This is a genomic window from Aquimarina sp. TRL1 (assembly GCF_013365535.1).
GTDB classification, from domain to species: Bacteria; Bacteroidota; Bacteroidia; order Flavobacteriales; family Flavobacteriaceae; genus Aquimarina; species Aquimarina hainanensis.
The window spans coordinates 5228542-5286212 of record NZ_CP053590.1 but is presented as its reverse complement, the minus strand read 5'-3'; the positions used below and the strand labels follow the sequence as shown (position 1 = coordinate 5286212).

General features: G+C 35.0%; 49 protein-coding genes (2 of these 49 only partly in view). 30 read left to right on the top strand and 19 right to left on the bottom strand.

Going from position 1 to position 57671, the window contains the following annotated elements; genetic code table 11:
* Positions 1-2217 carry the 5' portion of an ATP-dependent chaperone ClpB gene (gene clpB / locus HN014_RS21750; protein WP_176030933.1) on the bottom strand. It extends 384 nt beyond the left edge of the window, so only the first 2217 of its 2601 coding nucleotides appear in the window; its start codon is at positions 2215-2217; its stop codon lies beyond the left edge, outside the window.
* A 211-nt stretch (positions 2218-2428) separates the two neighbouring features.
* On the opposite strand from clpB, the gene ytxJ reads away from it, so the two are divergent.
* On the top strand, positions 2429-2821 hold the full coding sequence (ytxJ, locus tag HN014_RS21745; RefSeq protein WP_176030932.1) for a bacillithiol system redox-active protein YtxJ: 393 nt from the start codon (positions 2429-2431) through the stop codon (positions 2819-2821).
* Here the strand turns inward: ytxJ and HN014_RS21740 are convergent.
* From HN014_RS21740 to fahA, 5 genes are all read right to left on the bottom strand, one after another.
* Positions 2814-3203, bottom strand: coding sequence for a group III truncated hemoglobin (locus HN014_RS21740; protein WP_176030931.1), 390 nt, complete (start codon positions 3201-3203; stop codon positions 2814-2816). The genes ytxJ and HN014_RS21740 overlap by 8 nt on opposite strands.
* A 6-nt stretch (positions 3204-3209) precedes the next feature.
* Positions 3210-3488, bottom strand: coding sequence for a hypothetical protein (locus tag HN014_RS21735; RefSeq protein WP_176030930.1), 279 nt, complete (start codon positions 3486-3488; stop codon positions 3210-3212).
* Between the two features lie 83 nt (positions 3489-3571).
* The gene (locus HN014_RS21730) at positions 3572-4171 is read right to left on the bottom strand and encodes a Crp/Fnr family transcriptional regulator (RefSeq protein WP_176030929.1); all 600 of its coding nucleotides are present in this window, start codon (positions 4169-4171) and stop codon (positions 3572-3574) included.
* A gap of 6 nt (positions 4172-4177) precedes the next feature.
* Entirely contained in the window at positions 4178-5365 is a 1188-nt protein-coding gene (locus HN014_RS21725; protein ID WP_176030928.1) for a hypothetical protein, read from the bottom strand.
* Positions 5366-5471: 106 nt separating this feature from the next.
* The gene (fahA, locus tag HN014_RS21720) at positions 5472-6755 is read right to left on the bottom strand and encodes a fumarylacetoacetase (protein WP_176030927.1); all 1284 of its coding nucleotides are present in this window, start codon (positions 6753-6755) and stop codon (positions 5472-5474) included.
* A 104-nt stretch (positions 6756-6859) separates the two neighbouring features.
* Between fahA and glyA the strand changes: the two genes are divergently transcribed.
* Positions 6860-8149, top strand: a complete 1290-nt coding sequence (glyA, locus tag HN014_RS21715) for a serine hydroxymethyltransferase (protein WP_176030926.1) — start codon at positions 6860-6862, stop codon at positions 8147-8149.
* A 92-nt stretch (positions 8150-8241) separates the two neighbouring features.
* Here the strand turns inward: glyA and HN014_RS21710 are convergent, their stop codons facing one another.
* The gene (locus HN014_RS21710) at positions 8242-8847 is read right to left on the bottom strand and encodes a carboxymuconolactone decarboxylase family protein (protein WP_176030925.1); all 606 of its coding nucleotides are present in this window, start codon (positions 8845-8847) and stop codon (positions 8242-8244) included.
* 205 nt (positions 8848-9052) lie between these two features.
* Here HN014_RS21710 and HN014_RS21705 point away from each other — a divergent pair, with 205 nt between their 5' ends.
* Both HN014_RS21705 and HN014_RS21700 read left to right on the top strand, forming a co-directional pair.
* Positions 9053-10906 carry a tetratricopeptide repeat protein gene (locus HN014_RS21705; protein WP_176030924.1) on the top strand — a complete coding sequence of 618 codons (1854 nt, stop codon included), beginning with the start codon at positions 9053-9055 and terminating at the stop codon, positions 10904-10906.
* 13 nt (positions 10907-10919) lie between these two features.
* Positions 10920-11672, top strand: a complete 753-nt coding sequence (locus HN014_RS21700) for a LytTR family DNA-binding domain-containing protein (RefSeq protein WP_176030923.1) — start codon at positions 10920-10922, stop codon at positions 11670-11672.
* On the opposite strand, the gene HN014_RS21695 is transcribed toward HN014_RS21700, so the two are convergent.
* From HN014_RS21695 to HN014_RS21685, 3 genes are all read right to left on the bottom strand, one after another.
* Positions 11669-12208 (bottom strand): GNAT family N-acetyltransferase, encoded by a 540-nt coding sequence (locus HN014_RS21695; RefSeq protein ID WP_176030922.1) that lies wholly within the window; start codon positions 12206-12208, stop codon positions 11669-11671. The genes HN014_RS21700 and HN014_RS21695 overlap by 4 nt on opposite strands.
* 27 nt (positions 12209-12235) lie before the next feature.
* Positions 12236-12778: a hypothetical protein gene (locus HN014_RS21690; RefSeq protein ID WP_176030921.1), complete on the bottom strand. Its 543-nt coding sequence runs from the start codon at positions 12776-12778 to the stop codon at positions 12236-12238.
* Between the two features lie 119 nt (positions 12779-12897).
* The gene (locus HN014_RS21685) at positions 12898-14451 is read right to left on the bottom strand and encodes a right-handed parallel beta-helix repeat-containing protein (protein WP_176030920.1); all 1554 of its coding nucleotides are present in this window, start codon (positions 14449-14451) and stop codon (positions 12898-12900) included.
* A gap of 216 nt (positions 14452-14667) precedes the next feature.
* Here HN014_RS21685 and lpdA point away from each other — a divergent pair, with 216 nt between their 5' ends.
* Positions 14668-16074 carry a dihydrolipoyl dehydrogenase gene (gene lpdA / locus HN014_RS21680; RefSeq protein WP_176030919.1) on the top strand — a complete coding sequence of 469 codons (1407 nt, stop codon included), beginning with the start codon at positions 14668-14670 and terminating at the stop codon, positions 16072-16074.
* A gap of 69 nt (positions 16075-16143) precedes the next feature.
* Here lpdA and HN014_RS21675 read toward each other — a convergent pair whose 3' ends face one another.
* Together HN014_RS21675 and HN014_RS21670 are read right to left on the bottom strand one after the other, a co-directional pair.
* Positions 16144-16854 carry a LytTR family DNA-binding domain-containing protein gene (locus HN014_RS21675; RefSeq protein ID WP_176030918.1) on the bottom strand — a complete coding sequence of 237 codons (711 nt, stop codon included), beginning with the start codon at positions 16852-16854 and terminating at the stop codon, positions 16144-16146.
* A gap of 92 nt (positions 16855-16946) precedes the next feature.
* On the bottom strand, positions 16947-18005 hold the full coding sequence (locus HN014_RS21670; protein WP_254884059.1) for a sensor histidine kinase: 1059 nt from the start codon (positions 18003-18005) through the stop codon (positions 16947-16949).
* Positions 18006-18274: 269 nt separating this feature from the next.
* Between HN014_RS21670 and HN014_RS21665 the strand changes: the two genes are divergently transcribed.
* A complete protein-coding gene (locus HN014_RS21665) occupies positions 18275-18703 on the top strand; it encodes a MotA/TolQ/ExbB proton channel family protein (protein ID WP_176030917.1) in 429 nt (142 codons plus the stop codon).
* 134 nt (positions 18704-18837) lie between these two features.
* Here the strand turns inward: HN014_RS21665 and HN014_RS21660 are convergent, their stop codons facing one another.
* The 3 genes from HN014_RS21660 to HN014_RS21650 all read right to left on the bottom strand — a co-directional run bounded on the left by HN014_RS21660 (position 18838) and on the right by HN014_RS21650 (position 20457).
* Positions 18838-19326 carry an Lrp/AsnC family transcriptional regulator gene (locus HN014_RS21660; RefSeq protein ID WP_176030916.1) on the bottom strand — a complete coding sequence of 163 codons (489 nt, stop codon included), beginning with the start codon at positions 19324-19326 and terminating at the stop codon, positions 18838-18840.
* Positions 19327-19418: 92 nt separating this feature from the next.
* Entirely contained in the window at positions 19419-19925 is a 507-nt protein-coding gene (locus HN014_RS21655) for an SRPBCC family protein (protein ID WP_176030915.1), read from the bottom strand.
* 16 nt (positions 19926-19941) lie between these two features.
* A complete protein-coding gene (locus HN014_RS21650) occupies positions 19942-20457 on the bottom strand; it encodes a GNAT family N-acetyltransferase (RefSeq protein ID WP_176030914.1) in 516 nt (171 codons plus the stop codon).
* A gap of 564 nt (positions 20458-21021) precedes the next feature.
* Between HN014_RS21650 and HN014_RS21645 the strand changes: the two genes are divergently transcribed.
* The 14 genes from HN014_RS21645 (at position 21022) to HN014_RS21580 (ending at position 40645) form a co-directional block, all read left to right on the top strand.
* Positions 21022-23628 (top strand): M1 family aminopeptidase, encoded by a 2607-nt coding sequence (locus HN014_RS21645; RefSeq protein WP_254884058.1) that lies wholly within the window; start codon positions 21022-21024, stop codon positions 23626-23628.
* A 76-nt stretch (positions 23629-23704) separates the two neighbouring features.
* Positions 23705-24550, top strand: a complete 846-nt coding sequence (locus HN014_RS21640; RefSeq protein ID WP_176030913.1) for an esterase family protein — start codon at positions 23705-23707, stop codon at positions 24548-24550.
* Between the two features lie 32 nt (positions 24551-24582).
* Complete coding sequence (locus HN014_RS21635; protein ID WP_176030912.1) at positions 24583-24948, top strand: polymer-forming cytoskeletal protein; 366 nt, start codon at positions 24583-24585, stop codon at positions 24946-24948.
* A gap of 284 nt (positions 24949-25232) precedes the next feature.
* Positions 25233-25610: a hypothetical protein gene (locus tag HN014_RS21630; RefSeq protein WP_176030911.1), complete on the top strand. Its 378-nt coding sequence runs from the start codon at positions 25233-25235 to the stop codon at positions 25608-25610.
* Positions 25611-25637: 27 nt separating this feature from the next.
* Positions 25638-26423, top strand: a complete 786-nt coding sequence (locus HN014_RS21625) for a DUF3754 domain-containing protein (RefSeq protein WP_217704353.1) — start codon at positions 25638-25640, stop codon at positions 26421-26423.
* 362 nt (positions 26424-26785) lie between these two features.
* Entirely contained in the window at positions 26786-29857 is a 3072-nt protein-coding gene (locus HN014_RS21620; protein WP_303246386.1) for a SusC/RagA family TonB-linked outer membrane protein, read from the top strand.
* 2 nt (positions 29858-29859) lie between these two features.
* Entirely contained in the window at positions 29860-31233 is a 1374-nt protein-coding gene (locus HN014_RS21615; protein ID WP_176030908.1) for a RagB/SusD family nutrient uptake outer membrane protein, read from the top strand.
* A 15-nt stretch (positions 31234-31248) separates the two neighbouring features.
* Positions 31249-32508: a DUF4929 family protein gene (locus tag HN014_RS21610; protein ID WP_176030907.1), complete on the top strand. Its 1260-nt coding sequence runs from the start codon at positions 31249-31251 to the stop codon at positions 32506-32508.
* 261 nt (positions 32509-32769) lie between these two features.
* A complete protein-coding gene (locus HN014_RS21605) occupies positions 32770-35622 on the top strand; it encodes a pitrilysin family protein (protein ID WP_176030906.1) in 2853 nt (950 codons plus the stop codon).
* Positions 35623-35761: 139 nt separating this feature from the next.
* Positions 35762-36652 carry a helix-turn-helix transcriptional regulator gene (locus tag HN014_RS21600; protein ID WP_176030905.1) on the top strand — a complete coding sequence of 297 codons (891 nt, stop codon included), beginning with the start codon at positions 35762-35764 and terminating at the stop codon, positions 36650-36652.
* A 51-nt stretch (positions 36653-36703) separates the two neighbouring features.
* Positions 36704-37210: an SRPBCC domain-containing protein gene (locus tag HN014_RS21595; protein WP_176030904.1), complete on the top strand. Its 507-nt coding sequence runs from the start codon at positions 36704-36706 to the stop codon at positions 37208-37210.
* A 121-nt stretch (positions 37211-37331) separates the two neighbouring features.
* Positions 37332-37766, top strand: a complete 435-nt coding sequence (locus tag HN014_RS21590) for a DUF2147 domain-containing protein (RefSeq protein WP_176030903.1) — start codon at positions 37332-37334, stop codon at positions 37764-37766.
* A gap of 327 nt (positions 37767-38093) precedes the next feature.
* On the top strand, positions 38094-40025 hold the full coding sequence (locus HN014_RS21585; protein ID WP_176030902.1) for an alpha/beta hydrolase-fold protein: 1932 nt from the start codon (positions 38094-38096) through the stop codon (positions 40023-40025).
* Between the two features lie 113 nt (positions 40026-40138).
* Positions 40139-40645 carry a hypothetical protein gene (locus HN014_RS21580; RefSeq protein ID WP_176030901.1) on the top strand — a complete coding sequence of 169 codons (507 nt, stop codon included), beginning with the start codon at positions 40139-40141 and terminating at the stop codon, positions 40643-40645.
* Positions 40646-40813: 168 nt separating this feature from the next.
* Here HN014_RS21580 and HN014_RS21575 read toward each other — a convergent pair whose 3' ends face one another.
* Genes HN014_RS21575 through HN014_RS21565 form a run of 3 tightly spaced genes read right to left on the bottom strand, consistent with a single transcriptional unit; the run spans position 40814 to position 44515 of the window.
* On the bottom strand, positions 40814-42583 hold the full coding sequence (locus HN014_RS21575; protein WP_176030900.1) for an ABC transporter ATP-binding protein: 1770 nt from the start codon (positions 42581-42583) through the stop codon (positions 40814-40816).
* A 25-nt stretch (positions 42584-42608) separates the two neighbouring features.
* Positions 42609-43148 (bottom strand): metal-dependent hydrolase, encoded by a 540-nt coding sequence (locus HN014_RS21570; RefSeq protein ID WP_176030899.1) that lies wholly within the window; start codon positions 43146-43148, stop codon positions 42609-42611.
* 5 nt (positions 43149-43153) lie between these two features.
* Positions 43154-44515: a DEAD/DEAH box helicase gene (locus tag HN014_RS21565; RefSeq protein WP_176030898.1), complete on the bottom strand. Its 1362-nt coding sequence runs from the start codon at positions 44513-44515 to the stop codon at positions 43154-43156.
* 437 nt (positions 44516-44952) lie between these two features.
* Between HN014_RS21565 and HN014_RS21560 the strand changes: the two genes are divergently transcribed.
* The 6 genes from HN014_RS21560 (at position 44953) to HN014_RS21535 (ending at position 50812) form a co-directional block, all read left to right on the top strand.
* Complete coding sequence (locus HN014_RS21560; protein ID WP_176030897.1) at positions 44953-45390, top strand: hypothetical protein; 438 nt, start codon at positions 44953-44955, stop codon at positions 45388-45390.
* A gap of 157 nt (positions 45391-45547) precedes the next feature.
* Positions 45548-46948 (top strand): S41 family peptidase, encoded by a 1401-nt coding sequence (locus HN014_RS21555; protein ID WP_176030896.1) that lies wholly within the window; start codon positions 45548-45550, stop codon positions 46946-46948.
* A gap of 182 nt (positions 46949-47130) precedes the next feature.
* A complete protein-coding gene (locus HN014_RS21550) occupies positions 47131-47838 on the top strand; it encodes a DNA alkylation repair protein (protein WP_176030895.1) in 708 nt (235 codons plus the stop codon).
* Positions 47839-47965: 127 nt separating this feature from the next.
* The gene (locus HN014_RS21545) at positions 47966-48877 is read left to right on the top strand and encodes a GTP-binding protein (protein ID WP_176030894.1); all 912 of its coding nucleotides are present in this window, start codon (positions 47966-47968) and stop codon (positions 48875-48877) included.
* 81 nt (positions 48878-48958) lie between these two features.
* A complete protein-coding gene (locus tag HN014_RS21540; protein WP_176030893.1) occupies positions 48959-49498 on the top strand; it encodes an NADPH-dependent FMN reductase in 540 nt (179 codons plus the stop codon).
* Between the two features lie 3 nt (positions 49499-49501).
* The gene (locus tag HN014_RS21535; protein ID WP_176030892.1) at positions 49502-50812 is read left to right on the top strand and encodes an anthranilate synthase component I family protein; all 1311 of its coding nucleotides are present in this window, start codon (positions 49502-49504) and stop codon (positions 50810-50812) included.
* A gap of 4 nt (positions 50813-50816) precedes the next feature.
* Here the strand turns inward: HN014_RS21535 and HN014_RS21530 are convergent, their stop codons facing one another.
* The gene (locus tag HN014_RS21530; RefSeq protein ID WP_176030891.1) at positions 50817-51521 is read right to left on the bottom strand and encodes a hypothetical protein; all 705 of its coding nucleotides are present in this window, start codon (positions 51519-51521) and stop codon (positions 50817-50819) included.
* 157 nt (positions 51522-51678) lie between these two features.
* On the opposite strand from HN014_RS21530, the gene tilS reads away from it, so the two are divergent.
* The 4 genes from tilS to HN014_RS21510 form a co-directional block, all read left to right on the top strand.
* Complete coding sequence (tilS, locus tag HN014_RS21525) at positions 51679-53001, top strand: tRNA lysidine(34) synthetase TilS (protein ID WP_176030890.1); 1323 nt, start codon at positions 51679-51681, stop codon at positions 52999-53001.
* A complete protein-coding gene (locus HN014_RS21520) occupies positions 52998-55025 on the top strand; it encodes a protein-disulfide reductase DsbD (protein WP_176030889.1) in 2028 nt (675 codons plus the stop codon). The genes tilS and HN014_RS21520 overlap by 4 nt, the downstream gene beginning before the upstream one ends.
* 87 nt (positions 55026-55112) lie before the next feature.
* The gene (locus HN014_RS21515) at positions 55113-56963 is read left to right on the top strand and encodes a CocE/NonD family hydrolase (RefSeq protein ID WP_176030888.1); all 1851 of its coding nucleotides are present in this window, start codon (positions 55113-55115) and stop codon (positions 56961-56963) included.
* Positions 56964-56975: 12 nt separating this feature from the next.
* Positions 56976-57671 carry the start of a DUF885 family protein gene (locus HN014_RS21510; protein WP_176030887.1) on the top strand. It continues 1155 nt past the right edge of the window, so 696 of the gene's 1851 nt are visible here — the first part of the coding sequence; it begins with the start codon at positions 56976-56978; its stop codon lies off the right edge, out of view.

Here is a 57671-nt window from a genome sequence, read left to right as displayed (position 1 = left end):
CATATCCATAGCTGTTTCCAGGTCAGGGATATTTTCTAGTTTTTCCTGTATAATGTGACTCCCCATATTACTGGTCATAATAATAATGGTATTTCTGAAATCAGCAGTTCTTCCTTTATTATCTGTAAGCCTTCCTTCATCTAGTACCTGTAATAAGATATTAAAGGTATCGGGATGTGCTTTTTCTATTTCATCAAGTAGAATTACAGAATAGGGTTTACGTCTGACAGCTTCTGTGAGTTGCCCTCCTTCGTCATAACCTACATATCCTGGAGGGGCTCCTACTAATCTGCTGACGGCATGTCTCTCCTGATATTCACTCATATCTATTCTGGTCATGGCGCCTTCATCATCAAATAAATACTCTGCAAGAGCTTTTGCTAATTCTGTTTTTCCTACCCCTGTAGTTCCTAAGAAAAGAAAAGAACCGATAGGCTTTTTCTGATCTTGTAATCCAGCACGGCTTCTGCGGACAGCATCACTTACAGCTTGTATGGCTTCTGATTGTCCGACAACTCTTTTTTGTAACTCCTTTTCTAACTGAAGTAGCTTTTCCCGCTCACTTTGCAGCATTTTAGTTACCGGAATACCTGTCCATTTAGCAACCACTTCGGCAATGTCATCATTGGTTACTTCTTCTTTTATAAGTGATGATTTACTTTGCTGCTCTAACAGTTGTTTTTGTAAGGATTCCAGTTTTTCCTGCGCTTCTTTTATTTTTCCATAGCGCAATTCAGCAACACTGCCATAATCTCCATTTCGTTCAGCTCTTTCAGCTTCTAACTTATATTCCTCAATGTCTTTTTTAGTCATTTGGATGGCATCCACTACTTCTTTTTCACTTTGCCATTTAGAAAAAATATCATTTCGTTCTTCTTTTATATTGGCGAGATCAGCGTATAGGGATTTTAACTTCGTTTCGTCATTTTCTCTTTTGATCGCTTCAATTTCAATTTCTAATTGCATAATTTTTCTATCCAGAACATCCAATTCTTCTGGTTTAGAGTTGATTTCCATTCGAAGTTTTGAAGCGGCCTCATCAATCAGGTCAATTGCTTTATCAGGTAAAAAACGATTGGTGATATATCGCTGTGATAGCTCTACGGCTGCAATAATCGCTTCATCTTTGATGCGTACTTTGTGATGTGTTTCGTATTTTTCTTTGATTCCCCGAAGAATAGAAATGGCACTTTCGGTATCTGGTTCGTCTACAATAACTTTCTGAAAACGCCTTTCTAATGCTTTGTCTTTCTCAAAGTATTTTTGGTACTCATCCAGTGTGGTGGCTCCAATAGCTCTGAGTTCTCCTCTTGCCAAAGCAGGTTTTAGGATATTTGCAGCATCCATTGCGCCTTGTCCGCCACCTGCACCGACAAGTGTATGTATCTCATCAATGAATAAAACGATGTCTCCATTACTGGTTGTTACTTCTTTGACAACAGCTTTTAATCGTTCTTCAAATTCTCCTTTGAATTTGGCACCGGCGATCAATGCACCCATATCCAGAGAGAAAATTTGCTTGTTTTTTAAATTTTCGGGAATATCTCCGGCAATGATACGGTGAGCTAAGCCTTCTGCAATGGCTGTTTTTCCAACTCCGGGTTCCCCGATAAGAATTGGGTTGTTTTTGGTACGTCTTGACAAAATCTGAAGTACTCTTCTGATTTCTTCATCTCTTCCGATGACAGGATCCAGTTTTCCGCTTTCTGCTAATTGGTTTAGGTTTTTTGCGTATTTATTTAAAGACTGGTAGGTGTCTTCTGCATTTTGAGAAGTAACACGCTCTCCATTTCTGATTTCATTAATAGCAGCAGTAAGATCTTTTTCGGTGACTCCTTGATCTTTTAATATCTGTGCTACTTTGCTGGAAGATTTAAAAATTGCTAATAAGAGATGTTCTATAGAAACGTATTCATCATTCATTTTCTTAGCAACAATACTAGCTTCATTTAGTGATTTTCCTGCTTCTCTTGATAGTTGAAGCTCTCCTCCGGAAACTTTAGGGAAGCTTTGTAAGGTGCTATCTACTACTTGCTGTAGCAATGATAAATTGACATTTAATTTTTTTAATATAAAAGGAAGTACATTCTCATCGACGGTAGAAATCGCCTTGAAAATATGTTCGTTCTCTATTTGTTGATGACCATAGCCCTGCGCTAATTGCTGCGCCTGCTGAATGGCTTCCTGTGATTTTATGGTGAAATTATTAAAGTTCATATGTGCTTTTCTTTTTCTTTTGTTGAGAAGGAATCAAATTACATACCTCTGTAATAAAGAAGTCAAAATGTCTGTTTTTGTGGTTTTTTGAAAGACAAAATGACAGTTTGTAAAGAATTGTATGGTAGATCGACTAATTTGTCACAGAACTGTTTCATGAAGAAGCATTTCATTAGATTTGTAATAATAAAGAACGATACTTACATTATTTATGGGGATATTTGATAAAATCTTCGGGTCAGGAGAGAAGAAAGAAGAGACCAAAAAGGAATTACCATGGAAGCAATTAACTGCTATGGAGCAATTGGATGAGATAGAAAAAGCATCACATTCCAAATTACAGGCTATTTTTAAACACTCTACACGATGTGGAATTAGTGGAATGGTAATTCGCAGTTTTGAAAGAAGTTTTGATTTGACAGGAGAAGACGTGGATTTGTATTACTTGGATTTGCTAAATCACAGAGATATTTCGTCAGAAATAGCAGCTAAATTCCAGGTGTATCACGAATCCCCTCAGTTTATTGTTATCAGAAAAGGACAGACAGTCCATCATGCATCTCATAGTGCTATTACCCCGCAGGTGTTGCATCAGTTTATGTAGCGGGGCGTTTTTCATACATTTTTAAGAACAGACCGGTAGCCATTTTACGTGCTCGGTTTTTAGCCAGTTCTGCTTTTTCACCACTGAATAAGTTGTCCAGTGTTGTGATCCATAGCTGAAGCCAGATACCGAATTGCTCGTTGGTAATACTGTGATTGAATGTTTTATCTACTTTTTGATGAACAGCTACCGGATTTCCTTTGAATTTTGGGACAAATAATAAATTTGTTTCCCAAAAATCAGTAAGTCTGTCGAGATGTGTATCCCAGTCAGAAATCATATGATTAAATATGGGACCTAAGATTTCATTCTCTCTCACTTTTTTATAAAAAGAGGTGATGAGAAGATAAATGTCGTCTCTGTTTTCTATGTCGTTCTTCATTTGTTTTTAGAATAACGCGTTAACTATGCATAGAAGTGTATTGACTCCCAGGCTGACAAGTAATGAATTAAATACAAATTTAGGCTTTAATTGCGCAAGAATCGAAGCATTGAAGAACATACTTACAAAAACACAGGCAGATAATTCTATAACTTGTAAGGTAGACCGCTCTTGCATTAAGATAAGCATAGCTGCTACAGAGCCCAGACAACTGGATAAAATAATCATTAATGGGATATATGCCATGTATAATTCTTTGAAATCATTGAGGAATTTTGAGTACATAATGTTGTTTTTTTTATATACTCAAAGGTACGCTTGACGACAGCTATTAATTTATGATCTGGATCATAAAGGCGTCGGATGGATCAGCGATATACTTTCCGATTTTTAATAAGGAGTTCTCCTTTTTGTTCTAGTTTTTTGATACCTCTAATAACGGTTTCTACTCTTAGTCCTGTAAGATCTGCCAGTTGCTGTCGAGTGAGTGTAACTTTGTAGCTCTTAGGTGCTGTATTGCCTTGCGCTTCTTGTTTTTTGAAGTAATCCAAAATCCGGAGAATACGATGTTCGGGTTCTTGTGTGGAAATTTCCGATACCATAATGGCTTTATAATAGAGTCGGGAGGCTAGTGTACTGGTGAATTTATGATGAATTGTAGGGTGCTCTTCTAGCAGTTTAAGGAATTTCTCTTTTGGGAGCAACCATACTTCTGAAGCAGTAATTGCTTCTGCATTTGCAGGATATTTAAAATCTGAAAATAAAGGGGGCTCGCCAAAGCTTTTGTCTTTAGCGAAGATCCCTTGTATAAACTCTTTTCCTTCATCGTTATAATTATTCATCTTGATTTCTCCCGAAGCTACCTGATAATAAAAAATAGCATGTGATCCTTCGTGAAACAATACTTCACCTTTGTCATATTTTTTTAGAGTAGCACCTGCTTTTGCAAGTAATTCGGGGTCAATCATATTGTTTTAATTAAAACGATACCTGGTAATAATACCTTTTAGTTTGTTTTTTAAATCCTCTCCTGAGTCGTATACCATCTGCTCATTAGAAGGAAATGGAACTGCCTGTAACCCCAAAAATCGAACAAGTTCATCTTCCAGGGCTCTTCTGTCTCCGGAATGATTCGCATAAATATGCTCAAAAACATATTCACTGCTTAGCGGAAAAGCATCCAGAAGTTGTTTGGTTCTTAGGTTTCTATACTGGACATTCCCAACCACATTAGCAGCTTTGAATTGCTGAAATTCATAATAAGTACATCGAACGGTTTTTGTTTTGTCTACTTTTACTTTATTTCCCTCTTTATCTATTACGACCTCGCCATTTTCATCCAGTAAATACTCCCATCCATCAGTGATTACTTTTTCTCTGGAGAGTTCTCTTTCCCGTACTCGTTCCGGAGAGATGTTGATTTCCCGAAACGCTACTTCCATACTGTAATCGTATTTGATTCGGGATTGGGCTTTACTGTGATATACAGTCCAAAGATCATCTAATCCATAGGTGCTGAAATTGAGCATGTCTTCTTCAAGACGTCTAGGGATAATGACATCTGTTTTGTTTTTCATATTTACAATTACGAAATCAGTTCCTTTGAAGTGAGCTACTTCGATGAGCCTGTTCACGTCTTTGTAATTAGGATTGATTTTATTGAGGTAATTCAGGTCTTCGTATACCTTTCGGTACTCCATTTTGTTATGAGCACTTTCCAAAGCATTTTTCGAAGTAGTGTATAGATATTCAGATACTTTGTTTTTATACGATATAATCTGGGTATCGTATGATTTCATTTCAAAAACAGCATTTCTGTTTTCATTTACTATAAATAATGGCAGAATAGGTCTGATGCGTTCTTGTCTTGATTTTAGCTGCTGATAGGTTCTGAATATTTTTTCATAGTTCGCAGGGTTTTGATCTTTTTCCAGATAGGAAATTGTATTAATATCTCTGGCAACAACCTTGGCATAAGCATCTTCTAATAAAGGAATATAAGGCTGTTTTCTTTTTTTGTCTTTCCCTCTTTGTAATTGTTTTAAACTGCTTTGTATTACACTATCATAGTTCCCGGTATTCAAAGCTTCCTGATTTTTTTTGACACTGCTACAGGAACCTAATATCAGGGTAATACATAAAAAAAGTAATAATTTTTTCATAGGATCGGTTTATATGTCCACTATACGTTACAATTTTGGTGCCAAATAAGGTAATAAAAAAACCTCGGATATAAGCGTCCGAGGTTTTATGAATTGTTGGATCGTATTATTTTTTAGAAAAAACAGGAAGTAATTGAGAAGAAACTTCTCCAAATCCAATTCTTGTTCCTTCTTTTTCGCAATATCCTCTGATGATTACAGTATCATTGTCTTCTATAAACTTACGGCTGCCTCCTTCGTTTAGTTGAACAGGTTTCTCTCCTCTCCAGCTTAATTCCAACATAGAACCATAAGAATCTGGAGTAGGACCAGAAATGGTTCCACTTCCCATCATATCACCAGAATTAACAGGACACCCATTTACAGTATGATGTGCTAATTGCTGTGCCATATTCCAGTACATGTACTTAAAGTTGGTTTTGGAAACTACAGTTTCTTTTTTCTTCTCAGGTTGTATAGCAACCTCTAGTTTGATATCAAAACTTTTCTTACCCGTGTATTGCAGATAAGGTAGTTGCTCTTTTAAAGGTTTAGGACCATCTACACGATAAGGCTCTAAAGCATCCAGGGTTACAATCCAGGGAGAAATAGAAGAAGCAAAGTTTTTAGCCAGGAAAGGACCAAGAGGTACATATTCCCATTTTTGAATATCTCTGGCACTCCAGTCATTAAATAATACGAGACCAAAAATGTAATCCTCAGCTTCATCTACAGGAATTGGCTCTCCTAATTGATTCGCATCTGTAGTAATAAAAGCCATTTCTAACTCAAAATCTACTAATCTGGATGGGCCAAAAATAGGCGTATCAGAACCATTAATTAATTTTTGCCCCTGAGGTCTGTGCACAGGAATTCCCGAAGGAATAATAGAACTGCTGCGCCCGTGATATCCAACCGGAATATGTAGCCAGTTTGGAAGTAAGGCATTTTCAGGGTCTCTGAACATTTTTCCGACATTGGTAGCATGTTCAATACTACTGTAGAAATCCGTGTAGTCTCCTACAGTAACCGGAAGTTGCATTTCGATTTCGTCAAGTGCGAACAAGACTATTTTTCGATGCTCTTCATTGTTTTTTAACTGATCATTTTTAGCATCAAAAATATCGGCAATTCTATTTCTGACCAATCTCCAGGTTTTTTTTCCGTCAGAAATAAAGTCATTTAATGAGTCTTGTAAAAATATATCGTCTGTTAATGGGATACCTTCAAAATATCCCAACTGGTGTAAAGCACCTAAGTCTATGGCCGTATCTCCAATTCGGGTTCCTATAGTGATAATATCATCTCTGGTAAGAAACACTCCAAAAGGGATATTCTGAATAGGAAAATCCGTATTTGCAGGAGTTTCTATCCAGGTTTTTCTATTTGGGTCATTTGCGGTTATAGGCATTGTGATTTTTTTATGTATAATTATATGTCAAATATAAAGTTTTCATCGAATTTAAAGAATGTATTTGCTATTTTTGGTTTTTTTAAAATACAAATTGAAAATTCATGCAACGAGACGAACTAATTTTTGATTTAATCCAAGACGAAAAAGACCGTCAGGTTAATGGATTAGAACTTATTGCTTCAGAAAACTTTGTTAGTGAACAAGTAATGGAAGCGGCTGGATCTGTTTTAACTAATAAATATGCAGAAGGATACCCCGGAAAACGATATTACGGTGGGTGTGCTGTTGTAGATCAAGTGGAGCAAATAGCAATTGATAGAGCTAAAGAATTATTCGGTGCTGAATATGCAAATGTACAGCCCCATTCAGGTTCTCAGGCAAATACAGCAGTTTTTCATGCCTGCTTAAAGCCAGGAGATAAAATATTAGGATTTGATCTTTCTCATGGAGGACACCTTACTCATGGTTCTCCGGTTAATTTTTCCGGGAAATTATATACACCGGTATTTTATGGGGTTGAAGAAGAAACCGGAAGATTAAACTATGATAAGATTCTGGAAGTTGCTAAGGCAGAACAACCTAAATTAATTATAGCAGGAGCTTCTTCTTATTCTAGAGAAATTGACTATAAAAAATTCAGAGAGATAGCAGATAGTGTTGGAGCGATTCTAATGGCAGATATTGCACACCCGGCTGGACTTATCGCCAAAGGGCTTCTGGCGGATCCAATTCCTTACTGTCATATCGTAACGACTACTACTCATAAGACATTAAGAGGTCCCAGAGGAGGATTGATACTTATGGGGAAAGATTTTGATAACCCATTTGGAATTACCTTAAAGAGTGGAAAACTTCGCAAGATGTCTTCTATTTTGGATAGCGCTGTTTTTCCAGGAAATCAGGGTGGCCCTCTAGAGCATATTATCGCAGCCAAAGCAATTGCTTTTGGAGAAGCATTATCAGATGATTTCCTGCATTATATGGTACAGGTAAAGAAAAATGGAGCAGCAATGGCTCAGGAGTTTCATAAGAAAGGATACAATGTTATCTCTGATGGAACAGACAATCATATGATGTTGATTGATCTGCGTAATAAAAACGTGACAGGGAAAGAAGCAGAAGAAGCATTGGGAGTAGCAGATATTACTGTTAATAAGAATATGGTGCCATTTGATGATAAATCACCATTTGTAACTTCCGGAATAAGAATTGGAGTATCTGCAGTAACTACCAGAGGTTTAAAAGAGGATGATATGCTTACTATTGTAGATCTTATCGATCACGCGATTGCTAATGTAGGAAATGAAGAAGCCTTACATGCGATAGCAGATAAAGTTAATAAAATGATGACGGATAAGCCTTTGTTTGTAGCCAATCAATTACAAAGCTAATTCATAACCATTGATATAAATATAAAAACCATCTGTAAGCACAGATGGTTTTTATATTTATATCGGTTTTTTAATACCCTAATAATTCATTTTTATGAATGATTCCAGTTATCTGGATCACTACTGTTGTTAGGAGATAAGCCAATGATATCTCCTTTAGTATCTACTCCCAAACCAATTACAGTTCGGTTCACATAATTAAAATAACTAACGACCTGATTAATTTCCAGAATTTCTCCATCGGATAGCTGTTGACTGCGTAAACGTTCTATATCAGCTTGTGTAATCGTATTATGAGCTAAGGTGAGTTTTTTGGCATATCGCAATCCTTCTTGATATAAGTCCTGAAACAAATCTTCCCAGGAATCATTATGAAAACTATCGATTATTTTTTGATGCTTATTGTCATCATTTAATAACCGTTTTAAACCGGCAGCATGATGATCTACACAATATGAGCAATTATTTAGGTGACTAACAAAAACTCCCAGCGTTTCCAGGTACCATTTGGGCAAAGTATTATTAGCATTATGAAGTACGTTTTTATAGAGCCCCATATGACCAGTCAATGTATGAGGACGAAGGCTGTGAATAGATAAAACATTGTCAATGTTATTATTAGGACCTTTGATGCGATCATAAATCTTTTTTAGCTGCCCTTGCGCTTCTTCATAGGAAATTTCTTTTATCCAACTCATAGTCTTAGTAATGTTAGTGAGTCTTAAAAGTACACTTTATTGTTTATAAAAAAGGAAAATTCTGAGAATGCTTGGAGGTTTTTTAGATAAAGTGCTTTAAAAATCCATGAGTTGATTATTTTGGTATAGAAAAGAGGGGAAAATAAAGATCAAACTATTGATATTAGTAGTATATTTCCAAAAAAATTAATCTAAAAATGAAAGCATGGAGTTTTCTATGAGTTCTAAAAAGCTATTTTTTAGCGTTGTATGCTTCTTGAGTGTTTTAACAGGGTATGGGCAGGAAACTACAGTTATAGAAACAGAAGTAGCTACTGTACTGACTAAATCCCAAAAATTTATTCCTCAAAAATTAGATAGTGCTCTGATTTATGTCGAGAAAGCAGAAAAATTAGCCACACAGTCTACCGATAAAAATATTCATGCCCGAATTGCCATTCAAAAAGCGGGAGTGTACATATATCAGCGAAATTTAAAAGAAGCTTCGGCAGCATTAGCACCTTATAGAGAGGATACATCTTTGGATTCGATACTTATAGGAAAAGTGCATCAAAATATGGGAAGTGTCTTCCTTTCCGAAGGCAAAAAAGAAAAAGCTCTAGAACAGTATCTTCAGGCAATTCCCTTTTATGAACAGCAGAAGGATACATTGTCATTAAGTAAGATATATGCGAGTATAGGAAGTATCCAGTCTATGTCAAAAAATAATGAAGGAGCGATCGCTTATTTTACCAAAGCATTGACGTATAAAAATAATAATCCGATGCTAAGAGTACAGATTCTCTCGAATCTGTCTTTAGCACATTATAATACAAAAGCATATGATGAAGCGATAACAACGTCTAAAAAGGCACTCGTCATTGCAGAGAAAATAAACCATGCAGGTTTTTTAGCGATTATATACACTAATTTGTGTAATTTCTATAAAGAAACAAAAGCATATGATACAGGAATAACATATGGAGAAAAAGCACTGGCACTAAAAACAAAGCTAGGTCAGAAATCGAATCTGGAATATACATATAATAATATAGGATATTGCTTTTTAGGGAAGAAAGACTTTCAAAAAGCTAAACATTATTTTCTCAAAGCCTTGAGTTCTGCACCGCCTGAGAATCAATTGTATATTCTGAATAACTTAAAAGATGCTTCGAATGGACTACAAGAATATAAAGAAGCATTGCGTTATGCAGAACAATATGTACAGCTATCCGATTCATTACAGGTAGCCAAGGAAAAAACAAAAATTGCAGAAATTGTTACAAGATATGAGTCTGAAAAACAAGCACAACAGATCGAAGTTCTGCAAACTGAAAATGAATTGAAATCTTCCCGGATTCAGAATCAAAAGATATATGTAGCAGGAATAATACTATTGACTCTTTTATTGATTTCTATCCTTATTTTATGGAATAGAAACCAAAAAAATAAACAATTATTAAAACAGTTGCAGTTACAACAACGACTATTGCAAACTCAATTAAATCCGCATTTTTTATTCCATGCATTACAGAGTATACAGAATTATATTTTCAAAAATAAAAAAGAAGAATCCGTACAATATCTGGCTAGTTTTAGTACAGTAATGCGATCCGTATTAGAAAGTTCAGAGGAAGATTTTATTATAATGGAAAAGGAAGTGGATGTTTTATCCAAGTATTTGCACCTACAACAATTACATTATTCATTTGCATATAATATAGAGGTTGATGAAAGACTTCAGCAGGATAGTGTTCTTATCCCGACAATGTTTACCGAACCTTTTTTAGAGAATGCGGTTATACATGGAATTAAGAATGTAAAAAACGGATATATCAATGTGCGATATGCGTTAGTTAATAAAAACATTGAAGTAACCATTACAGATAATGGTAATGGTTTTCAGGAAGGAGCTTCTGATCATAACAAATTGCATAAATCGATGAGTTCTGATATTATTCAAAAACGAAGGGAAAATTATCAGAAGATTCATAATTTCCCTATAGAAGTACGGATAAAGTCTGATGAAAAAGGAAGTATTATTTCTATAAATTTCCCTTTAAAAGAAGAGATATTGTAAGTACTTTTGAGGTATGAGTATTTCTTTAAGTTGTATCATAATAGAAGATGATCATGGTACCAGGGATATGATCAGGGAACTTCTGGAACGTTCGTTTGATGATATCAAAATCGTAGCGGAAGCTTCAGAAATTGAGGAAGCAAAAAAAAAGATTATAAGTTATCAACCAGATTTTGTCATTCTGGATATTAACTTGAAAGATGGAAACTCTTTTGAGTTGCTTCGTTCTTTTGAAAATATACAATTTAAGATCATATTTGTTACCTCTTTTAGTACATATGCTATAGAAGCTTTCAGGTTCAGTGCTATTGATTATGTGATGAAACCTTTTGACCCTCAGGTGTTACTGCAGGCAGTAGAAAAAGTACAGAAAGAACATCAAAATGAACAATATCAGCTGCAGATCCGTTCCCTGTTAGACAATCTGCAACCGTCAGGAGAAAAAAAAATTGTTTTAAAAAATGCAGATGCGATTTATGTAGTACCCTTGGCAGAAATTATATATGCTAAGTCAGATAATAATTATACTACCTTTTTTACGAAAGATCAAAGAGAAATTTTGGTATCCAGATCGTTAAAAAGATATGAGGAAGATCTGAAGAACCATTCTTTTTTCAGAGTACATCAAACTTTTTTAATCAATTTGGCGTACATTACTTCTTTTTACAAGAAGAGAGAAGAAGTTATTCTAGATCAAAAACATGCAATACCTGTTGCGCAAAGTAAAAAAAAGGCATTATTACATATTATTGATACCCTTTTTTAAGAACGCTTTTTCTGGTATAAAAGGCAATCTTTTAAGTTGGGATAATCGCTTAACTTAGGATGTGTAAAAGTCGTTACTTTTTGCATTCCTATTTTAGTCATTATAAGCTCTGATTTTTTATTGATCACAGGAGCAACAGCATAGATACTATCCAATTGTAAGTAATCAAACCCATGTGCTAGACAGGCAAGTGCTCCTTCTGTGGCATATCCTTTATTCCAGCTACTTTTTTTGAGGCGCCACCCAATATCTACAAAGGAAGCAGGTGTTTCGAGATAAGTCTGTTCACAAAGTCCAATAAAACCAATACATTCCTGGGTATCCAGAATATCAACAGCAAAATAACAATATCCTTTTTCATCAAATGATTGCTGCATTCTGAGCATAAAGTCTTCGCTTTCTTTTCGAGTAGGCTTATAAGGAAAGAATTCCATCACAGCATCGTCTTGATTAATAGCTGCAAGTATTTCTATATCTTCCGATCTCCAATTGCGAAACCCTAAACGTTTGGAAGTGAAAATGTAAGAGTGAGTCATGTGTTTTTGATTATGGCTAAAACGATATTACAAATACTTGTTGCTACTTATAATCTTGATGGCTAAAAGCGCTAAAATGATAGCAGTTCCAATAGGAATGTAGTAGATTGATTGTGGCAATAATAACGCAATTAGCAGTGCTCCTATTGCAATTATGCCTGCGGCGATTAAATATCCAATTTCGTCATAAAACCAGGCGTATGGAAAAAAGTGAGCACCCGTAATAATGGCATATGCCATGATAAAATAATCAGGTTGCTTAAGCAAGACAAAAACAAGTAAGGGAAAGTAGAATAACTGAGCAAAGTTAAGCCATAATCCTAAAGGTTGTAACGGGTTGTCTTTGATTTTCCAATTCGTTTTAAAAACCTTGGATAGTCCAAAGGCTAACGGTAGCATGACAGTACCGAAAATAAATGTAATTACACTCTTGTTATATGGGGTGTAATCAAGCATCCAGATAAAAGAAATACCAATCCATACAATGGTTCCTGCGGTTATAAAATCAATCCCCTTTTTAGCTTGTTGCTGTATGGTTGATTTGATCACTCCAAAGTTGTTTTGTGTCATAGTTTTTATATATTGTTTAGAAGGGGAATAGAGTGTACGCTAATCGATACAAGATCCATTTCTATCCAAATATACAAATATGATCACAATCCGTGATGCGAAGTTTTTAGAGGAGCATATTACTCCTTGGTATCATCAAAAGCAGCACTTTCATAGGCTCCGATATCAGGAGCAGAAACACTTCTTTCAGTACCCGTAATATCTGTTCCCTGAGAAGGAGTACTTGCCTTTCCGTTTGCCGGAGACGAATCATCGATAGTAAGCTTGTTTTTTATAGGCTTATAAAATAGAGGGTCTTCATTAAAGAGCATGTTTTTGTAGAGGTTCTCATTAGAAAAGTCATACAATGGATTGTCTTTAAATTGTTCCTGAGGATCACTGAAGCCTACCAGGCAATGTTCGAAACTGTAATTAAAAGCAGCCTGATCACTTTTGCCAAGTAATAATTCGATAGGCTCATTCCCATAGATGATACAATTTTTAAAATCAGCTTGAATCAAATCTTTTTGTTCAATAGTATTTTCATCAATCTCAATAAAATTAGAAATGGATACGGCTGGGTATTGTCTGGCACTAAACCCCCAGTAGTTAGCAAAGGTACAGTGATTAAAATCATACCGCCCTCCGTAGGTACAGGCTAAGGAAACTTCTCCAGAGTTATTAATCACCAGGTTTTCTCCTTTGATATGTCCGGTTTTGGCAAGAATTCCAACATTAGAGCTATTGTATATCTGAGAATTTTGTATTGTTAGGGTAGGGACATCTGTACCATCGTTAGAGTCGATTAAAATCCCTACAGTAGCATTCTTAATGGTGGTATGTGTTATCTGGTGTCCGGTACTACCTTTAGTCAGCCAGATTGTTCCCCATTGTCCAGGAGTATCCGAGAAACTATCTTCAAGACGATCCCCCTGAATAATCACTTCATTTTCCAAAATCTCGGCATCCGCACTGGGGGCTCCGTTGACTAATAGGGTAGCCTTATCAGGAACGATAAGCCCTGAACCTTGATGAAAATGAATTCTTGCTCCCGCATCAATAGTTAACGTTTTATTATTGGGAACCGCAGCATATCCATAAATAACGTATGGTTTCTCATTGGTAAAATGTAATTGCTCTTCTGTGAGAATAAACCCTTCTATTCGTATTTCATTATTGTCATTGTCAACGCCTAATAATAAGGTTTCTATTTCACCAGTCATAGTATTTCGTGAAGGGTGTAAAAAAGTAGCATCCTTTATCAGAGTTACCAAATCCACATCTTGTTGGGCTCCTTCTTTATCAAATAAGATTTTATCAGTATAGAGAAATTCCAGTTCATTGGTTTGCTGCGTAATATCAGTTGTTGTTTCTACGAAAACGAAAATACTGTCCTTAGCCAATACCTGAATATCTGTAAAAGAAGTACCTGCGATACCATCAACATTGAGTCGGTAGTTAGAGGTTTCTCCTCGTTCCAAAGAGATGGATGGGATAGAGAGATCATTACTGGTACGATTGTATACTTTAAAACTGTAGGTGCTGGAGCCTATATTCGTAAATACAGTATCAAGGAACAAGGTGTCGGTAGAGAATTCCAGATTTCCGGTACTGGGATCTGCTTCAAAATCTTTTCGGCAGGAACTCCATAAAATAAGAATACAAAGCAACAATAACGACGTTAGATATCTCATAATTTGTTTAGGTTATAAAAGAAAAAGAGATCGAATTTATAGCTTCCTGAAAAGAAAATAAAATCAATATCAGTTCTGTGTTAAAAGTATAACTTTTTGATGACTACTAATATTGTTCTAAATAATAAATTTGATGAAGTTATCCTTTCTGTAAGAATGAAAACATTTGTACATTTGCTTTAAGTAAAATAAATAAGCACAACATAATAATCTATTATGAGTACATATGATGTAGCCGTTATCGGCTCTGGACCTGGAGGCTATGTGGCTGCCATTCGATGCGCCCAATTGGGTATGAAAACTGCAATCATAGAGAAGTATTCCACTTTGGGAGGAACTTGTCTGAATGTAGGATGTATTCCCAGTAAAGCATTGTTAGATTCTTCTCATCACTACGAGCATGCCGTAAAACATTTTGAAGATCACGGAATAGAAATTCCAGGGGAAGTAAAAATCAATCTGGAAAAAATGATCGCCAGAAAACAAGCGGTAGTTGATCAGACCTGTGATGGAGTGAGTTTTTTGATGAAAAAGAATAATATTGATGTTTATGAAGGAGTAGGAGCATTTAAAGATGCGACACATCTGACAATTACCAAAGCAGATGGTTCTTCAGAAGAAATAGAAGCAAAGCACAGTATTATCGCTACAGGATCCAAACCATCTACCTTACCGTTTATTTCTCTGGATAAAGAACGAGTAATTACATCTACAGAAGCTTTAAAATTAAAAGAAGTTCCAAAACATTTAGTTGTTATTGGAGGAGGAGTTATTGGATTGGAACTGGGGCAGGTATACAGAAGATTGGGAGCAGAAGTATCTGTAATAGAATATATGGATAGAATTATTCCGGGAATGGATAAATCTCTGGCTAGAGAATTACAGAAAGTAATGAAAAAGCAAGGAGTAAAATTCTATACCTCTCACAAAGTAACCAGTGTAACTACTTCTGGGAATGAAGTAAAAATTACAGCAGATGATAAAAAAGGAAACCCAGTAGAATTTACAGGAGATTACTGTTTGGTTTCTGTAGGGCGTCGTCCGTATACCGACGGTTTAAATGCCGAAGCAGCAGGTGTAAAAATAAACGAAAGAGGACAGGTAGAGGTAAATGATCATTTACAGACGTCTGCATCTAACATCTATGCTATTGGAGATGTGATCAAGGGAGCTATGTTAGCACATAAGGCAGAAGAAGAAGGAGTATTTGTAGCAGAAACTTTAGCTGGTCAAAAACCACATATTGATTACAACCTGATTCCTGGAGTTGTATATACCTGGCCCGAAGTTGCTGCTGTTGGAAAAACAGAAGAAGAACTAAAAGAAGCCGGAGTGAATTATAAAGCAGGGCAATTCCCGTTCAGAGCCCTGGGAAGATCGAGAGCTAGTGCAGATCTTGATGGATTTGTGAAAATATTAGCAGATGCTACTACAGATGAGGTACTGGGAGTGCATATGGTAGGAGCTCGTTGCGCAGATCTGATCGCCGAAGCTGTTACTGCTATGGAATTCAGAGCATCTGCAGAAGATATCTCTCGTATGTCTCATGCACATCCGACCTTTACAGAAGCGATCAAAGAAGCTGCGTTGGCTGCAACGGATAACAGACCATTGCATATATAGACAAAACTTTTTTGAACGAAATAAAAACAAATAAAAGCCTTTAGGAGTATTTTTCCTGAAAGGCTTTTTTTATATGGTGTCTAATCTAGATAACACTTCCTGTTTATAATTTCTGCTGATAGGAATGGATTTACGAGCAATGACAACTTCTTCATTGGAATAAGAAGTAATTTTAGAAATCGCTATGATATATGAGCGATGGATTCGTAAAAAATCTTGTTTAGGCAATCGCGATTCTATGTTGCTAATAGTCTCCCGCGTTGTAATAACAATATCAATACAGTGAATTTTTAAGTAGTCGCTGTAACTTTCTATGTATAGAATATCAGAAAAGGTTACTTTCTTCATGCGTCTGTCTGACCGAACAAAAATAAAATCATGTGTTTTATTCTTATCAGAAGTATCTGAAATATTAGTGTGATATACATCAAAATAATTATTGACAGCTTGCAACAATCGTTCAAAAGAAATAGGTTTTAACAAATAATCCACTGCGTGAAGATCAAAACCGTCAATTGCATATTCCCTATAAGCTGTAGTGAAAATAATTTTACAGTTTTTATGAATAGAACGGGCAAAAGAAATACCTGATATTTCTGGCATATTAATATCCAGAAAAATTAAATCCACCTGGTGTTGGCTGAGATAATTAAATGCTTCAAGAGCATTTGCACAACTCATCAATACTTCAATACGATCAATTTTGGATAAGTGCGATTGAATAATTTCCCGGGCAGTAGGTTCATCATCAACGATAATACAAGAAATAAGATTTTTCATGAAATTGTTCTAATTAAGTTATGTTTTGAGGAATACTGTAGCGTGGTAGGGTAAAAAAATATGCAGTATAGGTAGATTGTTTTTATTGTCATCTAGGGAGTGAATCGAAGCTCTGTATGATACCATTGATTTGTCTGTGAGATCGTGAGTTGATGTTTGTCTTTGTACAATAAAGACAGACGCTTTTTTAGATTTTGTAATCCAATACCTTCTTTAGTATTAACAGGAGAAGATTTAACAGAATTTTTAACCCGGAAGCAAACTTCTTTATTGATATATTGAAGTGAAATATGAATAGATAATTTTCCATCGCTGATATGACCGTGTTTAAAGCTGTTTTCTACAAAAGGGATGAATAACATAGGAGGAATTTTTAAGGTGTTTTTGCCCTGTGGCAGTTTTAATGAAATATCCAGTGTATCCCGGAATCGCATTTTTTCCAAAGCAATATAATCCTGCATATGATCGATTTCTTCTTCCAGTGTTACCATGGGCTTATTAGATTGGTACAACAGATAATCAAGTAAATTAGCTAGTTTAAGAATCATATCCGGAGTATCTTCAGATTTTTTTAAAGCAAATCCATAGAGTGTGTTTAAAGTGTTAAAGAGAAAATGAGGATGGATTTGCATTTTTAGATACTGAAGTTCCTGTTTTTTAAATTGTAATTGGGTTTCTAAAATTTTGTTTTGTAGGTTTTGATTAGTGGCTGTGGCGGTATAATTATGCTTGATCAGGCTGAATGCACTAAATAATATAACAATGAGATAGACAGCTACCATGACAAATAGGATACTTTTGCTCATGGGAGCCATTCCGGCAGTTTTTAATTCCGATAAAAAGATCAATCCATAAAAAATGGAGATAATAATAAAATACGTAGATAATACCAGCGTATAAATACTGTATAAAATAAGAAGGCCGTATCTTTTAGGGAGGAGGTAAGTAGGGATAATGTAATAATTAAAAGTATAGGTAGTTGCTATGGTTACAGGCATTAAAAATGCCGAAAAAGAAAATACATACTGAAAGTTAGTGCTTTGATGACCAAAAAAAACGATGTAAAAAACCAAGACTCCAACCCAGAAAATACTGTGAAGCAGAAGTTGCTGTATCTTGCGTAAAATGAATTTTTTAGAAATCATCAGCATACAATATCTGTATTTTTTATATTTAAAACATGTTTTTTTACATAGAAAACAGCTTTAAAAAGGGATTCTACTGGCTAAGTAGGGGATTTGGGGATTGTTTTGTTTGCCTATGGGGGGGCAGTATTTCAGTGCCAGTACAAACATAAGTATATTCTAAATCCTTATTATCAAGTAAAAAAGCAGTAAAAAACCGTTGTTAGTCGCAGAAAAAAGAAGCCAGCCCTAAAACAACTTAGTTTTGATCTCAAATAATGATTAAAAAATAAAATATGATGTCTATACTATTTACGAGTCTGTTACGAGTTTCTTTTTTTTCTACTGTTTATCAGCGTATGGAAGAAGGAGGTATTACTTCTATGAGTATTTTGATGTTATTGTTAATGCTGTGTATTGCAATGATCATAAAAGGAATTATTCATTTTAAAAAAGGATCTCTACCCACTGATAAAAACAGTAGGTTGATTAATTCGATTGGATTATTAGCCTTAATTATTGGCGTGTTTAGTCAATTATTAGGGCTGATAAGCGCCTTGGATCACTTTCATTTTTTAGAAGGTGCTTCTCCAAGTGTATTGGCAGGGGGGCTAAAAACTACTTTCTTACCTACACTATTAGGGACTTTTATCTTTATTATAGCCAGAATTGCCACAACTATTTTTATTTGGTTGACCAAAGAGAGACAAGAAGAAGGTGTTTAGAAAAAAACAGAAAATAAGGTGAGCAATAATACCAATAAACTTATCAAAGAAAAGTGTACTAAAAAGAAGAATTAAGCAACGTAGGTTTCTTAATTCTTCTTTAAAGAAATTATTGAATAAAGAATGCTGTTTTTTTAGATAGGAACAGCATACGATTGTTTGACCTTTTCCATTACAAAAGTACTATGAGCACTACCGATATTTTCAATAAGCCCTAATTTATTCAGTACAAAGTTCTGGTAGTGTTTCATATCTTTGACCAAAACCTTTAATAAAAAATCATAGTCTCCAGATATGTTATAACACTCGATTACTTCTGCAAGTGATTTAATATCTTTAATAAAGTTATTTCCAATTTCTTTTGTGTGTTGTTTTAAGGTAATATTACAAAATACAGTGAGACCACTGTTTAGTTTTTCCGGACTGAGTACAGCAACATATTTTTTAATATATCCGTGATTCTCCAGTCTTTTGACACGTTCGAAAACGGGCGTAGGGGATAATTGAACCTTTTGAGCAAGCTCTTTGGTAGTGATGTTAGAGTTTTCCTGCAGCAGTTTTAAAATCTTGATATCAACATGATCTAATCTCTCTAGAGATGGTCTTTCGGTTTTAAGAAACATAAAAAATGGGTTAGTGGTTACTACTTGTGAACCTCTAATTTATGTTTTTTTTGCCTATTAATTGCTTTTTTGTAGGTTTAATTTTCTGTTAATTAGTAGTTTAGTGGTTGTTTGGGCTTTTGATAAGGATTGAGAATTGCTTTCCATTGATCGGATTCTGCAAATGTTTTGATGTACTGATTTCTTTTTATAAGAAGCGTTGTCATGTATTTTTGTAAGAAAATGATGTCCATACATACTCCGAGAATACCAAAAGGAGCAGTATAATCAAAATAATCTGTAAGTAAGGTATCGGAACCTACTGTAGAAAAATGATGTTCATGCCTGAAACGCTTAAAAACTCCCTGTACCATCTCATCTACAAAATAGTCAGGAGATTGGTAAGCAGTGATTTTAGATGTTAACGTCTGAAAAACACCCAAATGCTTTGCTCTCCAAGTAACTTGTTCTCCTAATTCGATTAGTCCAGAAGTTTTTCCAGCAATGGCTTCTTCTTTTGTATGGGCGGTTGAGATTTTGTGTAAGTCAATACTTCTGGATAAGTCAAAAACTATTTTTTTATCTGCTTTAATTATGGTTTGTAGTGCTATAGTAGGCATAGGTATATAGAAGTCATTAAGGAACTTTTAATTCGAATAAAGAAACAGTAGCATTGTGATAATGAGCAGGTAGTTTTTCTGTGTTTTTTAATGAAGAAAGCCCTAAGAAATCGAAGCCACATTTTTCGTAATAGGTAATTAATCCGCGGTTTTCTCCAACGGTATCCATCCGTATAAACTGCTTATTGTGGACTTTAGCATATTCGATCGTCCAATTGACTATTTTGCTTACCAATTGATGTCCCCGATATTCCGGATGAGTCGCAATTCTATGAATGTAGATTGCAGGATCTTCATTTTTTTCTTCCCAGATATAAGGGTCGTCAAAAGTAATAGCCCATACGCAGGCAACCTGATTATCTATAAGTATTTTCCATTGGCGTTGTTCCTCGATTTCTTTTGTTATTAATGAAGGGGCAAATTCAGGCCAGGGAACAGCCGATTTTGTTTTTTGGTATGCGGTAGCAAAACGATATAGCCGAAAGATTTCTTCTATATCATCTAGTGTGCTATTAACTATTTTTATAGACATATTATAAGCTTAGGATCTCTTAGAATGTAGAAACATTAAAACAATTAGGACTGTTTCATAGTTACTGCATCATTGTATGATGATCTACTGTAATCAGTATTGATTTCAAGATAGTGAAAACGTGATATATCGGTAGTGTTCTTGTTGTTTTTAACGTTTAGAAAATGATGAACTAGTCCCAAAATAAAAGCCTCACCCCGAATTCGTAACGGAGAAGAGGCTTTTGCACAGTCGGAAAACAACATCCATTAGAGGTTTCAGAAAAGACCCCGAACTGCTCTAAGAATGTTGTGTACCATCTTCTATAGACCAAAGGGTATGCCAAAAATGAATATATTAAAATGAGGGGGGTGTTAAGTTGTTGTTTATTAGGTGTTTGTTTTTTTTATAAAGTGTAGTTTTATAGTTTTTGACACTGTAGAAATAGCAAGAAAGAAGAAAGGAATACTGTATAAAATATATCATAATAAAACATTTTTTATAAAGTAATGGTATCAGATAAATCTCAAGGAAAAAATTATGCTTATTTTACACCATATTGAATAACCCCGCAAAAAAGAACATATGATTTCTCATAGATACAAAAAAGCTTTTCTTTCTATACGAATGATGCTTGGGTGTATGATAGTTGTGTTTATATCTTGTAACTCATCAGTTCAGAAAGAAATAAAAGTAACAAAAGGAGTTTCCGAGGAATTGGCAGCAAGTCGGAAGCAACAAATAAAAGAGGTACTGTATACATTATCTTTTGATATTCCCAAAGAGCAAGAAAAGCCAATTCATGCTCATCTGCAATTAGAGGTAGATATATCAGATGTAGCGACCCCTTTGATATTAGATTTTGAAGAAAAGAGAAAAATGCTTCAATCCCTTTCTGTAAATGGAAAACCTGTAACCATTAGACATCAAAATGGACATTTGATTATAGAAGCGTCCTATCTGGTAGCGGGAAAAAATAGTATAGCAATTGATTTTACAGCAGGAGAACTTTCGCTTAACAGGAATAAAGATTATCTGTATACGCTGTTGGTACCGGATCGGGCTAGAACTCTTTTTCCATGTTTTGATCAGCCAAATATAAAAGCAGCATATCAGTTGACTATCAATGCTCCCAAAGATTGGAAAGTGATTTGCGGTGCACCCTTAGAAAGAACAGAAGAAAAAGGCAATCATATTCGTTATGAATTTGGAACGACAGCAAAGATAAGTAGTTATTTATTTTCTTTTGTAGTAGGAGCCTTTCAGCAGGAAGTGCAAAATCCCGGAATTTTTGATATGACAATGTTGTATCGGGAAACTGATACTGTCAAAATAAAAAGTAGTATTCCTAAGATATTTGATCTTCATCAACAGTCTATAGATTTTTTACAGAAATACACGGCGTATCCTTTTCCGTATTCCAAGATGGATTTTGCTACTATCCCAGGATTTCAGTACGGGGGAATGGAACATGTAGGAGCTATTCAATATAGAGAATCTATATTATTTATGGATAGCACAGCTACTCTCAATCAGCAATTGAGAAGAGGTAAACTAATCGCTCATGAAACAGCACATATGTGGTTTGGTGATTTGGTGACAATGAAGTGGTTTGATGATGTGTGGATGAAGGAGGTTTTTGCTAATTTTATGGCAGATAAGATTATGAATCCGGTATATCCGTCAATCAATCACGAACTTTCTTTTCTAGCAGATCATTATCCGGCAGCTTATAGTGAGGATCGTACCAGAGGCGCTACGCCTATACGACAAAAATTACCAAACCTTAAAGATGCAGGCACTTTATATGGACAGATTATCTATCATAAGTCTCCGATTATGATGCGACAGTTAGAAACAGCTATGGGAACCTCTGCATTTCAGGAAGGAATACAAGAATATATACAGACGTATGCTCATGATAATGCTGATTGGAACCAACTAGTACAAATACTGGATGAGAAAACTCCATTAGATATGAAGCAATGGAGTAATGTCTGGGTTCATCAATCCGGACGTCCTGTTTATACAGATCAACTCATCTATGATGATAAGGAAAAGATTGTTTCTTATACAATTACACAACAGGCAGAAGATGCAACGGATAAAATATGGCCGCAACAATTCGAGATTGCTTTAGTTTATCCGGATAGTATTGCTACACTGGCAATTACAAGCACTCAAAAGGATACTCGTATTGATCAGGTCCAGGGGTGGCCCAAACCTCAGGCAGTACTCTATAATACTGATGGATATGGATATGGTGTTTTTCCAATTGATGTAACACGATTACAATTGATTCATAAACTTCCGAAGGCAGTGTCTCGTGGAGCTTCTTATATCAATATGTACGAAGCCGTATTATCAGGAACAATAGATGCAGCAAAAGCAATTCAATTTTTTATAAAAGCACTGCATCAAGAAAAAGAACCCCTGTTAATACGGATTTTGACAGGAAATATCCGCTCTCTTTTTTGGAAGTATCTACCCGTTTCTCAACAGGCAAAAGTTGTAGAGCTAATAGAACCTACCGTATATAGATTATTACAATCAAACATAGGTAGTGCTATAAAGAAGCCTCTTTTCGGGTTGTATAGCGCTATTGCCTATACTCCAGCGGGGAAAGACCGGCTATACAAAATTTGGAATAAAGAAGTAGTCATAGATCAGTTGTTACTCAATAAAGATGATATTACTAATTTGGCAATGCAGTTAGCTGTTTTTGAACATGAAAAACAAGAAATAATTCTTCAAAAAACTCAAGAAGGGTTAAAAAATCCAGATAAGAAAAAACGATTTACTTTTCTACTACCGGCATTGTCTTCTGATGTTCAGGTTAGAGATGCCTTTTTCGAATCGTTTAAGGAGGTATCTAATCGGGAAAAAGAATCCTGGGTTCAGACAGCGGTACGGTTGATACATCATCCATTGCGACAGGAGGAAGCGGTCAAGCATTTGGATGTAAGCTTATCCTTAGTAGAGGAAATACAGCAAACAGGCGATATTTTTTTCCCAAAATCCTGGTTGAATAATACCATTGGGCAATACAGTTCTGAAGCAGCATATAAAAAACTTTCTCACTTTTTACAAAGTAAGCCAGAGTTTAGCCCGGTCTTAAAAAATAAATTGTTACAAGCTACAGATGCTTTATATCGAGTACAGAAGTTGCATAAAAAGAGTATTTCTCAATAGGCTATAGAGTATACAGTTAATAAGAGAATAGGTAGTATAAAAACGGAACAGCTATTGTTGTTGTTTAGAAAATAATATGATGAGGTATATAGGAATCTTTTTAGTAATGATAAGTAGTGTATATGCACAGCATTCTACGGTAGTTACTTCGACTTTTTTTTCTGATGCGGCAGGGAAAGATATTGCTTATCAGGTATACTTACCCGATAACTACAAAAAGCATAAAGATTCGCTAGCAATACTTTATGTATTACATGGGCATGGAGGAAGTGAAAAAGATTGGATGCATTCCGAAAAGGGACGATTACCATTCTTATTAGATAGTTTAATTACAATTCGAAAAATACCTCCGGTATTAGCTGTGACGATTAATGCAGAAAACAGTTGGTATATAGATCATGAACTTCCGATGGAAGAACTTTTTATACAGGAGTTTATCCCTATAATAGAAGAGCGGTATACATCTCCCAGAACCCGGGATAAAAGAGTTATAGCAGGAAACTCAGCAGGAGGTTTTGGGGCTTTACGTCTGGGGATGAAGTACCCTTCGTTATTTCATTCAGCCATTTTATTGAGCCCGGCGGCTTATTATCCGCAGCCACCTTTACAATCCTCATCACGCCGTATTCCGGCATTTGCAACTGAAGGTGTTTTTGATCCCCAAAAATGGGATGCCTGTTCTTATCCATATTTATTAGAAGCTTATAAAAAACAACAGTTACCAGTACGATTTTTCCTCTCTACAGGTGATGACGATCCTTTTGATATTGTGGAAGTAGTCATAAGCCTTCGTACTTTTATGAAAGCAGAAAAGATACCTCAGGAGTTGAGTATTATTAATGGAAGACATAGTTGGGATGTGTGGCGTTCGTGTCTTACGCGGGATATACAGCGTGCGTTTAACTCTCCAAATAAATTTTGAATATTTAGTTTTTCAGGAAGTAAAAAAATAAAATGAAGACTCAAGGTAGTACTCTGTTGGAAAAAATAAAATTCTTTTTTTGTAGATACAGTTTTAAGGAAATAGAAACATTTTCGGAAGCAGCGGTAGAACTTACAGAAAATGTAATTTTTAAAGGAAAACATGTCGGAGTTATCAAAGTACATACACCATATCGTTTTATTCATAAAGGTACGATAGATGGGACATTAATAGTTTCTGAAAAATCCAAAGCAATTATCTTTGGAAAAATAAAAGGAGCTATTATTTCTAGTAGTGTGATTTGTTTACGAAAAGGTTGTGAAGTAGAAGGGGAATTAATCACTAAAAAAATAAGTATTGCTCCGGGGGCAAAAATTAATATAAATACAGAAAAATAAGGTATAATAATTTATTTTAGATTCATTCAATTTTAAAAACAATATGTCAGGATTTTTACCTCAATTAAAAGAATATATAAAGAATATATAGAATCCGGTGATGTAAAGTCGGCAGAAGCTATTTTGCCAATTGTCGATATAGAGGAAGATTCCTATGAATATGTCACTTTTATTATTGAGCTAAGAGCACTTGTAGCCTCTTATTATAAAGAGAAAAAACAGTTGGAATTGCTTGCGATAATACAATTGATTGCCACTTCAGAGAAACTTCCTTTTACAGAAAATTGCCACAATATATCGATTTGATATCTAATGCGATAGGAGGGATTGTTGTACTGGATAAAAAATACGATCGGGAAGAGCTTTTAAAACAAGTACTAAATAAACTACCGAAAAAGAATCCTTATGTGGCAAACCATGAAGGAATTAATTATAATCTTGCTTGTTTCTATGCTATAAATGGACAGAAAGAAGAAATGATAGAATACATAAGAAGAGCCCGGTTTTATTTTGAAGCCGATAAGTTTTTACAAGATCATAGTTTTGACCAGTATAAAAAAGAAGCTTTTTTCAAGAAACTGCTCAACAGTACAGGAGATGCTGCATGGATTTGGTGGACACAAGCTTGGCCCATTATGGAGTGGTATGATGAGTCGAATTAACCTTATTTGATGAATCAATTAAGGTATATGAGTGCAAAAAATAGAAAAAGGAAGAAAGTAGATGTGTATCCGAGATATTACGGGATAAAAATGACATGTAGTACTTTAGGGATTATACTTTCTGTCGCTATCTTATTTGGATTGACACTTTTTTTATTGCAGGAACAACATCCCTTACTTTATGTAGGTAGTTTAGGGGCATTTGTAGTATATGGAATTTCGACATATGTCTATCATACCATGTCTATTCGATATCTTCATAATTTATATGATCGGGCAATGCACAGGAATAGTGGATTGATTATTACTTTGTCCTATACTCAAGAAGAATGGAATACATTTTATATCCAATATGGAGCATATCGCAGGAAAAAACACATACGAAACAAATTGTTATTTATTTTGCTGGGAGGAGCTTTGGGAATATTGTTATATAGAGACAATGTTCCATTATTTTTTTTAGGAGTTTTTATGGGACTTGTAATTTTTACTCCTTTGATAATACGATATCAATATGAAAAAAGGCACTATTATGCTCCCATTCATTATCAAAAAAGAAATGAGGTTAAACTAACGATAGATGGAATTTTAATCAACACTCATTTTATACCATTGTCTAATGAGCATGGATATATTAGTTTTTGTAAAGAAACGACCTTTTTAGATCAAAGTTGTTTGGAAGTTTTTATTGTCAAAGGCTTAGGAAGAGGGAAAAGAATTATAAAACAGTACATCCCATTGCCCAAGAGAAAACAACTTCCTCCAGAATCGATTGTTGAATTGATGAAAGAGCGTTTTTGTAATGTAGACTAGGCAGTAGTTGTTTGCTTTTACTCAATAAGTGATAAAACCATTCATTGTAGGAAACATATTGCTAATTAATAAAACGTAAATAAAATGTTAAAGATTAAATAAAGTGATTGCTTTTTTTGATGAAAAAATAGCTTCGAATTATGAGGTTTTACTCTTATGTGTGTGATATTGTTGTTTTTAAACAATTGATTTTTATTCTTTTATAAAGTAATGTTTTTTAATCGGAAGTAAGGTTTATCCGTAAAAAGTTATTTCGTAGTAGTTGTTAATTTAAACTAAATACGAAAAGTTTCCTTGCACGTATTACTGAATAAGGGTAAGTTTGCGCCCCTTTTTTATTTTAATTAAATCTAAATAAAAAGATGCGTTTGTTGCTTTCTATTATCGTGTTATTCTTTATTCATTTAAAAATTTTCTCACAACAACTTGTTGTAAAAGGGAAGATTGTGGACGCAAAGACTCATACCCCGATACCAGATACCAATATTTATAATCCAACAGACCATACCGGAACCATATCTGATTTTAATGGAGAGTTTCAGGTAAGGGCAGTTGCGGGGGATACATTGGTGTTCTCTTCGTTAGGGTATAAAACTAAGAAGCAAAAAATAGATAAGGCAAAGCTTTTTATAGAACTTACTACAAGTTCTTTTGAATTGGATGAGGTACAGATTATAGCAAAAGCTAATATCAATGATATCGATTTAAGAAAGGCTGTAGGGACCGTAACAACGATTCCAATAGGAAAGATAAAGGATCGCCCTGTTGTAAACATGATTGAAGCTTTACAAGGTCAGGTGGCAGGAGTACATATTAAAAGTAGTGGTGAATTAGGAAAACCGTTACAAATCAGAATAAGAGGGACTTCAACGCTACCAATTAAAACAAAAGATATTGCACCAGAAGACCGGTTTACAATAGACAACCAGGCAAATCAACCTCTTTATGTTTTAGATGGACAAGTGATTAGTGCAGCGTCTTTTGCGGCATTAAACATTAATGATATTAAAGAAGTCAAAGTTTTGAAAGATGCTGCTGCCAATGCATTGTATGGGGTAAAAGCTGCTAATGGCGTTATAGAGATCACCGGTAAAAGAGGGATAAACGGAGAAACACAATATTCGGTTTCATTCCAGAAAGGAATAACATTAAAAGGTGAGCCTAGTATAGCAATGATGGGAACAAGGGAAAAACTGGAGTTTGAACGATTATCTAAAAATATAAATACCCCCGGATATAATCTGTCCGAAGAATACTTTAGGAAGCTTTTTCCGAATGACCCAAGGCTTGAAGAACGTATCACAAGAGGAAAAGAAAAATTAGATTCATTAAAAAAAATAAATACCAATTGGTTCGATGAGTTAACGAGAATTGATACATATCAATCCTATAATCTTAGTATCCGTGGAGGAAATGAAAAGAATAGATTTTATATATCCGGTAATTTTACACAACAAGGAGGAAAGTTTGAAGGAAATAAAATTCATCGATTTACAGGAAGACTTAATTACGAATATAATTTGCTAAAAGATGTGCATATAATGTTTAATGCAGGTTTTGGCGTCTCAGAAAACACTACTCCTAATTCATCTTCATATACACCATCTCAGTTAATATACGAATTAAACCCCTATGAGCAACCAAACAATATCGGAGAACTAATATCGTATCCTGGCAGAACATTTTCGGATTTGGTAAATCAATACAGTAAAACAGCTGATGAGAATCGATTTAATTTTTCAGGAAATCTATTTGCAAAATTTTCAAAAAACCTACAACTATCCTCTGTAATAGGAATCGATTATGTCTATCAAGGGGCATTAGCAATTGTACCAAAAAATGCTTTTTCTGAAATAACATCTGGAGTTCCCGAAAACGAAAGAGGAAAGGCTACAAAAAATAAAACAATGGGGACTAATTTTAGTACAAATACCCGATTAAATTATCAGCAGCTCTTCGGGCGACATACTATTTCAGCCAGTGCTAATGTGGATTATTATAGAAATGGCTCCGATTTTATAGGGATTACAGGATACGGACTTCCTAGTAATTTACATTCAGGTGCAGGAATTAATAATGATATTGAAGGAGCCAGGCGATCACGAACAGCTTCAAAAAAAACAACAGAAGCCCAATTAGGGTTTGGGTTTTCAAGCCTGTATAACTGGAATGATAAATTAGAATGGTATGGAAGTTATAAAATAGACGGCTCATCACTATTACCAAGAGACAAAAGGTGGAATACCTTTTGGGCAACAGGGATTGGATATACAGTAAGTGAAGAAAGTTTCTTTAAGAATAAGTTGATACGCTATTTGAAATTCAGAGGGAGTTATGGAGTAACAGCAAGCTTGGCAGGAATTACAGCATCTCTGGCAGTACCTACATTTTCATATGGTGATGATGGGTATTTAGGTATTAGAGAGTTTTACCTGCAAAGCTTATTTAATGATAAACTTCGTCCAGAAAAAAATACTTCGGTCAATGTGGGAATGAATATTGGAATTGGGAGTAATGTAAATATTTCCTTGGATGTATATCATAGAAGAACTGATGATATGCTACTTACGGTACCAGTTGCTCCTTCTAACGGATTTTCAGAACAATTAAAAAATGTTGGGATACTGGAAAATAAAGGAATCGAAATGTCAGTAAATGCCACATTAGTTAATACAGATACTTTTACCTGGAGTACTTCAGGGAACTTGTCTTATAATAAGAATGAAATTATTGATTTATACGAAGGTACCGAATTAACACTTAGTAATAATCCTTTTCCGGATTATAAAGAAGGAGAATCGGCAGATTTAATTTATGGGTTAGTCAATCTTGGAATTTTTCCTGCTGATGGAACTCCCAGATACCGGCGTGTAGATGGAAGCCAGTTTCATGGAAATTTGGAAAAACCTAACTCAGAAGATTTTGTCGTGTTAGGGAATGCGACTCCACCTTTTACAGGAGGCTGGTTCAATAGTCTAAGATATAAAGACTGGCAATTATCTTTTGATCTTTATTTCAATTTTGGAGGAAAAGCAGTTTATAACAATCAGTCTGTTGTTTTAGTAGATGATGATACCAATAAAAATGCAGTAAGAGGACAGTTACAGCAAACATGGTTTGAACCTGGAGATGAAGGAAGATTATATCCTTCATTAACATTGGGCACAGGAAATATTTTCGAAAACTTAAGCTATGCTTCAGACAGAACAGTCGGAAGAACAGATTTCATTAGACTTAATAATATTATGCTTAGTCATCAGTTTAACACCCGAAGCTTAGGAGCTTTTGGAAAAAATATAGACAATCTTAGGATGTATGTGCAATTGAAAAATATTGCTACCTGGTCAAACTTTGGAGGAGGTGATCCCGAATCTGCAAATCTGGTAGGTTCAGTTCAACCTATCATTACTATTGGAACAAATTTGAGTTTTTAATTATGAAAAGAGTATTCGGTATCATCATTATTTTTATCTCATCAGTTTCCTGTTCTCTGGATATTCCCGTAGAAGATGAAATTACAGGGCTAGATGTAATTGATAATATAGATATAGCCAATGAAACTTTATCGGGAATATATAATTCATACCCAAAAGATAAAGTCATGTTCTCTAAGCTGGCTGATGACTTTTATCCCAATCATACAATTTCTGAAAATACGTTTGATTTTAATTTGTACAGATGGGAAACTAATGAGTTAATTGTATGGGCTGCTTCTTTATGGCAGGATTATTATCACTCCATAAGCAGGGCAAATGTATTGCTAAACCAAATAGCATCCATTCAGACAACCAACTCAAAAGAAGAAGAAATACTTGATTTTATTCATGCCCAAACGCTTGCTTTAAAAGCATTTTCTTATTTGGATCTCACACAATTGTACGCTCCGAGGTATTCATATTTAACACGGGAACAGGATGGAATTATCCTAAAGGATAATATAGCCTCTGAAGAAAAATCCCGAGCTACTATGGAAGCTTCCTATCGGGAAATAGAGAGATTACTACTAAGAGCAATTGAGTTATTTCCTCCCGAAACAACAACTAAATACAGGTTTTCAAAAAATAGTGCTAAGGCATTACTGGCCAGAGTATACCTGCATTGGAATAAATATGAAAAAGCGATTGTACTCTGTGATGAATTATTAAAAAGGAATATAAATCAGGAGAGTTATGCAAGCTTGTGGAGATCCCCTGATAATAGCGAAGAAACATTGTTGGTGTTTGATAATGAGGAGTTTAATTATGCTTCTCTTTTTGATAATATAAGCGGGGAGTACGAGTATTATATACACTTTTCTATTACGTATGGTATTAATGATTATAGAAAGGATATTAATCTTCTGGAAGATGATTTCAGGAAGTTGGATAACTCGGTGATACGTGCGGATTTTTTAGGAAAATACAGAAATTCTTTGGTAGATGAGACTCCAAAACCAATAGTAGGAATACGATTGGCAGAACTGCATTTTATTAAATCAGAAGCACTCTATAAGTTATCCAGAGAAGAAGAATCTAGAGAAGCATTAAATTCCTTTTTATCACTTAGAAATGCTTCCCCTGTTACAACAACCGGATCAATTTTCTTACAAGATCTATTACGAGAAAAACAAAAAGAATTTCTCGGTGAAGGAATTCGGTATTTTGACCTAAAGCGGAATAGACTCCTTCTGGAACGAGTGGATTTTAACGACCATGCTATCATTGACCAGATATCTACAGATGATTTTAGATGGGTATTTCCTATCCCTGAAAATGAAATAAGACAAAACAAAAGAGTACAACAAAACCCCGAATGGGAAAAATTAATTTAAAACACGTAAATACTTATGAAAATAATACAATCAATACTATATACATTACTAGGAGTAATGCTTATTACATCTTGTAATAGCGATGATGATGGTACAGCGCAGTTTAATGGGGATGTCTCAGTTACACTGATCAACAAAGGAAATTCATCAGCGACAGAAGGGGAAGCTACGGATTTTATCTATGATGTTATTTTGAGTAAATCATTTGATTCAGCGGTGACTCTTAATTTTTCATTAGAAGATATTTCAGGTTATTCCTCTTTATTAGCAATAGATGCTCCAGTGATCATCAAAAAGAATACGACAAAAGGGGTACTGAAAATCACAATGCCAGCAAAACCAGATAGTGAAAATTTATTGTCTGAGGATAAAAACTTCCCGATACAATTAACTTCTTATTCCGGAATTGATAATAAAATAACATTATCTAGTAATGAAGCTATAGCAATAAAAGTTGAAGCGGATTTCACACCTCTTACTCAGGAACAAAAAGACTTATTAGAATATTACAAAACAAAGGGAATTGATCTTACTCCCTGGATTGGAAAGATCCCTGTAGAAGTAACTGTTCAGACAGACGGTAATGGAAGTTTTTCCCCTTTTGATCAGGCTACTACCAAAACGTACACGGGAACTACTTTTATTACACTGAGTGAAAGTGCAACTAAAGAAAAACCTTTATTAGTAATGACAAATAATGCTTTTGGGCTTTCTGAATACCTGCAATATGTCTTTAGAAATGAAACAATAAATAATACAGGGTTTTGGTACGCTCCTAATGATGATAATGTCAACCCTGCAGCAAAAGAAGTACTAAAGGCAATAGGAAATCAAAGTGAAACTAAGTGGCTGAATAAGGAGTATTCTTTTAATGTGATAGTAGATAATTTAGAATTTAAGGAGGATAATACGATTCATTTTGTACAAGAAAATGGAGCGCATGACATTTATACTAATTTTCTTGATGATCAGCGTGTAAAAGGATTATCAGCAGTTGATTTTCAGTATGAGTTCCCGCTGTGGGATGAGCTCGAAAAATTAGCTAAAGGAAATATTGATCTCACGAACCATATCATTTCAGGAGGATCTTTACATCCTAATAATTATATTGGATATAGTACGATTTTAGAAGATGATTGGTACGAAACAAACTGGGTTACTCCGACAAGTAGTTATGATAATACAGATAAGGTTATGCAGTTTACATTTAATATAGATCATGCCAATTCTGGGGATTATGATATTGTAAAAGTAACCTATACCTCTCCTTATTAAAATTCCATAAAGACTAAAAACTTCAATAGTTTTTAACCGTATATAGATAACGGTGTACCGAGAGCTTTGTATTATTATAAGGTCAAAAAATTAAGTATTCATTAATAAATAAACCCGTAAAAGACAAAGCTCTCTTGTTTAATTGATAATCGAGGTCTAAGTGCTCAGAGGGGTACTCCGAATTAACATCCATTTCTTATGTAATATCTCGTGAGCTTGTACCGAGGTAGATTACTACAATCAAGATAAAATTTTACCTGTATGGTTTACAGTTTTTTCAAAATGAGCAGTTATAACATCTATAGATTAATCTTACAAAAGTTTTATAGACTCACAGGGATACTTATTATTGTATGCTATAGTACTTTTAGTAATGCTCAAACGGAGAAATTATCCAAAGAGTTGATAAAAGGAAAGTTAGAAAATGGGTTTCAATATTATATCAAAAACAACACCTATCCACTACAAAAAACACTGTTTTATTTAGTAGTAAAGGCAGGAGCTATTCACGAAAAAGATCAGGAGCTTGGATATGCACATTTTTTAGAGCATATGGCTTTCAAAGGAGGGAAGCGTTTTCAGGAAAAAAAATATATAACATCTCTATATGAGCAGGGACTTCAGTTAGGAAAACATTTTAATGCCGTCACTAATTATCAATATACTATATACTCTATAGAATTTCCAAAAGAAGCAACACTGGAAATGCAAGAAGAAACATTTGCCTTTTTTGCTGATATATTAGACGGTTTGTCATTAGATAATGAAGCGATAGCTTCAGAAAAAAGAATTGTTTTAGAGGAAAAGAAAGTTGCGCCAAAAGTATCAGAATATTTTAAGTTCAGATTAGGAGAGAGCAAGTACAAATATCGCTTACCTATTGGCACAGAAAACAGTATAAAAAATATTACCAGGGAAAGCCTTGGTCGCTTTTATGATGAATGGTATCAACCAGAAAAAGCAGCAGTCTTTGTTGTAGGGAATGTCTTCCCTTCTCAAACAGCCTCATTAATTAAACAACAATTTGAAACTATTAAGAACAAGAGGACAAATAGCACTGTCAATGAAGGGATCTATGAATTTTTAGAAGAGGCGATGGCTATTGATATATCAGATAGTTATACATCTTCCAGATTATTTCTAGAATGGGGTTGGAAACGTCAGAGCGAAGAACAGACAGAAGATGTATTGAGAAGAAAAATAGTATATCAGATGCTGGGAAGGATTCTACAAAAGAGGACCGACTCCTTATTTTCTAAAAGCATTGATGGACTTAAGTTGACAGATGGGTATTTTATGGCAGATGTTAATTACACAACTATTTCCTGTAATCCAAAGACAAATCCCGAAATGACAATAAAGAATATATTGCGAGAAATTAAAAGAATTGCACTATATGGAGTTCCCGAAAATGAATTACAATATCATTTGAAAAAAAATCAACAATTCATAACATATAAAGAAGATAATTTTAAACAATCAGGTACTTATATTCAGGAGTATCTAGATCAATACTTAGATAAAAACGGTTCCTTTTTTTTAGAAAAAAAAGACAGTATTATTCAGCACCATATTTTATCCAATATCAATTCTAGAGATTTTAAAAATGAAGCTCAAAAACTATGGGATTCCAATACAATGAGGCTCTTTTTCGAACAAGCTGCTTCTGATGATACTAAGAATAAGTTTTCTTTGCAAAAGTTTAGAAAGTTGAAGAAACAACTTGATGCCGATAATATTCTTCCTTTGATAAAGAAGTATGCAAGGAAAAAAAACTCCTTAAAAAAAACATCAAAAAACAGGAAATTAACAGTGCCGGAAATAGAAGAAGAAAAAGCTTTGTCATCTGTGTATTATCCGAAATTAGGGATCACCAAGTTAACTTATAAAAATGGACTTGACGTAGTATTGAAACCTGTTAAGAGCGAAACGGATGTTATAGAAGTTGTAGGCTTGGCACCGGGAGGGACATCTTCCATATCAGACAGTTTGTATTATCAATATGAATCTACTATACCATATATAGAGTTAGGAGGCATAGGAAACCTTACTGATCGAGATTTAGAACAGTATCTAAGTGATAAAGATTTTAGTGTTTCCTTTGCCATCTCCGAATTTGAAAGGAATATACATGCGAGTACTCCACATCATCAGTTAGAAGAGTTTTTTAAGTATCTTTTTATAAAAATGACGGCAACAAAAACTAATGAGAAAGAGTTTACTACTGTTGTTCAGGATGAAATTAAAGCATTGAAGAAACGTACATCACATTTTTCTATTGTCAGCCCTTTCAAAAGAAAAGTTGATCAGCTAAAAAAGAACTATTTTCCTAATAGAAATGGTGCACAAACAAAAGAGGAATTCGAAAACCTGAACCTTTCTCAAATGCATAACTTTTATCAGAAAGCATTTGCTAATGCAGATTCCTGGAGGTTTATTATAACAGGTAATTTTAATAAAGACAGTATTTTACCATATTTGAATAACTATTTAGGAAACCTTCCACATAATAATAATCGGATGGAAAATAAAGAATTATTCACTCATTCAGAACATGAAAAAGAGTTGATCATTAAGGATCAAAAGTCAAGGAATACCACTAGTATCAGTTTTGTATTATATGGCGGGTATACCCCAACGGTACGAAATACAATACTAATTTCTCTAACAGAGCGTCTTATAAGAAACAGGGTCGTTAAGACATTAAGAGAACAACATGGAATGACGTATACTCCCTTTGTAGAATTAGAAAAAAAACGTTATCCAGCCTCTAATTATGTTTTAGAAATACATTTTGATTGCACTCCAGATAAAATCGACAAAGCAAAAAAAATAACCCAGCAAGTGCTGGAGGATATTATAACATCTCCAATACAGGAAAAAGAATTGAAATATTATAAAAATGGAGTAGCATTAAAACATAATATGATCGTTTCTGATACAGATATTTATAACTGGAACTCTTACATAATAGAATGCTTGTCTAACAATGAAAAAATTGAGGATTTAGAAAAATTCCCAGCCATCTTGAGTGCTATTTCAAAAGAAGAATTACATGCTTTTATAAAAAGATCTTTGGATGTAGATAAAACAAAAATAGTCTCCTTTTTTTAAAAAAATATAACCAGATATAAAAAACATTGAAATTGAAAAACAAGACGATACAGGAAGTTTGGGAATATTTTAATTAATTGGTATGTTTACTCTAAACTACGTTCAGGGTTTATCCTGAAAGTATACATGTCAGAGAATATTGAAAGCAGACAATAGACATATAACTACTCAAAAATGGGAGCTGGAAGGAATTTCGATTTCGCATAATATCATTCATTTTACCTCTTTAGAAAAGCACCGTTCTGTAAATGAGCTAGAAGCTGTTCGTTTACATTTTGGATTGAAAGGGGATTATGATTTTAGCTCTCAAAAATTACAAACTGCTCATACGTTTACAGGGCATCATAATAATATAATGTACTCTGATGGGCTGGATTTAGAGGTATGTGCAAAAAGCAAGCAAATCGAAACATTTGGAGTTAATTTTACTCCTGATTCCTTTGTCCAGATAGCGCAACATGGTAATGATGCGCTAAAGCGACTGGTAGAAAATGTTATTGACAAAAAAAATGCTGTATTGTCAGATGAGTGGCGACCAAATAGCTTTAAGATACATCAGGTGATTAACGAAATCTTACATTGTCGTTTTGGCGGGGAATTAAAAAAACTATTTCTACTATCTAAGAGCATTGAACTTCTGGTTCTTCAGGCAGCATTATACGAAGCAAAAACATCGAATACTTTTATTAAGACCAATACAGATAAACGAAAACTATTCGAGGCGAAGGAGATCCTAACAGACCAACTGGGGGAACCACCAACAATCTACCAATTATCAAAATTAGTTGCCCTTAATGAGTACAAGTTAAAAAAAGGATTTAAAGAACTATTTGGAACAACTATTTTTGGATACATTCACCATAATCGGATGTGTATAGCACAACGTCTGCTGTTAGATACACAAAAATCTGCCAAAGAAATAGCCTATGAAATAGGATATAGTTCTCCTCAGCATTTTTCGAAAGCTTTTAAAAAAGAATTTGGAAAAACTCCCAATAGTATAAGACGTTCTCCTGATAGTACCCTCTAAAAAACAAGAAAAAAAACATCTTTGTTTCAATATTAACAATAGATAAAAAGAATGAAATACATCTGGTTACTAGTGCTATTCGCAATGACAGGTTGTATGTCAACAAAAAGAAACAAGGAGATGAAAATAGAAAAAGAAATCCATTTTTCAGTATCACAGGAAAGAGTATGGGAAGTGTTAACCAATCCTGAACAAACCAGAAAATACATGTTTGGATGCGAACTTATATCTGAGTGGAAGGTAGGTGCTCCAATGCTATGGAAAGGAAAGACAAATACAGGAGAGGTAATCGTATATGTCAAAGGAAACATTCTAGAGCTCGAACAGGGAAAGAAAGTTACTTTCTCGATGTTTGATCCTAATATGAATTTAGAAGATATTCCAGCAAATTACCTGATTATGACTTATGAAGTTATTGCCAAAGGAAAAGGAACGATTCTTAGGTTACGGCAAGAGAACTTTCGGAATAATGAAACTGGAAAAAAACGATATGAAGAATCTCTAAAAGGTTGGGAGGCGATTATCCCCGATTTAAAGCAAATAGCAGAGCAAGAATGAAATAACTTCTCGCGAACAGGCTCTTTCTGATATAAAAAAACACAGAAAAATGTTGATAGCTAGCAATAATATTACATAATAATCTTGGGAATACTCCAATTTAATTGGTATGTTTATCACAATGAAGTATATCATACTATTTATCATTCCATTCCTTTTTATGTGCCCTGCGACTGTTGATGAGGAAGCCTATATCGGAAAATGGGAAATCAAAGGAGGTTCTGTTATTGAAATTTATAAAGAGAAACAGGTGTTCTATGGAAAGATTTATAAAAGAGCTGCACAACCACTTTCTAATCTCAATGGACTAGACAATAAAAATCCGGTAAAAGAACTTCGGGGACGTCCGATTGTAGGTATGATTATTTTAGATAAGTTGACATATAATGAAGGAGAACTGTCTGGAGGAACTATTTATAATGCGGATAGTGGGAAAACATACACCGTAAAAGTATGGATCAATAGTGACGACCTTAATGTATGTTATATCAGAGCCTATAAAGGCTGGGTGTTTAAAACATTTACAGCTAAAAGGGTACCTCCATCATTACATTAGTACTACCTCGTCAAAATAACTTCATCTTTTAAAAAACTCCTGATGTACTCCATGTAGTAGCAAAGAAAGAACAAAGTATACAGGTTTTTATTTACTCATATACGATCTCGGTATAAGCATATAGGAGAGTATCTGGAGAATAGATGTTAACTAAGGGAAGCTTTAGAGGATTTAAATTTTGATAATCAAATACCAGATACATTCCAAGATGTATTCTTTTTTAATTTCTGAAAACCGATAATCAAATTAGCTATTATGAAATGATAAAAGTGTAACAAAAATGAGAATAGGGTGTCGCTAGAAAAAGAACGTATAAATAAGATACCGATGAGTATAAGACCATTGAATTTTCGCCCTATCTATGTTTATCTTATAAAAACTATACTTGGTATTATAGGCTTGAGTATCTTCTGTAGCTGTAATAATCCGAAACCTTCCCATGATGTTACTTTTATAGAAAGAACCCCTGTCATTGATGGGAAATTAGACGCCTTTTTAGAATCATTACCATCTAAAGAGTTTACATATATCTGGCAGTTTGACAATCCGGTTACGGATACGGTCCCTGTTCGTTATAGAATGGGATATACTGCTACACATTTATATCTCTATATAGAAACAGCAGAGGATCGTATCAGTTATCACAGAAGAGGATATCTATGGGGAGATGGGTATAAAATTTTATTAGGAATGCCTAAAAAAGATTCATTGACGGATGAATACTATGAATTATCATATTCTCCTTCAAAAGAAAAGAATCATTGGGATCGACAGCGAATTATGGCTTATAATTTCAATCAGGTCACTAAACCGTTGAGTACACAATCTATATCACAGGAGGTCTCAACAGGAAAGAAGTCCGGTTTTGAAGCATTGATTGCCTGGTCTGATATAGAACCCTATCATCCCTGGTTTCTCGGGGAAATAGGGTGTAATATTTATTTTGCCAAGGGGATTAACTCTCAGGAGCACGGGTACATTACCAATGGATATTCTTTAGTAGATGATGAAGGAATCTGGAGTGAGGAAATACCAAAACGAAAATACCGGAAAATAACCTTTCAACTTCCTGAAACCGTTTCTCAACCAACCACCATTGCAGCTCTCAGAAAGAAAAATTTAGAAGAAGGGAAGCCACTGATCGTAGAAATAGCTTCTATCGCTAAAAAGGCAGTAGAAGAAACAATTCGTATTAGCTGCTTTAATAAGAAGAAAGAAGAGGTATTAACAAAAGAATATAAGATAAAGAGTAGCGATAATTTGACAAAAGAAAACCTGCAAGTTCGATTAGAAGGAATGTCTCCGGGCATATATACAGTACTGATACAAACAACAGAAAAAAAACTGGGGGAACACGTGATTAGTATTCGTCCGGAGATAGATGGGGAAAACATCAGTACAGAGATTCAGAAAAATAAACCGAAGTTACCTATGGGATCACTACATACATTGCAATTCGAATTAAATGAAATACTAAATAAATATAGGGCATTAAAACCATATGAATCTGGGGAGTCAGTACATCATTTATGGAAAGAATTCGAAAAAAAATTCAATGTTTTTAAGCAAGGAACTGATCCCTATAAAGGGATATCGGGACCGTACCGAAGAGCTTTTAAATCAAAATATGATCAAAGTTATCAACCGTATTCAATTAAGTTACCCGAAAACTATGACCCGGCTAAGAAATATCCGTTATTAGTTTTTCTACATGGTAGCGGTAGGGATGAACAAAGTTTGTTAAAAAAAGCGAGGAGTAATGGGAAGTTTATAGAAATTGCTCCCTTGGCAAGAGATTTATATAATGCATACGCTTATGAAGAATCACAACGAGATATTGTAGAAGCTATAGAAGCAGTAACCAGTTCGTTTTCAGTAGATCGTAGTCGTATGATTATAGGAGGATTCTCTATGGGAGGGTATGGAGCTTTACGAGCATTTTATGAACATCCCGAACTATATAAAGGGGTAGCAGTTTTTGCAGGGCATCCTAATTTGGCAAATGAATGGCTGGACGAAGAACATCCTAATTTTTTAGAAGATAAATATTTGACTCCTTTTATAGGAGTTCCGTTATTTATCTATCATGGGAAAAAAGATGCAGGGTTGGATGTTAGACTAATAGAAGAAATGAGTGACAAATTAAAAAAGATAGGAGGGAAAGTAACTTGTAGCATCGTAGCAGATAAAGGACATGAGTACCCGGATACATTTACCAATACGAAGTATTTTAACTGGTTAGATTCTTTGATTAAATAGAGGTAATAATTGATTTACGACTTTTTTTCAGTTCAATAGGGGGTGGAGGCTTTCAATGCGACATGTATATGAAGCGCTTCAATATTAAATTATAATGACAAATAAACCTAAACATGAAATTAGTTAGAAAAAAAATCAGTTATATCGCTTTTGTAATTATTGTTTTTTTGATCAGTGCCTGTTCAAGTGATGATGATCAGGTAACATCGATAAAAACAGAAACGATACTCGGACAATGGGAAATGACAAGAGCAATAGAAGTGTCTTCGGGAAAAGCAATTCCGGGATTTGACACAAAACAGAAGCTGCTGTTTAATAAAGACAATACCTATAAAGTAGAATTGCAATATACAGAAGAACAGGAGGGCAAGATCATAAATAAAAGTATATCTCTGCCAGGAACATGGAATTTGGAAAAAGGAAATAAGCTAGCACTAAAACTGGATGATTTTGGTGCTATGGGAGAATTTATCTCCAATTCTGCAACCGAATTAGTAAATTCATATTATGCAGGAACTGCTATTGTTTCATTTTCTAAGGGAGAATTATTATTGATCAAAACCATCAAAAATGAAGGAGAAACGATGCAGGTAGGTCTAGCATATAAACGATTAAAATAAGGGAGGGTGACTTCCTTATAGTATTGTTTCATACCTTCTGTAATATCAAAAAATACAGTAAATAAACTGCTTTTATACATTTAGATCAAAGTAGTTTTTAAGGGATTGGGGATAAAACTGTACGTAATGTGTAAAAAGTTGTCATTTTTTTATGGCAACTTTTTATATTTATATCCGGGCCTGGTATGTATATAAATCATGATACCTGCCTTGTGTATTAGTTAATTCTTCATGAGTACCTTGTTCAGCGATATGCCCAGATTCAATGACTAAAATTTGATCTGCTTTTTTGATGGTACTCAATCGGTGCGCAATTACAAATGTAGTTCTTCCTCTCATTAACTCATGTAAACTTTGCTGGATTAACGCTTCACTTTCCGTGTCCAGGCTGGAGGTTGCTTCATCGAGAATGATAATTTTAGGATCAGCAAGAATAGCTCTGGCAATGGCAATTCGCTGTCGCTGTCCCCCAGAGAGTTTTACTCCTCGTTCTCCGATAAGGGTTTCTAAACCATCTTCAAAACGGTCTGTAAATTCATTGACATAAGCAGCTTCTACAGCATTGATTAGTTGTGCTTCTGTAGCATCAGGTCGCGGGAATAAAATATTTTCCCGAATAGTACCCTCGAATAAAAATTCATCCTGTAGTACTACTCCCAGATGCTGTCTGTAACTCTGCAAATTGACAGTAGATAAGTCAATTCCATCAATAGTAACTGTACCCCTGTTAGGAGTTAAAAAAGAAGATGCCAGTCCTGCAATGGTAGATTTTCCCGATCCTGAACTTCCTACAAGTGCAGTTACAGAACCTGAAGGAGCCGAAAAAGAAAGATTGTGAATTACTTGTTTGTTTTCCTCGTAAGAGAAGGATACATTATCAAAGATAATATCCCCTTGCATACGATCAATATGTACCGTTCTTTTTTCCGGATCTTCTTCTGGAGGAAGGTTCATCAATTCTTCAGTTCTGTCCAATCCAGCTAATGCTTCGGTAAGTTGACTCCCGATATTGCCCATTTGTACAATTGGAGTAACCATAAAGCCTAATACCAGTGTGAAGAATAAAAAATCCCCAGTGGTCATAGTTCCCTGAATCATAAAATATCCTCCGATAGCCATAATTCCAGCAGAAGCAATTCCTAATAAAAAAGTAGAAGAGCTACTCATAAATGCTGTGGCCGTCAGGCTCTTTTTTACATTTTGAAACAAACGATCAACGCCTCTTTCAAATACTTCGCTTTCCTGCTTTTCTGCATTAAACCCTTTGATTACTCGGATTCCTGCCAGTGTTTCGGTCAAACGTCCTTTGACTTCGGCATTAAGAACACCTCTTTTTCTGAAAATAGGGCGGATATACCCAAAAGCTTTCAGGGCAATCACCCCAAAAATAGAAACCGGAAATAAAACGAACAGTGTCATCCAGGGATTAATAGATATCAATATGATTAGAGAGACAATAGCAGTAAACGTACCTCCTACTAATTGTACAAGTCCTGTTCCGATCAGATTGCGAACCCCTTCCACATCTGTCATAATCCTGGATACCAGGGCTCCAGATTTTGAGTTGTCAAAAAAACGAATTGGTAAGGAAAGTACTTTTTTTTGTACTTGGGCCCTTAATTCAGCAATTAAATACTGTGCCTGTACACTTAATATTCGGGTGAGTAAAAAAGAAGAAACCGCTTGGATTAACAATGCTGATCCGACATATACTAAAAGAGTAATGAGTGCATTGTAGTTACTGGTAGGAATGATATCATCCAGTAAAACTTTACTTTGCCAAGGGAGCACTAACCCTGCCAATCGACTAATAACAATCAGGAAAAGTCCTATAAAAACCAGGTTTCGCTTGGGCCAGATGATGGTCTTAAACGCCTGTCGCATAGATACCTTTTTTTTCTTTCTTGATGTTGAAGATGCATTAGCCAGATGTCTCATGTGTATAGTTGTAGATCAGTTCTTGTTAGTGATTAGTGTTTTTTCTTAACAGCATTACTAAGGTTGTATATATCAGGGAAGGAACCCCAATCCAGATGCCTTCGTTGATTAAAATCGAGAGCCCTCTCATACTGATAAATTTTCGAGCACCAATAGGAGATACCTCTATAGGACGCCAGGGGAAAAAGTAGCGGGTATCATCAAAAGGAGAAAAGAAAGCAACTCCCAACCCTCCGGTTGTCATAGCGTCCAGTATTCCGTGAGAAAGAGTGCAAAAAGCGAAGAATATGCTAAAAAGAATGCCTTTTAAAGAGAAAGATAATTTTGGATAAAAAATAAATGACATACTCATCCCCCAGAGTATGGCAAATAAAATGGAGTGTGTAAACCCTCTATGTCCCCAAAAGCTATTATATGCAATGTGAAGCTTAAACCCAATTACATCGGCATCTGGTACCATTGTACACCCTATCCCGAGAAGCCAGAACTTAAAGGATCTAAATTCCTTAGGGAAGCTGCTTCCGATTGCCATAGTAGCCATTGCATGTCCAAAAATAGAGGCCATTGATCTTATCTCTTTTTTTTCTTTTTATGTTTTTGATTAAAAACTTTATCTCCTTTTGTTTTTGGTTTTTTGTACTTCTTTTTGATTTCCCTCCGGTAGGAACCTCCCAGGTTTACTTTTTTGTTTTTAGCCTTTTTTTCATGAAAAGCAGCACCAGCTTCATCATCATTAGGACGTTTATGAGGATTGTAAATTTCCTTGATTTTTGGTTGTTCTTCAGGAATTAATTCTGTTGAAATCTCAACCGTTTCAGGCAAAGGAAGCTGCGGGATTTTCATTTCCATCAATTCCTCAATATCATTGAGAGCTTCTACTTCTTTATCTGTTGTAAAAAGGATAGATTCTCCTTGTTTTTGAGCTCGCCCTGTTCGTCCGATTCGATGCATGTAGTTTTCTGGGTAATCGGGCGTATCAAAATTAATAACATGAGAAATGTCTTCGATATCCAACCCTCTGGCCATTACATCAGTAGCAATAAGGATACGATGTTCTCCCGTTCTAAAATGTTCAATACTCTGTAATCGGTAATTTTGTGTTTTGTTAGAATGAATAACACAACAAGCCCCTGACAGGGATTGTTCCATCAGGTCAAATAAACGATCAGCTATTCGCTTATTTCCAGCAAAAACTAATGTCTTGTGGAATATTTCTTCATCCTGGAGTAAATGCGTAAGCAGGTTTACTTTGGTATAAAAATTAGGTGCTTTATAGACCGATTGATTGATGTTTTCTAATGGAGTTCCACTTTTGGCAATCGATATTTTTTGCGGAGCGATAAAAATATCCGTAATAAGTGCATCTACTTCATCGGTCATGGTTGCTGAGAACATAATATTTTGACGTTGAGCAGGAAGAATATCAAAAATATTCATCAATTGATGCCTAAACCCCAGATCCATCATGACATCCACCTCGTCAATAACGAGTTTCTGTATAGATTTTAATTGCAAAGCTCTACTAGCAGCGAGATCAAATAAACGCCCTGGAGTTGCTACTATAATATCCAATCCCTGCGCCACGACTTGTTTTTGCGTATTGATATTTGTACCTCCATATACTCCGGCTATTCTCACATTGATATACGCCGTTAGTTTTTCAATTTCATCAACTACCTGTACAACCAGCTCCCGGGTAGGGACTAATACCAATACACGAGGGTTTTTCTGAACCGAATACTTGAGCATTCTCAGAATAGGAAGCATATACGCATAGGTTTTACCAGTTCCGGTTTGAGCAATTCCCACCACATCCTTACCAGACATTACTACAGAAAAAGCTTGCTCCTGGATAGGAGTCGGTGTTTCAAAACCAATATCATCCAGTGCATTAAGAAGTTGCGTGCTTAAATTTAAATCTCTAAAGGTCACTTCATCTATTTTTAATGCTGCAAAGGTAGCCTTATTTTGTGACTGTAGACATATGTAGGGAATAAGCTTTTGATAGGAGAGAAAAGAGAGGTAGTATAACAGAAAGAAAGATGGCAATTTTAAGTGCTAATTGTTTGGAGCATTTTTTATAGTAGGAATAAGGTGTTAACTATTTTTTAATAGGTGCTTATATTATTGTTTATGAATTTGAAATATCTCTTTAAGTATTGATAAAAACATTTCTAAAACAAGAATTACTGATGCTCCAGACAACCTTTTTGATAAAAATTACGTCTAGATATATAACATGTAATAAGGTATGGTAGGCTCCTAATTTGTCCTAGTATCAGAGGTACCAAAAACTCACCTTAATGTGAAAAAATATATTTCAAACAAAAATCTCGGAACTTGTTCTGAGATTGTGTAACCTATGTCATATGGAATTGATTATAAAATACTTTCGCCCATCAACGGTATATAAAGGAGTTTGGCCCATAAAAGTATATGTATTGAAACTCTTTTTTTTATTGATGTTTTTACTGGTAGCAAAAGAAGCCTGGACAACATTGATTACCCATAAAGGAGATTGGAATCCAGAGGTAGCAGTAGCATGGTGTGCTATAGCAGCTTATACCACTTTATCTGGTTTAGGGATTATACATACCTTAAAAATGCTGCCAATCATGCTTTTTATGTATTTGTATAAAAGTCTTTGGTTATTTTTTGTAGCTTATCCTCTATGGAAAAACGGAACCCTCGCAGGAAGCGAAGCAGAAGATTGGACACAAACTTTTATGCTGATTGTGATTCCTGTAGCCTTTACTCCCTGGAGATATGTTTTTAAAACCTATGTATTGGGGAAAGATAAAGTATAGAGACTACATTAGCGATACTCCTTAGATTTAGTCTATAGTAACAATTGATCAGGTAATGACATATAATCATGTGGTTGGTAACCATAGAAGATGATATTTAAAAAAGATTCACTTCAGGAATAGTGTTACTATAGAAAAAGAATAAAATTAATAAATTATGAGAGGAGTAATCATTATACTTATAAGTATGTTTTGGTGGGGAAAGTTATTTGCGCAAATAACTTTTCAAAATACAATTTCTAAGACTGAGAAAATATATGGAGTCTCTAAATTCTGGAACGAAGTCAACTATAATTTCGTCTACTTTGATAAGGTTGATGAAAAAGCGTGGGAGTCAATGTATAAGTCATTACTCATGGAAGTACAGAATACTAAAACTGATTATGAGTATTATCGTTTATTGCAAAAATTTTGTGCAACACTAAAAGATGGACATACAAACATATGGCTTCCAAAAGGCATTAGAAATCATATTCTTAATGGAGAATTTGGAGACTATAAATTTTCTTTAAAAAATATTAATGGTAAAGCAATTATTACACAAATAAACTCGGATAAGAAGGAAGAAATACCCGTTGGGACCGAAATCATTGAAGTAAATGGATTACCAACGAGTGAATATATCCGTGCATTTGTAAAACCTTACATTGCTACCTCTACAAAACATATACTAGAAAATCAATCGGTAGCCGAGTTATTAAAAGCTCCAGAAGAAACGCTATTTAAACTAAACTTAAAAAAACCAAACAAGGAAAAAATATTTTTAGAGCTTCTTGTAAAGAAAGCCACTGATACTAAAATGTATCCACCAAAGAAAGTGAAAAGTTTACTAGACTTTAAATGGCTGAAAGGAGAAATAGCTTATGTGAGTTTAAATAGTTTTGGAGATCCAAAAATTGATTCGCTTTTCATTGCCCAATTACCGGAAATAAAGAAAGCTAAAAAACTTATTGTAGATATCAGAAATAATGGAGGAGGGAACACAAATATCGGAATGGAAATACTAAAGTATTTAACGAATGATAATGAGTTACAAAATGTCCAGTCATTAAGCAGATTACATGTGCCTACTTTCAAAGCATGGGGACTAGCGTATAATTTAAAAGCAAAAGATACCTTGCAAGGGTCTGAAGAAAATAGAAAGTTGATTCGTCAAGCATATTTAACAACAAAAGGAAGTTATTATCATAGATTCCCTTACTATACAACAGAAAATAAAATAGATATGTCCTCTCGTGTTGTCGTCCCTACTGCGATTTTGATAGGTAATAATACAGGGTCTTCTGCTGAGGATTTTTTAATTTCATCCGATAATCAGCAACATATGATCAAAATAGGAGAACCAACGTATGGAAGTACCGGTCAACCTATGTTATTTAATTTACCAGGAGGAGGTGTCGCTAGAATATGTACAAAAAAAGACACGTATCCAGATGGTCGAGAGTTTGTCGGATATGGAGTTCAGCCAGATATTTTGGTTAAAAAAACATATGAAGATTATATATTTGATAAAGACCCTGTTTTAGAGAGAGCTGTTGAATATTTAAATAAAGGTTGATTTTTTTTATACGTAAAATGCTTTGTTGGCTACTATAGCACTCTAATCAAACAGCTCGACTATGGAGAAAAAAACTTAATCGATATAATTCTTTTAAAATTAATACGAAAGAGGAGTAATGCCGTGTTTTGAAAATAGAAAATACAATAGATAACAAGAGACTTAATTAAAAACAAAAATTCGTGACATATAATGAAATTATAGAACATCTGTATGAGTTACAAGATCCCGAAAAAGTGGTTTTTAAAGAAAAGAAATTCGGTATTGTGTCTAATAACTCTTTAGGGATATACCATAAAGAGTTAAAAGAGATTGCCAGAGAAATAGGTAGAGATAACAAGCTGGCGCTACAATTGTTTGATAGTGGGATTTATGAAGCCAGGCTTCTATGTAGTAAATTATTTACTCCAAAAGATGTAACAGAACCATTGATGGAGAAGTGGGTGAAAACTTTCGAAAACTGGGAAATCTGTGATAGCTTTTCTATGGGGCTTTTTGCCAAAAGTGAATGGGCACTTACTAAAATTTTAGAATGGAGTGAAAGAACTCCGGAATTTGAAAAAAGGGCTGGTTTTGCTACTATGGCAGCGTATTGTATGGCAGATAAAAAGTCCGGGAATGAATTATTCGAACAGTTTTTTCCTCTCATTGAGCGAGAAGCTGATGATGAAAGGTTGTATGTAAAAAAAGCGGTCAATTGGGCCCTGAGAAATATAGGGAAACGGAATGTAGATTTGAATAAGCAAGCCATTGAAGTAGCTAATACCTTAATAAAATCGACTACCCCCACTGCAAAATGGATTGCTAAGAATGCACTGAATGAACTACAAAAAAGACCCATACGCATGTCAGACTACCCAAGAGCGATTTACAGAAATCCCAATACCTGATATTGGTTTTGTTCTTAATAATTTATATGCTTTTTTAATATCGACTAGGTGAAGCGTTTAATAAAGGAAATATAGCTAAGGTTTCTAACAAGATTCTTACTAGCTTTGTATTCTTTTTATAAAAAATATGGAAGCTATTATTACAGTTGTGGGGTTTTTAGGAGCAGGTAAAACAACCTTGCTGCGATATTTGATGACCAATTTTATTGAAAAATCCTGGCAGCCTTATATTATTCTCAATGATTATGAAAATGCCCATTTGGATGCTCAGCAGTTTGCAGAACAAATTGAACCAAAATGGGTGAATGCTCTTACAGGAAGCTGTATTTGTTGTAGTGGGATTAATGAGCTTAGGAATTTAGTGAATAGAATCCCAGAACGAACCAATGGCGTTACACTCATAGAGGCAAATGGAACCTCAGATGCATGTGCTCTTATGGAGTTTTTGGGGGTAGGATTACAGGAACGTTTTTTACCTCCTATACAGGTATCTGTGGTAGATGTAAAGAATTGGCAACAGCGAGGAGAGCATAATGAACTGGAAGCAAATCAAGTTCAGGTATCTTCCCTGATTGTTCTGACACATCTGGAAAAAACAAGTAAACAAAGGCAGGATATCGTGATCAAAGAACTGGAGTCTCTTGCCCCTATGGCAACAATAATTCCTATGGAGGCACTGGAGGTTTTATTACTACCTGAACTCCTGCCATCAACAGCCACCCCAACAAAGTTAGTGCATCAAAAAGCACATTGGTCCTCCTGTTCGGCAGATGTGCCAGTGTTACCAGGAATAGCGAGTATTTATTCGATTTGCAATGCCTTGCCTTCACATATATTGCGAGTGAAGGGGTGTGTGCAGATTAATAATGAAAAAGGATACACATATTTTGAACGAAAACCAGACGGAGAAATACATATCAGACCTTTTAATGGAATTCCTGTTACAGGAACTAAGTTACTCACCATAGGTCCCGGGAGTACCCCATCTCTGCTCGAAGAGGCAATCCAAATGAGTTTGGAGACTATGGATGCTTCTTGATATTAATACTGTCCTCAAGTCAAGTTCACAGAAAATATCGTTTAAAAAACAAGCCTTATCTTTGAGATAATCAATAGATATATGAAAAACATGTTAGCATTTTCCGGCTCTAATAACAGCCAGTCAATCAACCATCAGTTAGTGGAGTTTGTAGTGAGAGAATTAGGGATAGAAGGAACCAAAATTATTAGTTTACTACAGTATGAGATGCCTATGTATAGTGAAGATTATGAAAGAAAGAATGGGCTTCCAGGAATGGCATTGGCACTACGACAGGAAATCTCCGAAGCTACTTATTTAATTATATCAGTTAATGAACATAATGGTACGTTAAGTGCTTTTTTCAAAAATGTAATCGATTGGTTGTCCAGAGTAGATCGCAATTTTCTGGCAGGAAAAAAGATATTATTGATGAGTACTTCTCCGGGGCAAAGAGGAGGAACAGGTGCATTAGAAACCTGTAAGCAGCTATTGCCCAGATTCGGAGGTGAGATTATAGAACATTTTAGTTTTCCTTCGTTTTATGCAAACTACGATACCGAATCAAAGCAACTTACTGATGAAATGATTTTATTGGGATTAAGGGAAGTTCTCACTACTTTTGCTCAACAAATTAACTAAGCAGTGCGTAGTATTAAAAGCTATACATTAGAAGATGTAGATAATTTTAAAGAACAATTACTTTATTGGGCGCAACAGTTTGATGAGATAGTCTGGTTGGATTCGAATCAATATGCACAGCAATACGGTAGTTATGATGCCGTATTAGCAGTAGATGCTTTTACATCCATAAAAACAGATGATCAGGGAGCCTTTGATAAACTAAAAGAGTATCAGGGGATTACCTCTGATTGGATTTTTGGGTGCTTATCATACGATCTTAAAAATGATACAGAGTTACTATCCTCTAAAAATACAGATTATCTTTATTTTCCTGAGTTATTCTTCTTTCAGCCCAAACGATTGTACTTTATCAGAGGTAATGAAGTGACTATGTCGTACCTTAGAATGGCGGAAGATGAGATGGAAACAGACTTTTCTGAGGTATGTGCAATTAGTAAAGAAACGATAGATAACAATACTACTTCCAGTTGTGAACGAATAAAAATACGCCTTAGGATTACCAAAGATGTATATAAAGAGAAAGTGGAGACCATGTTGGAGCATATCCATCGTGGTGATATATACGAGGCAAATTTCTGCCAGGAATTTTACGCAGAGAACAGCTGTATCAATCCATTGGATACATACAGACGATTAAATGCGATTTCAGCACCACCTTTTGCTACTTATTTCCGAATGGGAAGTAACTATTTATTGTCGGCTTCTCCGGAGCGATACCTGAGAAAAGAAGGACAAAAAATTATTTCACAGCCGATAAAAGGAACTGCTAAGCGATCAGCAGATAAGGAAGAAGATATGCAGTTGATAACACAACTGAAAAACGATCCTAAAGAACGATCAGAAAATGTGATGATTGTCGATCTGGTACGAAATGATCTTTCCCGGACAGCAACAAAAGGAAGCGTTCAGGTAGAAGAATTGTGCAAGATATATAGCTTTGAACAGGTACATCAAATGATTTCTACAGTGGTATCAGAAGTATCACCTTCGATTTCTCCTGTCGATGTGATCAGAACGACCTTTCCTATGGGAAGTATGACAGGGGCACCTAAAATATCTGCTATGGAAATCATTGAGAAATTAGAAAGTGCAAAAAGAGGACTGTACAGTGGATCTGTGGGATATTTTAGCCCCGAAGGAGATTTTGATTTTAATGTGATTATTCGCAGTATTCTTTATAATGAGGCAGCTGCTTACATTTCATACACGGTAGGAGGAGCTATCACGGCAAAATCAACTCCTGAAAAAGAATATGAAGAATGTCTGATCAAAGCAAAAGCAATGCGGGAAGTGTTGGAATCATCGAATTAAAATACTAAACCAGATGTTTTCTGAAACTTTTTCGGATATGGATAATGGTTTCTTTAATTTCAATAGCTGTTGTATTCATAACAATAGCGATCTCTTCGAAATTTAATTTTCCAAATATGAATAGATCTACAATTTTAGAAGTTTCCAGAGGCAACCAGCTGTAAAAATGGCCCAGTAATTTCTGTTTGATAGGTACAGTAGAGGCTTCAGGTTCAATAATACTTAGCATAAGAGAATCTGTATCGTCATAAACAAAAGACTGTTTGGTATCCGGTTTTTGACGGTAGCAAATATCGTTGAGTTCTTCATCCATGATTAGATGCTTATCACTGTCAGAGGTAAAGCACTCTTCTAATTTTTGCAATTCATTTTTTAGTAGAAAACTGGTACTGATGTTTTGCTGATGCCACCCTTCTTTGGCATAGAGTTCATCTAGCAAGATGCCGCTAATTCGGAATAACTTTAGTTCTAAAGAGAGTTGGTCAATTAGACTGATGTCTGCAGTACTTTCATGAAGAAGAAGAAGAGCCTCATCAATAATATCGTCAGCACAATACATATTTCTGGGAAGAATCCCGGTACTTTCTGCAATATAAAGACGATGTTTCACATAGGGGGTTAAGTGAGGAAGAATCGCTAAAAGCTTCTTATTAAACCCAAATTCGTTCTTAGCCAGCGAATTTTTCTGGCGTTCCATTTGTTCATTCATAATCATGCAGGTTTTAAGGGGAATCTAAAAATAGTGAAAATTAGGCAATTATACTATGTTTGGAAGAGGAATTTAGTACGTTGCCATGCTTCAGATTGCTATCGCTTGACAAAATCGTATCTTTGGGAACCATATCATATCTAAAATTAAGAGTTCATTGTTATTACGATTCAAAAATCATATCGATAAAACCCTTCCTTTTTTTAAAAAACAAAAAGTGATCATTGCCTGTAGTGGGGGATTGGATAGTATGGTATTAACATCACTGTGTAATCAGTTGCATATTGATATAGCTCTTGCTCATTGTAATTTTAAATTGAGAGGGGATGAAAGTGATGTCGATGAATTGTTTGTAGAAAATAATGCTACTCGATTAGATATTCCATTTTTTTCTACTTCTTTTGATACAGAGTACTATGCCAGAGAACAAAAAGTTTCCATACAGATGGCAGCCAGAGCATTGCGATACGAATGGTTTGAAACTTTAATTAAAGGCACAAAATATACCTGGGTAGCTACAGCACATCATGCTGATGATTCTCTGGAAACTTTTTTGATAAACTTATCCAGAGGAACTGGGATCGATGGACTTACAGGAATTCCTGCTATAAATGGAGTGTATGTTCGTCCATTATTGCCTTTTTCCAGAGAGGAAATTCATCAATATGCTACTACTAATAAACTTCAGTGGAGAGAAGATAGTAGTAATGCCAGTACTAAATACATCCGAAATAAACTAAGACATGATGTAATTCCACAGCTCAAAGAGATACAACCACAATTATTACAGAATGTAGAGAAAACACTTGGATACTTGCAACAAAGCAGTGCATTTATAAAAGATCAGGTAGCAGGAATCAGAGAACAGTTATTTGTATACGAAGATACAGGTGTGATAAAAGTACCGGTAGCCCCCTTTTTACTAATGGAAAACCCCAAAAGTTATCTGTATTTTTTATTTAAAGAATATGGATTTACTTCCTGGGATGATGTAGTAGGAATGCTATCTTCTCAATCAGGAAAACAACTGTTTTCAGAAACACATCGATTGCTAAAAAACAGAGACAACTTATTAATAACGCCCATACAAAGGCAAGTAGCCAATAAAACATATCAAATTCCCGAAGAAGAAAGGGTCGTGATGATTGATTCGGGAACATTGCGTTTTGAGGAAGTTAAGGAAATTGATAAAACAGCCCTAAATACAGTCTACCTTGATAAAGAAAAGTTAAAATATCCATTAATTGTAAGAAAATGGAAAGAAGGCGACTATTTTTATCCCTTGGGAATGAGAGGGAAGAAGAAGCTGAGTAAATATTTTAAAGATGAAAAATTATCTTTAATAGAAAAAGAACATGTTTGGTTATTGTGTTCAGGGTCAGAAGAAGAAATCGTCTGGGTAGTGAATTACAGAGCTGATCATAGGTTTAGAATAACATCTCAAACAAAACAAATACTAAAAATAACAATACGCTTATGAGGTTTTTATTACTCCTGACTTTTGTGTTTATCTCCCACCTGGGAATTGGACAAATACATGATCCGGTGATTTGGAATGCTGCTGTAGAAAAAGAAAATGACTCTATATACAGTCTGGTTTTTTCTGGAGATATAGAAAGAGAATGGCATGTATATTCGCAGCAAGGCTATCCGGAAGATGCAATAGCGCCAATCCCACTTTCTTTTGTGTATCCAAAAGAAGAAGGTTTCACAAGAATAGGAAAAGCATCGGAAAGCAAAACAAAGACTTCGTACAATGAGGTTTTTGAGCTTGATGAAACGTATTTTGAGATAGAAGCGATATTGACGCAAAAAATAAAAGTAACTGATAAAAACCTACGCTATATAAAAGCAGAGATAGAGTATCAGGTATGCAAAGAAGTGTGTATTAACGAGAACAGGTATTTTCTGTTTGATCTCGTTGCTCTAAAAGGGCGTGTGATAAAAGCAGCTGAATATGAATCTTCGGAAATTAAAGAAGAAGCCCCCAAGGAGATAAAAACAAGCTCATTGCCGTTTTCTTCCAATCAAGGTACTGGAGCAGAAAAAGACAAAGTTGAAACAACTGAAAAAAGCTCGAAAAAAGGATTGTGGAGTATCTTTTTTATTGCCTTCTTTTCTGGGTTTGCTGCTTTGTTGACACCATGTGTTTTTCCAATGATACCAATGACAGTTAGTTTTTTTACGAAGCAAAGTAAAAATAGAGCTGTAGGAATTCGAAATGCCTTATTGTATGGATTGTTTATTATTGTTATTTATGTAGCATTAGGATCTGTAGTTACCGGAATTTTTGGAGCAGATGCCTTGAATGCATTGTCCACCAATGTTTGGTTTAATCTTATATTTTTTGCCTTATTAGTCATTTTTGCAATTTCCTTTTTAGGAGCATTTGAAATCATGTTGCCTAATTCTTGGGCAAATAAAGTAGACCGACAAGCCGATAGAGGAGGGATGGTAGGAATTTTCTTTATGGCATTGGCATTGGCGATTGTTTCTTTTTCTTGCACAGGACCTATTGTAGGAACACTTCTCGTAGAATCTGCTTCTAAGGGAGGAGTCGCTCCAATTATGGGAATGCTGGGGTTTTCTCTGGCGATCGCATTGCCCTTTGCATTATTTGCATTGTTTCCGGGATGGCTTAATTCACTTCCCAAAAGCGGAGGATGGCTTAATACAGTAAAAGTATTTTTAGGGTTTTTAGAGTTGGCATTCGCTTTTAAGTTTTTATCTAATGCTGATTTAGTGTTACAATTACACTGGCTGGAAAGAGAAGTGTTTTTAGCTATTTGGATAGCGATATTCGGAGTGTTGGGGCTGTACTTATTAGGAAAGATTCAATTGCCGCATGATTCTCCCATAGAACGGATATCGGTAGGGAGATTATTATTAGCGATACTAACATTGACATTTACAATATACCTTATTCCGGGATTATGGGGAGCACCTCTTAAGTTAATCAGTGGTTTTCCTCCTCCTTTGAGCTATAGTGAATCACCCTATGGAGTAGGAAGTTCAAAAGGAAGTGCAGTGCTTAGTGGAGTTCCTCTGCCAGAAGGCGCAAAATACGGAGAACACGATATCATAACTTTTACAGATTATGATAAGGGATTGGCTTATGCAAAAAAAGTAAACAAACCTGTATTGATTGATTTTACAGGCTATGCCTGTGTCAATTGCAGAAAGATGGAAGAAAACGTTTGGGTGCAACCGAAAGTATTAAAACTACTGAGTTGTGATGTCGTAATGATTTCTCTTTACGTAGATTATAAAAAAGAATTACCAAAAGATGAACAATACATATCAGAGACAACCGGCAAAAAGATAAAAACAATAGGGAATAAATGGAGTGATTTCCAGATTCGAAAGTATAAAGCAAATGCACAGCCATATTATGTATTAACGGATCTTGAGGAAAACAACCTGAATGACCCTATAGGATATACATCAGATGCAGCAGTGTTTTTAGATTGGCTAGAAAACGGCATCAAGAAGTATCCTAAATAAACGTTCTATTTGTTAAAATCTCCTTAATAAGAAGGTTCTTGTCGTACCATTTTTTTTATCTTCCGACATAATCAATAATGCATATCGATGAGAACCATTACCAGCAAACTGGTATCAGCTTTGTTTCTGATAATCAGTATCACAGCTTATTCACAGGATAAAGCTACGTACCAAGTAAAAGACAATTACACTAAATTAGAAGTGGATATTGTCATGAGGGATGGAGTGAAACTTCATACTACTATCTATTCTCCTAAAGACACTAGTAAAAAATATCCAATTTTGATGACACGAACTCCATATAGTTCCAGACCATATGGAAAAGATCAGTTTCGATCAAAAATAGGACCGAATGAATTCCTGATGAAAGAAGGAAATATCATCGTATACCAGGATGTAAGAGGAAGATGGATGAGTGAGGGAGTGTATGATAATATGAGAGCGTATATCCCTAACAAAAAGGGGAAGCAGTTTGATGAAGCGAGTGATACGTATGATACGATAGACTGGTTAGTGAAAAATGTAGAAAATAACAATGGTCGAGTAGGAATATGGGGAATTTCATATCCTGGATTTTATGCGACGTATTCTTTACTAGATGCACATCCCTCTTTAAAAGCAGTTTCTCCTCAGGCGTGTATTGGAGATTTCTTTTTTGATGATTTCCATCATAATGGAGCGTATTTACTTAGTTATTGGAAAATAACACCTCTGTTTGGACATGAGAAAACAAAACCGGTACAAGAGGCATGGTATACGTTGCCAGATATAAAAACAAAGGATCAATATCAGTTTTTCCTGGATGCAGGTCCCTTGACCAATCTGGAAAAACATTATGAACCGAATAATGTTTTCTGGAATCAGATAAAAGAACATCCTAATTATGATGATTTTTGGCAAAAAAGAGGAATTATCCAGCATTTGAAAGATATTAAGCCAGCAGTAATGGTAGTTGGAGGGCTTTTTGATGCAGAAGATTTGTACGGTCCTTTCGAGACCTATAAAAATATAGAGAAGAAAAGTTCGAATTATAATACCATGGTTTTCGGACCTTGGAGTCATGGAGATTGGGCAAGGAACAAAAAGAGACAAGCAATAGGAAATGTCTATTTTGGAGATGACCTATCGCTGAATTATCAAAAAAATGTAGAAACAAAATTCTTTAATCACTTTCTGAAAGGCGATGGAAGCCATAACACTGGATTACCTGAGATTCAAATTTATGATACAGGAAAAAAAGAATGGAATACTTTTGATGTATGGCCTCCAAAAAATACAGAGAAAAAGACATTTTATTTGACAGCAGAAGGAAACTTAGGAGCTACTGCAGGAACTACACCTGCTGAGTTTATAAGTGATCCAGCTAAACCTGTTCCATATACTGAGGATATAAAAGTAGTGTTTACTCCCAGAAAATATATGACAGATGATCAACGATTTGCTGCGAGAAGACCAGATGTATTGGTATATGAAACTCCAGTTATGGAAGAAGATATGACCCTGTCCGGAGATATCCTGGCTAAACTACAGGTAGCAACAACAGGAACAGATGCAGACTGGGTTGTAAAAGTAATTGATGTATATCCTCCGGATGCCAAGGATACGGAAGAAACACAAGAATACCTGAAAATGTCTAATTACCATTTAATGGTTAGAAGTGAAGTGATGAGAGGTCGCTTTAGAAATGATTTTAGTAAGCCGGAACCTTTTGTCCCGAATAAAAAAACAGCAGTGACTGTAAAATTACAAGATGTCCATCATACCATAAAAAAAGGTCATAAATTACAGATACAGGTTCAAAGTACTTGGTTCCCATTAATTGACCGGAATCCACAGACATTTGTACCGAATATCTTCAAAGCAAAAGCATCAGACTATACTAAACAAACACATCGTGTATATTCTGATTCTTCCATAGAATTTTCTGTTTTAAAATAATTCCACGTAGATATGATTATCAGACAAATAATAAATAAAGGAGTTCCTGTTCTATGTGCTCTGATTGTTTTAGGAAGTTGCAAAAAAGAAGAAAAAAAAGAAACAACTCCTTCTCAGGAGGAGATAGCAGCTTATTCTAAAAAAATGAATGATTGGTTTGAAGAGACATTTCAGGAAGATGTAGCTGAATCACCAATGTGGCAGGCTTATTTGGGGATTAAGACAGAAGATTATGGAAAGTGGGATGATATCTCACCGGTAAAAGAAGCCAAAGATCACGAAAAAGCCCAAAAACAATTAGCGTATCTTCAGGATTCAATAAAAGTAGAAAAACTCAATAAGGAGACACAATTGAGTTATAAGCTAAAGAAAGAAAATTTAGAAAATGAGATAGCGGATTATAAATACAGATTGTATAATTATCCAGTGAATCAAATGCATGGAATGCATGCAGAGTTACCTGCTTTCCTTATCAATATGCATCGTGTAGAGACGGTAAAAGATGCAGAAGCCTATATTGCTAGATTGCATGGGATGAAGCCATTATTTACACAATTGGAAAACAATTTAGATGATCGGGAAGCAAAAGGGATTCTTCCTCCGAAATTTGTATTTGATAAGGTGCTAGATGATTGCCGTAATATTATAAAAGGAGTTCCGTTTGATGCTTCTGGAGAAGAAAGTGCTTTGTATGCAGACTTCAAAAAG

Coding starts and splice junctions, on each gene's coding strand:
- HN014_RS21570 (WP_176030899.1), bottom strand. CDS start 43,148: ATGGCCTCTATTTTTGGACATGCAATGGCTACTATGGCAATCGGAAGC.
- HN014_RS21710 (WP_176030925.1), bottom strand. CDS start 8,847: ATGAGTTGGATAAAAGAAATTTCCTATGAAGAAGCGCAAGGGCAGCTA.
- HN014_RS21645 (WP_254884058.1), top strand. CDS start 21,022: ATGATTTCTCATAGATACAAAAAAGCTTTTCTTTCTATACGAATGATG.
- HN014_RS21635 (WP_176030912.1), top strand. CDS start 24,583: ATGAAGACTCAAGGTAGTACTCTGTTGGAAAAAATAAAATTCTTTTTT.
- HN014_RS21580 (WP_176030901.1), top strand. CDS start 40,139: ATGAAATTAGTTAGAAAAAAAATCAGTTATATCGCTTTTGTAATTATT.
- HN014_RS21540 (WP_176030893.1), top strand. CDS start 48,959: ATGAAAAACATGTTAGCATTTTCCGGCTCTAATAACAGCCAGTCAATC.
- HN014_RS21655 (WP_176030915.1), bottom strand. CDS start 19,925: ATGCCTACTATAGCACTACAAACCATAATTAAAGCAGATAAAAAAATA.
- HN014_RS21590 (WP_176030903.1), top strand. CDS start 37,332: ATGAAGTATATCATACTATTTATCATTCCATTCCTTTTTATGTGCCCT.
- HN014_RS21605 (WP_176030906.1), top strand. CDS start 32,770: ATGGTTTACAGTTTTTTCAAAATGAGCAGTTATAACATCTATAGATTA.
- lpdA (WP_176030919.1), top strand. CDS start 14,668: ATGAGTACATATGATGTAGCCGTTATCGGCTCTGGACCTGGAGGCTAT.
- HN014_RS21545 (WP_176030894.1), top strand. CDS start 47,966: ATGGAAGCTATTATTACAGTTGTGGGGTTTTTAGGAGCAGGTAAAACA.
- HN014_RS21700 (WP_176030923.1), top strand. CDS start 10,920: ATGAGTATTTCTTTAAGTTGTATCATAATAGAAGATGATCATGGTACC.
- HN014_RS21695 (WP_176030922.1), bottom strand. CDS start 12,208: ATGACTCACTCTTACATTTTCACTTCCAAACGTTTAGGGTTTCGCAAT.
- HN014_RS21615 (WP_176030908.1), top strand. CDS start 29,860: ATGAAAAGAGTATTCGGTATCATCATTATTTTTATCTCATCAGTTTCC.
- HN014_RS21595 (WP_176030904.1), top strand. CDS start 36,704: ATGAAATACATCTGGTTACTAGTGCTATTCGCAATGACAGGTTGTATG.
- HN014_RS21730 (WP_176030929.1), bottom strand. CDS start 4,171: ATGATTGACCCCGAATTACTTGCAAAAGCAGGTGCTACTCTAAAAAAA.
- ytxJ (WP_176030932.1), top strand. CDS start 2,429: ATGGGGATATTTGATAAAATCTTCGGGTCAGGAGAGAAGAAAGAAGAG.
- HN014_RS21665 (WP_176030917.1), top strand. CDS start 18,275: ATGATGTCTATACTATTTACGAGTCTGTTACGAGTTTCTTTTTTTTCT.
- HN014_RS21735 (WP_176030930.1), bottom strand. CDS start 3,488: ATGTACTCAAAATTCCTCAATGATTTCAAAGAATTATACATGGCATAT.
- HN014_RS21705 (WP_176030924.1), top strand. CDS start 9,053: ATGGAGTTTTCTATGAGTTCTAAAAAGCTATTTTTTAGCGTTGTATGC.
- HN014_RS21520 (WP_176030889.1), top strand. CDS start 52,998: ATGAGGTTTTTATTACTCCTGACTTTTGTGTTTATCTCCCACCTGGGA.
- HN014_RS21675 (WP_176030918.1), bottom strand. CDS start 16,854: ATGAAAAATCTTATTTCTTGTATTATCGTTGATGATGAACCTACTGCC.
- HN014_RS21725 (WP_176030928.1), bottom strand. CDS start 5,365: ATGAAAAAATTATTACTTTTTTTATGTATTACCCTGATATTAGGTTCC.
- HN014_RS21685 (WP_176030920.1), bottom strand. CDS start 14,451: ATGAGATATCTAACGTCGTTATTGTTGCTTTGTATTCTTATTTTATGG.
- fahA (WP_176030927.1), bottom strand. CDS start 6,755: ATGCCTATAACCGCAAATGACCCAAATAGAAAAACCTGGATAGAAACT.
- glyA (WP_176030926.1), top strand. CDS start 6,860: ATGCAACGAGACGAACTAATTTTTGATTTAATCCAAGACGAAAAAGAC.
- HN014_RS21575 (WP_176030900.1), bottom strand. CDS start 42,583: ATGAGACATCTGGCTAATGCATCTTCAACATCAAGAAAGAAAAAAAAG.
- HN014_RS21620 (WP_303246386.1), top strand. CDS start 26,786: ATGCGTTTGTTGCTTTCTATTATCGTGTTATTCTTTATTCATTTAAAA.
- HN014_RS21625 (WP_217704353.1), top strand. CDS start 25,638: ATGAGTGCAAAAAATAGAAAAAGGAAGAAAGTAGATGTGTATCCGAGA.
- HN014_RS21585 (WP_176030902.1), top strand. CDS start 38,094: ATGAGTATAAGACCATTGAATTTTCGCCCTATCTATGTTTATCTTATA.
- HN014_RS21640 (WP_176030913.1), top strand. CDS start 23,705: ATGATGAGGTATATAGGAATCTTTTTAGTAATGATAAGTAGTGTATAT.
- HN014_RS21660 (WP_176030916.1), bottom strand. CDS start 19,326: ATGTTTCTTAAAACCGAAAGACCATCTCTAGAGAGATTAGATCATGTT.
- HN014_RS21740 (WP_176030931.1), bottom strand. CDS start 3,203: ATGAAGAACGACATAGAAAACAGAGACGACATTTATCTTCTCATCACC.
- HN014_RS21530 (WP_176030891.1), bottom strand. CDS start 51,521: ATGAATGAACAAATGGAACGCCAGAAAAATTCGCTGGCTAAGAACGAA.
- HN014_RS21555 (WP_176030896.1), top strand. CDS start 45,548: ATGAGAGGAGTAATCATTATACTTATAAGTATGTTTTGGTGGGGAAAG.
- HN014_RS21515 (WP_176030888.1), top strand. CDS start 55,113: ATGAGAACCATTACCAGCAAACTGGTATCAGCTTTGTTTCTGATAATC.
- HN014_RS21560 (WP_176030897.1), top strand. CDS start 44,953: ATGGAATTGATTATAAAATACTTTCGCCCATCAACGGTATATAAAGGA.
- HN014_RS21610 (WP_176030907.1), top strand. CDS start 31,249: ATGAAAATAATACAATCAATACTATATACATTACTAGGAGTAATGCTT.
- HN014_RS21690 (WP_176030921.1), bottom strand. CDS start 12,778: ATGACACAAAACAACTTTGGAGTGATCAAATCAACCATACAGCAACAA.
- HN014_RS21650 (WP_176030914.1), bottom strand. CDS start 20,457: ATGTCTATAAAAATAGTTAATAGCACACTAGATGATATAGAAGAAATC.
- HN014_RS21670 (WP_254884059.1), bottom strand. CDS start 18,005: ATGCTGATGATTTCTAAAAAATTCATTTTACGCAAGATACAGCAACTT.